Annotated in this window: 51 protein-coding genes, 1 tRNA gene and 1 riboswitch; of the genes, 25 read left to right on the forward strand and 27 right to left on the reverse strand. The window is 71.9% G+C overall.

Translation table 11 applies throughout. From position 1 onward, the window contains the following. The 6 genes from C2142_RS39780 to C2142_RS14185 all read right to left on the reverse strand — a co-directional run. Positions 1-644, reverse strand: a 644-nt coding sequence (locus tag C2142_RS39780; RefSeq protein ID WP_346766435.1) for an SIS domain-containing protein, incomplete at its 3' end; no start/stop codon positions are given. 202 nt (positions 645-846) lie between these two features. Beyond that, on the reverse strand, positions 847-2,145 hold the full coding sequence (locus C2142_RS14165) for an extracellular solute-binding protein (protein WP_148644775.1): 1,299 nt from the start codon (positions 2,143-2,145) through the stop codon (positions 847-849). Positions 2,146-2,579: 434 nt separating this feature from the next. Next, positions 2,580-4,133: a glycoside hydrolase family 3 protein gene (locus C2142_RS14170; protein ID WP_148642971.1), complete on the reverse strand. Its 1,554-nt coding sequence runs from the start codon at positions 4,131-4,133 to the stop codon at positions 2,580-2,582. 6 nt (positions 4,134-4,139) lie between these two features. After that, complete coding sequence (locus tag C2142_RS14175) at positions 4,140-4,970, reverse strand: carbohydrate ABC transporter permease (protein WP_148642972.1); 831 nt, start codon at positions 4,968-4,970, stop codon at positions 4,140-4,142. Further along, positions 4,967-5,926, reverse strand: a complete 960-nt coding sequence (locus tag C2142_RS14180; protein ID WP_241003190.1) for a sugar ABC transporter permease — start codon at positions 5,924-5,926, stop codon at positions 4,967-4,969. The genes C2142_RS14175 and C2142_RS14180 overlap by 4 nt, the downstream gene beginning before the upstream one ends. Before the next feature lie 152 nt (positions 5,927-6,078). Then, positions 6,079-7,362, reverse strand: coding sequence for an extracellular solute-binding protein (locus C2142_RS14185; protein ID WP_148642974.1), 1,284 nt, complete (start codon positions 7,360-7,362; stop codon positions 6,079-6,081). 336 nt (positions 7,363-7,698) lie between these two features. Between C2142_RS14185 and C2142_RS14190 the strand changes: the two genes are divergently transcribed. The 4 genes from C2142_RS14190 to C2142_RS14205 all read left to right on the forward strand — a co-directional run bounded on the left by C2142_RS14190 (position 7,699) and on the right by C2142_RS14205 (position 11,626). Then, entirely contained in the window at positions 7,699-8,490 is a 792-nt protein-coding gene (locus tag C2142_RS14190) for a GntR family transcriptional regulator (protein WP_241002571.1), read from the forward strand. A 295-nt stretch (positions 8,491-8,785) separates the two neighbouring features. Beyond that, positions 8,786-9,055 carry a DUF3311 domain-containing protein gene (locus tag C2142_RS14195; RefSeq protein ID WP_148642975.1) on the forward strand — a complete coding sequence of 90 codons (270 nt, stop codon included), beginning with the start codon at positions 8,786-8,788 and terminating at the stop codon, positions 9,053-9,055. Continuing rightward, positions 9,052-10,665, forward strand: a complete 1,614-nt coding sequence (locus C2142_RS14200; protein WP_148642976.1) for a sodium:solute symporter — start codon at positions 9,052-9,054, stop codon at positions 10,663-10,665. Before C2142_RS14195 ends, C2142_RS14200 begins: the two co-directional genes overlap by 4 nt. 166 nt (positions 10,666-10,831) lie before the next feature. Continuing rightward, a complete protein-coding gene (locus C2142_RS14205; protein ID WP_148642977.1) occupies positions 10,832-11,626 on the forward strand; it encodes a histidine phosphatase family protein in 795 nt (264 codons plus the stop codon). A 109-nt stretch (positions 11,627-11,735) separates the two neighbouring features. Here C2142_RS14205 and C2142_RS14210 read toward each other — a convergent pair whose 3' ends face one another. Next, a complete protein-coding gene (locus tag C2142_RS14210; protein ID WP_148642978.1) occupies positions 11,736-12,692 on the reverse strand; it encodes a helix-turn-helix domain-containing protein in 957 nt (318 codons plus the stop codon). A gap of 418 nt (positions 12,693-13,110) precedes the next feature. Between C2142_RS14210 and C2142_RS14215 the strand changes: the two genes are divergently transcribed. From C2142_RS14215 to C2142_RS14250, 8 genes are all read left to right on the forward strand, one after another. Continuing rightward, positions 13,111-13,605: a GNAT family N-acetyltransferase gene (locus C2142_RS14215; protein WP_148642979.1), complete on the forward strand. Its 495-nt coding sequence runs from the start codon at positions 13,111-13,113 to the stop codon at positions 13,603-13,605. 217 nt (positions 13,606-13,822) lie between these two features. Next, on the forward strand, positions 13,823-14,890 hold the full coding sequence (locus tag C2142_RS14220; RefSeq protein ID WP_148642980.1) for a DUF2510 domain-containing protein: 1,068 nt from the start codon (positions 13,823-13,825) through the stop codon (positions 14,888-14,890). A gap of 252 nt (positions 14,891-15,142) precedes the next feature. Next, positions 15,143-17,107 carry a glycosyltransferase gene (locus C2142_RS14225; RefSeq protein ID WP_206670980.1) on the forward strand — a complete coding sequence of 655 codons (1,965 nt, stop codon included), beginning with the start codon at positions 15,143-15,145 and terminating at the stop codon, positions 17,105-17,107. Beyond that, positions 17,107-18,462, forward strand: coding sequence for a glycosyl hydrolase (locus C2142_RS14230; RefSeq protein WP_194235781.1), 1,356 nt, complete (start codon positions 17,107-17,109; stop codon positions 18,460-18,462). Before C2142_RS14225 ends, C2142_RS14230 begins: the two co-directional genes overlap by 1 nt. Positions 18,463-18,525: 63 nt before the next feature. Then, positions 18,526-19,758 (forward strand): ricin-type beta-trefoil lectin domain protein, encoded by a 1,233-nt coding sequence (locus C2142_RS14235; RefSeq protein ID WP_148642982.1) that lies wholly within the window; start codon positions 18,526-18,528, stop codon positions 19,756-19,758. Between the two features lie 65 nt (positions 19,759-19,823). Then, positions 19,824-19,965, forward strand: a riboswitch (cobalamin riboswitch). Positions 19,966-20,152: 187 nt separating this feature from the next. Next, positions 20,153-22,558: a ribonucleoside-diphosphate reductase subunit alpha gene (locus C2142_RS14240; protein WP_148644777.1), complete on the forward strand. Its 2,406-nt coding sequence runs from the start codon at positions 20,153-20,155 to the stop codon at positions 22,556-22,558. A gap of 20 nt (positions 22,559-22,578) precedes the next feature. Beyond that, complete coding sequence (locus C2142_RS14245; RefSeq protein WP_148644778.1) at positions 22,579-23,574, forward strand: ribonucleotide-diphosphate reductase subunit beta; 996 nt, start codon at positions 22,579-22,581, stop codon at positions 23,572-23,574. A gap of 82 nt (positions 23,575-23,656) precedes the next feature. Then, on the forward strand, positions 23,657-24,133 hold the full coding sequence (locus C2142_RS14250) for a hypothetical protein (protein ID WP_148642983.1): 477 nt from the start codon (positions 23,657-23,659) through the stop codon (positions 24,131-24,133). A gap of 53 nt (positions 24,134-24,186) precedes the next feature. On the opposite strand, the gene C2142_RS14255 is transcribed toward C2142_RS14250, so the two are convergent. The 3 genes from C2142_RS14255 to C2142_RS14265 form a co-directional block, all read right to left on the reverse strand. Beyond that, positions 24,187-24,480 (reverse strand): DUF397 domain-containing protein, encoded by a 294-nt coding sequence (locus C2142_RS14255; protein ID WP_148642984.1) that lies wholly within the window; start codon positions 24,478-24,480, stop codon positions 24,187-24,189. A 63-nt stretch (positions 24,481-24,543) separates the two neighbouring features. Next, a complete protein-coding gene (locus C2142_RS14260; protein WP_346766378.1) occupies positions 24,544-24,786 on the reverse strand; it encodes a DUF397 domain-containing protein in 243 nt (80 codons plus the stop codon). Next, the gene (locus C2142_RS14265; RefSeq protein ID WP_148642986.1) at positions 24,783-25,637 is read right to left on the reverse strand and encodes a helix-turn-helix transcriptional regulator; all 855 of its coding nucleotides are present in this window, start codon (positions 25,635-25,637) and stop codon (positions 24,783-24,785) included. Before C2142_RS14265 ends, C2142_RS14260 begins: the two co-directional genes overlap by 4 nt. Positions 25,638-25,869: 232 nt before the next feature. Between C2142_RS14265 and C2142_RS14270 the strand changes: the two genes are divergently transcribed. The 4 genes from C2142_RS14270 to C2142_RS14285 all read left to right on the forward strand — a co-directional run bounded on the left by C2142_RS14270 (position 25,870) and on the right by C2142_RS14285 (position 29,032). Beyond that, entirely contained in the window at positions 25,870-26,307 is a 438-nt protein-coding gene (locus C2142_RS14270) for an ATP-binding protein (protein ID WP_148642987.1), read from the forward strand. Next, positions 26,304-26,576, forward strand: coding sequence for a hypothetical protein (locus C2142_RS14275; protein WP_148642988.1), 273 nt, complete (start codon positions 26,304-26,306; stop codon positions 26,574-26,576). Before C2142_RS14270 ends, C2142_RS14275 begins: the two co-directional genes overlap by 4 nt. A gap of 327 nt (positions 26,577-26,903) precedes the next feature. Beyond that, entirely contained in the window at positions 26,904-27,788 is an 885-nt protein-coding gene (locus C2142_RS14280; RefSeq protein WP_148642989.1) for a prohibitin family protein, read from the forward strand. A 185-nt stretch (positions 27,789-27,973) separates the two neighbouring features. Continuing rightward, positions 27,974-29,032: a ferritin-like protein gene (locus tag C2142_RS14285; protein ID WP_162002470.1), complete on the forward strand. Its 1,059-nt coding sequence runs from the start codon at positions 27,974-27,976 to the stop codon at positions 29,030-29,032. 68 nt (positions 29,033-29,100) lie between these two features. Here C2142_RS14285 and def read toward each other — a convergent pair whose 3' ends face one another. From def to C2142_RS14325, 8 genes are all read right to left on the reverse strand, one after another. After that, positions 29,101-29,742: a peptide deformylase gene (gene def / locus C2142_RS14290; RefSeq protein ID WP_148642991.1), complete on the reverse strand. Its 642-nt coding sequence runs from the start codon at positions 29,740-29,742 to the stop codon at positions 29,101-29,103. An 89-nt stretch (positions 29,743-29,831) separates the two neighbouring features. Continuing rightward, positions 29,832-30,821, reverse strand: coding sequence for a hypothetical protein (locus C2142_RS14295; protein ID WP_148642992.1), 990 nt, complete (start codon positions 30,819-30,821; stop codon positions 29,832-29,834). A 279-nt stretch (positions 30,822-31,100) separates the two neighbouring features. Beyond that, positions 31,101-32,366, reverse strand: coding sequence for an HD domain-containing phosphohydrolase (locus C2142_RS14300; protein WP_174315700.1), 1,266 nt, complete (start codon positions 32,364-32,366; stop codon positions 31,101-31,103). Between the two features lie 125 nt (positions 32,367-32,491). Further along, positions 32,492-34,081: an HD-GYP domain-containing protein gene (locus tag C2142_RS14305; protein ID WP_148642993.1), complete on the reverse strand. Its 1,590-nt coding sequence runs from the start codon at positions 34,079-34,081 to the stop codon at positions 32,492-32,494. A 150-nt stretch (positions 34,082-34,231) separates the two neighbouring features. Further along, complete coding sequence (gene rsrA, locus C2142_RS14310) at positions 34,232-34,639, reverse strand: mycothiol system anti-sigma-R factor (RefSeq protein WP_148642994.1); 408 nt, start codon at positions 34,637-34,639, stop codon at positions 34,232-34,234. Then, positions 34,636-35,274 (reverse strand): sigma-70 family RNA polymerase sigma factor, encoded by a 639-nt coding sequence (locus C2142_RS14315; protein WP_045703751.1) that lies wholly within the window; start codon positions 35,272-35,274, stop codon positions 34,636-34,638. The genes rsrA and C2142_RS14315 overlap by 4 nt, the downstream gene beginning before the upstream one ends. 451 nt (positions 35,275-35,725) lie before the next feature. After that, complete coding sequence (locus C2142_RS14320; protein ID WP_148642996.1) at positions 35,726-36,361, reverse strand: alpha/beta family hydrolase; 636 nt, start codon at positions 36,359-36,361, stop codon at positions 35,726-35,728. A 27-nt stretch (positions 36,362-36,388) separates the two neighbouring features. Beyond that, a complete protein-coding gene (locus C2142_RS14325; protein ID WP_148642997.1) occupies positions 36,389-37,141 on the reverse strand; it encodes an SOS response-associated peptidase in 753 nt (250 codons plus the stop codon). A 156-nt stretch (positions 37,142-37,297) separates the two neighbouring features. Here C2142_RS14325 and C2142_RS14330 point away from each other — a divergent pair, with 156 nt between their 5' ends. From C2142_RS14330 to hisN, 5 genes are all read left to right on the forward strand, one after another. Further along, positions 37,298-38,014, forward strand: coding sequence for a M50 family metallopeptidase (locus C2142_RS14330; RefSeq protein ID WP_148642998.1), 717 nt, complete (start codon positions 37,298-37,300; stop codon positions 38,012-38,014). Between the two features lie 234 nt (positions 38,015-38,248). After that, on the forward strand, positions 38,249-39,580 hold the full coding sequence (aroA, locus tag C2142_RS14335) for a 3-phosphoshikimate 1-carboxyvinyltransferase (protein WP_148642999.1): 1,332 nt from the start codon (positions 38,249-38,251) through the stop codon (positions 39,578-39,580). 16 nt (positions 39,581-39,596) lie between these two features. Then, a complete protein-coding gene (rsgA, locus tag C2142_RS14340; protein WP_148643000.1) occupies positions 39,597-40,652 on the forward strand; it encodes a ribosome small subunit-dependent GTPase A in 1,056 nt (351 codons plus the stop codon). Positions 40,653-40,771: 119 nt separating this feature from the next. After that, on the forward strand, positions 40,772-41,095 hold the full coding sequence (locus C2142_RS14345; RefSeq protein ID WP_148643001.1) for a multidrug efflux SMR transporter: 324 nt from the start codon (positions 40,772-40,774) through the stop codon (positions 41,093-41,095). Positions 41,096-41,285: 190 nt separating this feature from the next. Then, positions 41,286-42,083, forward strand: coding sequence for a histidinol-phosphatase (hisN, locus tag C2142_RS14350; protein ID WP_148643002.1), 798 nt, complete (start codon positions 41,286-41,288; stop codon positions 42,081-42,083). Between the two features lie 96 nt (positions 42,084-42,179). On the opposite strand, the gene C2142_RS14355 is transcribed toward hisN, so the two are convergent. Beyond that, on the reverse strand, positions 42,180-43,658 hold the full coding sequence (locus tag C2142_RS14355; protein ID WP_148643003.1) for a catalase: 1,479 nt from the start codon (positions 43,656-43,658) through the stop codon (positions 42,180-42,182). Positions 43,659-43,764: 106 nt separating this feature from the next. On the opposite strand from C2142_RS14355, the gene C2142_RS14360 reads away from it, so the two are divergent. Continuing rightward, positions 43,765-44,184, forward strand: a complete 420-nt coding sequence (locus tag C2142_RS14360) for a Fur family transcriptional regulator (protein ID WP_148643004.1) — start codon at positions 43,765-43,767, stop codon at positions 44,182-44,184. A gap of 18 nt (positions 44,185-44,202) precedes the next feature. On the opposite strand, the gene C2142_RS14365 is transcribed toward C2142_RS14360, so the two are convergent. The 3 genes from C2142_RS14365 to C2142_RS14375 all read right to left on the reverse strand — a co-directional run bounded on the left by C2142_RS14365 (position 44,203) and on the right by C2142_RS14375 (position 49,664). Further along, positions 44,203-46,203 carry a tetratricopeptide repeat protein gene (locus tag C2142_RS14365; protein WP_241002572.1) on the reverse strand — a complete coding sequence of 667 codons (2,001 nt, stop codon included), beginning with the start codon at positions 46,201-46,203 and terminating at the stop codon, positions 44,203-44,205. Between the two features lie 358 nt (positions 46,204-46,561). Then, positions 46,562-46,635: transfer RNA gene (locus C2142_RS14370), tRNA-Met, on the reverse strand. 56 nt (positions 46,636-46,691) lie between these two features. Further along, positions 46,692-49,664 (reverse strand): UPF0182 family protein, encoded by a 2,973-nt coding sequence (locus C2142_RS14375; protein ID WP_148643005.1) that lies wholly within the window; start codon positions 49,662-49,664, stop codon positions 46,692-46,694. A gap of 187 nt (positions 49,665-49,851) precedes the next feature. Between C2142_RS14375 and C2142_RS14380 the strand changes: the two genes are divergently transcribed. After that, complete coding sequence (locus tag C2142_RS14380; protein ID WP_148643006.1) at positions 49,852-50,415, forward strand: PPA1309 family protein; 564 nt, start codon at positions 49,852-49,854, stop codon at positions 50,413-50,415. A 42-nt stretch (positions 50,416-50,457) separates the two neighbouring features. On the opposite strand, the gene C2142_RS14385 is transcribed toward C2142_RS14380, so the two are convergent. From C2142_RS14385 to C2142_RS14400, 4 genes are all read right to left on the reverse strand, one after another. Next, positions 50,458-51,540: a PDZ domain-containing protein gene (locus C2142_RS14385; protein ID WP_148643007.1), complete on the reverse strand. Its 1,083-nt coding sequence runs from the start codon at positions 51,538-51,540 to the stop codon at positions 50,458-50,460. A gap of 42 nt (positions 51,541-51,582) precedes the next feature. Beyond that, positions 51,583-51,765, reverse strand: coding sequence for a hypothetical protein (locus C2142_RS14390; RefSeq protein ID WP_148643008.1), 183 nt, complete (start codon positions 51,763-51,765; stop codon positions 51,583-51,585). A gap of 182 nt (positions 51,766-51,947) precedes the next feature. Further along, positions 51,948-52,388, reverse strand: a complete 441-nt coding sequence (locus C2142_RS14395; RefSeq protein WP_241002573.1) for a molybdenum cofactor biosynthesis protein MoaE — start codon at positions 52,386-52,388, stop codon at positions 51,948-51,950. Positions 52,389-52,570: 182 nt separating this feature from the next. Next, positions 52,571-53,659 (reverse strand): NAD-dependent epimerase/dehydratase family protein, encoded by a 1,089-nt coding sequence (locus C2142_RS14400; RefSeq protein ID WP_174315701.1) that lies wholly within the window; start codon positions 53,657-53,659, stop codon positions 52,571-52,573. A 269-nt stretch (positions 53,660-53,928) separates the two neighbouring features. On the opposite strand from C2142_RS14400, the gene C2142_RS14405 reads away from it, so the two are divergent. Together C2142_RS14405 and C2142_RS14410 are read left to right on the forward strand one after the other, a co-directional pair. Further along, positions 53,929-55,473, forward strand: a complete 1,545-nt coding sequence (locus C2142_RS14405; protein ID WP_148643010.1) for a zinc-dependent metalloprotease — start codon at positions 53,929-53,931, stop codon at positions 55,471-55,473. After that, positions 55,470-56,057 (forward strand): NUDIX hydrolase, encoded by a 588-nt coding sequence (locus C2142_RS14410; RefSeq protein WP_148643011.1) that lies wholly within the window; start codon positions 55,470-55,472, stop codon positions 56,055-56,057. Before C2142_RS14405 ends, C2142_RS14410 begins: the two co-directional genes overlap by 4 nt. A 116-nt stretch (positions 56,058-56,173) precedes the next feature. On the opposite strand, the gene C2142_RS14415 is transcribed toward C2142_RS14410, so the two are convergent. Beyond that, a complete protein-coding gene (locus C2142_RS14415; RefSeq protein ID WP_148643012.1) occupies positions 56,174-56,725 on the reverse strand; it encodes a M48 family metallopeptidase in 552 nt (183 codons plus the stop codon). Between the last annotated feature and the right edge of the window lie 160 nt (positions 56,726-56,885).

Here is a 56,885-nt window from a genome sequence, read left to right on the forward strand (position 1 = left end):
AGGTGATGACGCTGGGCGAAGCGGTAGCGCTCCGCCAGGGCCTTCACCTCGGCCTGGCGGGCCAGGATGCCGGCCGCCAGCGACGGCAGCTCCTTGGCGGCCGCGCCGTCGCCGCCGCGCAGGCCCTCCACCAGCAGGTAGAGCGCCAGCAGCTCGGCGGTGTAGGTCTTGGTGGCGGGCAGCGCCTTCTCCGGGCCGGCCAGCACGTCGATGTGGAACTCGGAGACCTCGGCCAGCGGCGACGCGGCGTTGTTGGTCACCGCCAGGGTGATGGCACCGGCCTCGCGGGCCGCCTTGGTGGAGGCCACCAGGTCCGGCGAGCCGCCGGACTGGCTGACGGTGATCACCAGCACGTCGGTGAGGTCCGGCTTGGCGCCGTACGCGGTGGTGGTCGACATCGAGGTCAGGCCGGCCGGCTTGCCGAGCAGGATCTCGATCAGGTACTTGGCGTAGAGCGCCGCGTTGTCGGACGTGCCACGCGCGGTCAGCAGGACGAAGCGCGGGTTGCGGGCGGCGATCTCGGCCGCGATCTCGAAGATCTTCGGGGCACCCTCGTCGAGGATGCGCTGGAGGACGGCCGGCTGCTCGGCCATCTCCGCCGCCATGATCCGGCCGGGGACGGGGACAGTCTGCGTGTCGGACATCTGGATGTGCCTCCGATGAGATGGTTCGACCCCACGCGGGCGGGGATGCCCGGCGGGGACCTCTACGGCGGCGAGTCCGCACACTCGCTGCGGTGATTCCTGCGGCAATCCTACGGGGGCGGTCCCCGTGGAGCACATTCGAGAGCCCCTCCCGGCGCTGCGGGAGGGGCCCCCGTCGGACGGTGGGGCCCGCGGCCCCGGATCAGCCCTGCTTGTTGATCAGCTGGTCGATCGCGGCGTCCGCCTCCTTGGCGGCCTGCTCCACGGGCTTGTTGTTCTTGAGGATGGCGGTCAGCATGTCGGGCAGGATCTTCTGCTTCTCGGTCTCGCCCCAGCCCGGCGCCAGCGGGGTGAACCAGGCGTCCGGCACCGCGTTGGCCGCGGCGGCCGTGGCCGGCTTGCTCTTCAGCGGGTTCAGCTGGGTCAGGTTGTTCGGCAGGATGTCCTTGTCGGCCAGCGCCTGCTCGGACTTGCCGCTGGTGAACATCCGGATCCAGTCGGCGGCCAGCGGGGCCACCTTCGACTTGGCGGTGACGGCGAGGTCCGAGCCGCCGATGAAGGTCGGCAGCGGCTTGCCACCGGGGCCGGGCATGGTCGCCACCTTGACGGCGTCCCTGAGGGTCGGGTCGCCGGTGACCGGTGCGGTCACGCTGGCCGCCTCGTAGCCGTTGCCGTAGAAGGCGCCGGCGTGCCCGCGGGCCATCGCCTCGTACTGGTTCAGCTCGTTCACCGCGAGGTCGCCCTTGTTGTACTTGCGCACCAGGTCGACGAAGTGGTTGAGCCCCTGCACGGACTTGGGGTCGCTGAGCGTGCCGTGCCAGTTGCCGCTGCTGTCAAAGCGGGCGATGGCGCCGCCGTACGCGGAGACGTAGCTCATCGCGGCGTACCAGAACGGGCCGGGCAGGTAGAGCGCCGAGTACGTCCTGTCGGACTTGTTCTTGTCGGCCAGCTTGTCCAGCGCCGTCCGCAGCTCGTCCTCGGTCTTGGGGAAGTCCGCGCTGCCGGTGGCCGCCTGGAAGGCGGCCGAGTTGTAGATGGCGACCCGGGCGCCCGCGTAGTACGGCACGCACCAGAGCTTGTCCTGGTAGGTGCAGGTGTTGGCGAGCGCCTTGATCCAGGCGTCGGAGTTCTCGAAGCTGCTCCGCTCCACCGGGGCGAGCGCGCCGGAGAGCACGTACTTCATGGTCTCGGTGTTGCCGAGCTCCACCACGTCCGGGGCGGTGCCCTCGGCGAGCGCCTTGTCCAGCCTGGTGACCTTGTCGGCCCAGCCCTGGTAGGAGAGCCTCAGGGTGACGTTCGGGTACTTGGCGGCGAACTCGTCGTTGACCCGCTGGACGAGGTCCGGCCAGTTCTTCTGGGCGTCCTCCATCAGCCAGACCGTCACCGTCCCGGCCGCCGACTTCGGGTCCACCGAGCCGGCCTTGCCGTCGGCCGACGGCGAGGCCGTCGAGGAACAGGCCGTCAGTCCGGCGGCCAGCGCCGTGATCCCGATTGTCGCCATGAGCTGACGCTTCTTCACGCCATCCTCCGAGGGTGCTAGAGCCTGGATGCCCGCCGGCAGCGCTGGCACCCGTCGGGAGTGGTCTCCGGAAAGGGGCGGCGAAGTGCTTCGGGAAGGGCCGATACCACATCCGGTGAGGTTTGAGTTCGAACCGGATGGGTGGAGCCTGGCCTAGACCACTGGCGGTGTCAACGCGAAATGGCCTACCGGCAAAGGACGTTGCAGACCCGTTGTACCGCGTGGCGATCAGTCGTGGCGCCATCACCCTAAGTGGAACTTAAGGCTGCCTTAAGGGCGATTTGAGGGAGCATCGACAGGTGGCGAAACCGCAGGTCAACGCGGGAAAGACGAAGCGGGCCCGCCATGCGACATGCGCATGACGGGCCCGCTCGTGGATGCCCTCCCGGCACCCGGGGTCACTGTCCGACAGTGGGTCAGCCGATCGCTCCCGACTGCCCGGTGAGCACCTCCACGGCCGCCAGACCGCAGACGCGGGCGGCACCGTGGGTGGCGATGTGCAGCGCGCCGACCGGCTCGGACTGCGGCAGGCCCATCTCGACCACCGCGGCGTCCGGCCGGGCCGCCACCAGACGGGACAGCGCGGCGGCCATCCACGCGTGCCGGTGCGCGTCCCGGACCACCAGCACCAGGCGGCGGCCCTCCGCCCCGGCCAGTACCCCGGCGACCAGCTCGTCCAGCTGCTCCGGGGCGGCGTCCTGCGGGCCCACCTCGCGGGTGCGGGTACCGGGGAAGCGGTCGGCCAGCATGCCGGCCACGCCCCACGGGGTCACGTCGCCGACGGCGATGTTGGGCTCGTCGGAGAACGAGGCCACGTACGGGCGTTCCGTCACCGGCAGCACCTCGCGACCCGGCGCCCGGACCACCCGCAGCGCGCGGCGGGCGGCCCGCAGGCCGACCGCGAGGTCCGGCTCCAGCCGCTCGCCCTGGGCCGCGATCCGGCCCCAGCTGCCGAGCGCGCGGACCCGGCTGGCGGCGTCCGCCAGCCGCTCCTCCGGCAGCCTGCCGGACTGCACGCCCGCCACGATGGCGTCGCGCAGCATCAGCACGGTCTCCTCGTCGGCCAGGCCGCCGCCGACGCAGATCGCGTCCGCGCCCGCCGCCAGGGCCAGCACGGTGCCCTCGCCCATCCCGAAGGTGTCGGCGATGGCGCCCATCTCGATGGCGTCGCTGACGATCAGGCCCTCGTAGCCCAGGCCGCCGTCGGCCGGGGCGGCGCGCAGCAGGTCGCGCAGCACCCGGGGGCTGAGCGTGGCCGGCAGCTCCGGGTCGAGCGCGGGGATCATGATGTGGGCCGTCATCACGGCCTTGGTCCCGGCGGCGATCGCGGCCTCGAACGGGATCAGGTCGCGGGCGCGCAGCACGTCCAGGTCGACGTCGATCACCGGCAGGCCGTGGTGCGAGTCGACGGCCGTGTCGCCGTGCCCGGGGAAGTGCTTGGAGCAGGCGGCCACGCCGGCCGACTGCAGGCCCTCCACCCAGGCGGCGGTGTGCCGGGCGCACAGCTCCGGGTCGGCGCCGAAGGAGCGGACGCCGATCACCGGGTTGCGCGGATTGGAGTTGACGTCCGCGGTGGGCGCCCAGTTGTAGTTGACGCCGGCCGCGGCCAGCGCGCGGCCCAGCTCGCGGGCGACGTCCCGGGTGAGCGCCGGGTCGTCGATCGCGCCGAGGGCGAAGTTGCCCGGCCAGGACGAGCCGGAGCCGGCCTCCAGGCGGGTGACGTCGCCGCTCTCCTCGTCGATCGCGATCAGGAGGTCCGGGTTCTCCTCCCGCAGCGCCTTGGTGAGGGCGGCGAGCTGGTCCAGGTCGGTGACGTTGCGGTCGAACAGGGCGACCGAGCCGAGCCCGGCCGCCAGGTGGCGGCGGACCCACTCCGGCGGCTCGGTGCCGACGAAGCCGGGCTGGAGGACGGTCAGCGCGTCACGGTGCAGCTGGTCACTGGCGGGCAGAGTGGGGATGAGGATGCTCACGTGGGATCAGCCCTTCACTGCACCGTCGGTCAAGCCGCCGACGGCCTTGCGCTGGAGGAACACGAACAGGACCAGGATCGGGATCGCGAAGAGCGACGACGCCGCCATGGTGGCGCCCCAGTCGGTGCCGAAGTTGGTCTGGAAGGAGGAGAGCCAGAGGGGAAGGGTCTGCGCCGAGTCCTTCTTGCTCAGCATGTTCACCAGCGGGAACTCGTTCCACGCGGTGATGAAGCCGAACAGCGAGGTCGACATCAGGCCGGGGGCGAGCAGCGGGAAGATCACCTTCATGAAGGCCTGGGCCCGGGTGCAGCCGTCGACCATCGCCGACTCCTCCAGCTCCTTCGGCACCGCGGCGATGAAGCCGCGCAGCGTCCAGATGGTGAAGGGCAGGACCATCATCATGTACAGCGCGGTCAGCGGGACCAGGCTGTTCAGCATGTCGTTGTCGCGCACGATCAGGTAGGCCGCGATGACCATCACCTCCCAGGGCGCCATCTGGGCGGCCATGACCACCAGGACGAAGCCCTTGCGGCCGCGGAAGCGCATCCGCGCGATCGCGAAGGAGGCCAGGGTGGCGATCGCCAGCGAGATCAGCACCGCGCCGACGGTGACGATGAGGCTGTTGGTGACGTACGTCCAGAAGTGCGGGACCTTCACGGCCCGGTCGAAGTGCGCCAGGGTGCCGTCGAGCGGCAGGAAGACCGGCGTCCGGCTGATGATGTCCTTGTCCTGCTTGAAGGCGGTCGCGAACATCCAGTAGACGGGGAACAGGAAGAAGACGAAGAGGACGACCGCGATCGCGTTCGGCCAGGTGCGTCCGATGAGCGAGCGCCTCACAGCTCGTCCTCCTGCTTCAGAATGATGCGGAAGTAGTACGCCATCAGCGCCCCCAGCATCAGGATGGTGAGTACCGCGATCGCGGAGCCGGCCCCGAAGCGCTGGGCGCCGATGCCCTCCAGGAAGGCGTGGACCGGAAGAGTGCGGGTGAGGCCGTCCGGGCCGCCCTTGTTGATCAGGTAGACCTGGGTGAAGGCCTTGAAGACCCAGATGACCTCAAGGAAGGTCGTGGCCAGGAAGAACGGCTTCATGATCGGGAAGATCACCGCGCCGAAGATCTTGGTGGAGCCGGCGCCGTCCATCCGGGCCGCCTCGTAGAGCTCCTTCGGGATCGTGGTCAGGCCCGCGTACATGTTGAACGCCACGAACGGGACCGACTGCCAGACGATCAGCAGGATGATCACGAAGAAGGTCGAGTACTGGCCGCTGGTCCAGTTGAAGTGGGCCATCGAGTGCCAGCCCAGCTGGTCCAGGAACCAGTTGACGACGCCGAAGTTCTGGTCGAAGAGCCACTGGTAGACGGTGGTCGCGGCGACCACCGGCATGGCCCAGGCCAGGATCAGCGAGATCGACAGCATCAGCCGCATCCGCTTGCCCAGGCGTTCGAGCAGCAGGCCGATCAGCGAGCCGATCACCATGATCAGCACGACGTTGACCACGGTGAAGACCACCGTGCGCAGGGTGATCGTCCAGAACTCGGAGTTGCCGAGCTGGTCGGTGTAGTTCTCGAACCCGTTCCACTCGGTCAGGTGCTGGATGAACTGCCGCTTGTTGAGGTTCTGGAACGAGACCACAACCGTCTTCAGCAGCGGCCAGCCCAGCAGCACGAGTGTCGCGGCGATGGCCGGCAGCAGCAGCAGGTACGGCGTGGACCTGGCCGCCAGGCCGGGGCCGTCCGCTCGTCTGCCGCTCTTCTTCGGGGCGCCGGCGCCGACGCCGGTGATCTCCTCGGTCATGGCCACGGCGGCCTTCCCTGATTCCGGGGACTGTGTCTGCACCCGCTCCGAATGCACAGCCATCGTTCTCTCTTCCTGACAACCGACCACGACGGACAGGCGTCGCTCACCGGCTCCCCGCCGGGAGTCGGTGAGCGACGCCGCTCAACTGCCTACTGCTTCTGGTTGAGACGCTTCGCGATCTCGTCGTCGGCCTTCTTGGCCGCCGCGGCGTAGTCGCCGGTCAGGGCGGAGGTCAGGAAGTCCTTGATCGGGTTGGGCTCGTTCTCGACGTTGGTCCAGGTCGGGACGTTCGGGGTGACCGCACCGTTGGCGGAGGCCGGCAGGGCCGCCTTGGCGAAGTCGCCGGTGACCTTGCTGTTCAGCGCGGTCTTGTTCGGGATCGAGCCGGACGAGGCGACCAGGCCCTCGTTCTTCTCGTTCATGGCGATCTTCAGGAAGCCCTTGGCGAGCTCCGGGTTCTTGCTCTGCTGGGCGATGGCCAGGTTCGAGCCGCCCAGGAAGACGCCGCTCGGCTTGTCGGCGGTCTTGCCGGGGAGCGGGAAGAAGCCGATCTTCTCGGGGGCCAGCTCCTCGGGCTTCGGGAGCTCCCAGCCGAGGCCGATGATGGTGCCGATGTCACCCTTGGCGAAGACGTCCTTCTGCTGCGGGGTGGCCTCGTCCTTGTCCTTCGGGGCGGTGGCCGAGTAGCTCTGCAGCTTCTTGTAGGTCTCGAAGGCCTTCTGCGCCTCGGGGGAGGACAGGCCGCCCGCCCACTTGTCGCCGTCCTTCTTGGCGAGCTTGCCGCCCTCGCTGGTCAGCAGGCCGAAGTAGGCGTACCACTCCTGGCCGGGCATGTAGAGCGCGTCCTTGACGCCCGCGACGGCCTTGACCTTGTCCAGGTCGGCGTAGAACTCGTCCAGCGTCTTCGGCGGGGTGGTGATGCCGGCCTTGGTCCAGACGTCCTTGTTGTACGTGACCACGCGGTTGGTGAAGTACCACGGGGCGGCGTACTGCTTGCCCTCGAAGATCGAGGACTCGTTCAGGTTGGCGGCCCAGTCGGCGCCACCGAGGTCGTTCTTGTCCTTGGTGATGTCCAGCAGGCCACCGGTGGCCGCGTAACCCGAGGTCTGGGTGTTGCCGATCTCCAGGACGTCGACCGAGCCCTCGGACAGGGCGGCGGTGACCTTCTGGCCGATGCCGTTCCACTTCTGGGTCTGGATGTCGAGCTTGGCACCCGGGTACGCGGTGGCGAAGTCGGCCTTGACGCTGTCCTCCCAGCCCTTGGGGGCGGAGCCGTCCATCAGCCAGACGGTCAGGGTCTTGCCGTTGTAGTCCTTGGCTGCAGCAGAGGTCGAGCCGCTGGCGTCGTTGTCCTTCTTGCCGTCCGAGCCACAGGCCGCCAGGCCGACGACCATTGCTGCGACGCCGACCGCCGCGATGAGCTGACGCTTCACGCCATCCTCCTGAGGGATGCCTGGGTTACCCCCGTCGGGTGGCAGCGGCAGACCCACGTAAAGCGGGAGGAAAGGCGCCGCGGACCCCAGCGAACGGGTGGGGGGATTCATAGTGACCGGCCTAGTGGTGTAGACCAGATGCCTGGAGCTTGGCCTAGACCAATGGGCCTGTCAACGGCTGTTCAAGCGATCTGGACCACCCGTTATCAAGCCGACACCGCACATCGTTCATCGCGTGATGAGGTATTCGTTCCGTAGCCATACATGCAACGATGTGAGCTGTTAACGATGTGGCGCGACCCTCAAGGGCCGCGCGAGAAGCGGGAGACAGGTCCGATGAGCAGCGACGGGGGCAGCACGGCCCAGGTCAACGACCCCCAGGTGAAGAACCTCCCGACGCAGGCCGGCGCAGACCCGACCGCGCGGGTGCCGAAGTACTACGGCCTCAAGCGCCACCTCCTCCAGCTCACGGAGACCCAGCCCGCCGGCACCCCCGTCCCGCCCGAGAGGGCGCTCGCCGCGCAGTTCGACACCTCGCGCACCACCGTCCGCCAGGCCCTCCAGGAACTGGTGGTCGAGGGCCGGCTGGAGCGCATCCAGGGCAAGGGCACCTTCGTCGCCAAGCCCAAGGTCGCCCAGGCCCTCCAGCTGACCTCCTACACCGAGGACATGCGCGCCCAGGGCCTGGAGCCCACCTCCCGGCTGATCGAGATCGGCTACATCACCGCCGACGACCGGCTCGCCCCGCTGCTGGACATCAAGCCCGGCGGCCGCGTGCTGCGGATCGAACGCCTCCGGCTGGCCAACGGCGACCCGATGGCCATCGAGGTCGCCCACCTCTCCGCCAAGCGCTTCCCCGCCCTGCGCCGCAACCTGGCCAAGCACAACTCCCTCTACACCGCCCTGCGCGAGGTCTACGGCGTCACCGTCGCCGAGGCCGAGGAGACCATCGAGACCACCCTCGCCACCCCGCGCGAGGCCGGCCTGCTCGGCTCCGACCTCGGGCTGCCGATGCTCCAGCTCGCCCGGCACTCCTTCGACGCCGACGGCGCCCCGGTCGAGTGGGTCCGCTCCATCTACCGCGGCGACCGCTACAAGTTCATCACCCGCCTCAAGCGCCCCGAGTAGGGCGGCCACTCCCCCGAGTGCCCCACGGGCACCGGCGTACGCGGGCGCGTGCGCCGGTGCCCGTTCGCGTCCGGCCCGGGTGCGGGCGTCCGGATAGCGGGAAGTTCTGTCATTTCCGGTGACACAGATCACTTCATGCTCTAGATTTCGCGACCGTACTGACTGCTGATCACCACCGGTGCTGCTCGGCGGGCTCACGGGGGTTGTGCGGCTCCTCTGGGTTGCGGCCCCAGGGGGTGAGCCCTCCGAGCGGAGCCGATACATGTCGTCAGACCTCGAACCCAACGAACCTGTCATGCCCGAGCCACCGGACCCCGCGTCCGTTCCCGCCGTGACACCGGAACGGGTGCTGGCCGGGCTCGCCCTCCTCGTGCCGATCGTCGCGATGCTCTGGATGTCCTCCTACGACAAGACCGACCCCGAGGCCGGCGGGGTGCCGTTCTTCTACTGGTACCAGCTGCTCTGGGTGCCGGTGTCGGCCGTCTTCACGGTGGCCGCCTACCTGCTGATCACCCGGGACGAGAAGGCCCGCAAGGCCGTCCGGACGACCGGGGGCGCGCGATGAGCGGTGTCAACGTCCCGGCCCTGACGGTGTTCGTGCTCTTCTTCGTCCTGGTCACCGTGATGGGCTTCCTCGCCTCGCGCTGGCGCCGGGCCGACGACGCCCAGCACCTGGACGAGTGGGGCCTCGGCGGCCGCAGCTTCGGGACCTGGATCACCTGGTTCCTGCTCGGCGGCGACCTCTACACCGCGTACACCTTCGTGGCCGTCCCGGCCGCCGTGTACGCGACCGGCGCGGCCGGCTTCTTCGCGGTGCCGTACACGATCATCGCCTACCCGCTGGTCTTCCTCTTCCTGCCCCGGCTCTGGTCGGTCTCCCGGGTGCACGGCTACGTCACCCCGGCCGACTTCGTGCGCGGGCGGTACGGCTCCAAGCCGCTCGCGCTGGTGGTCGCGCTCACCGGCATCCTCGCCACCATGCCGTACATCGCGCTCCAGCTGGTCGGCATCCAGGCGGTGCTGGACGTGCTGGGCGTCGGCGGCGGCGAGAACGCCAACTGGTTCGTCAAGGACCTGCCGCTGTTCATCGCCTTCGGCGTGCTGGCCGCGTACACCTACTCGTCCGGCCTGCGGGCCCCGGCGCTGATCGCCTTCGTCAAGGACACGCTCATCTACATCGTGATCATCGTCGCGGTGATCTACATCCCGATGCGGCTCGGCGGCTACGGCCACATCTTCGACGCGGTCGGCCAGAAGTTCAGCGCGCCCAAGGCGGCGGGCTCGCTGACCGTGCCGGAGAACAAGCAGTGGACGTACGCCACGCTGGCGCTCGGCTCGGCGATGGCGCTCTTCATGTACCCGCACTCGGTGACCGGCGTGCTGGCCTCGAAGTCCCGCAACACGGTGCGCCGCAACATGGCGATCATGCCCGCGTACTCGCTGATGCTGGGCCTGCTGGCACTGCTCGGCTTCATGGCGATCGCGGCCGGCATCGGCAAGGGCGACAAGAAGTTCAACGCCCAGCTGTCCGTCCCGCAGCTGTTCGAGAACATGTTCCCGGACTGGTTCACCGGCGTGGCCTTCGCGGCGATCGGGATCGGCGCGCTGGTGCCGGCCGCCATCATGTCGATCGCCGCGGCCAACCTGTTCACCCGCAACGTCTACAAGGAGTTCCTGAAGCCGTCCGCCACCCCGGCCGACGAGACCAGGGTCGCCAAGCTCGCCTCGCTGCTGGTGAAGGTCGGCGCGCTGGCCTTCGTGATGACCATGGACAAGCAGGCCGCGATCAACCTCCAGCTGCTGGGCGGCCTCTGGATCCTGCAGACCTTCGTCTCCATCGTCGGCGGCCTGTTCACCCGCTGGTTCCACCACTGGGCGCTGTTCGCCGGCTGGGCGGTCGGCATGATCTACGGCACCTGGGAGGCGTACGACATCGCCAGCCCCGCCACCAAGCACTTCGGCGGCAACGCGGCCGAGATCCCCGGCATCGGCGAGCTGGGCTACATCGGCCTGACCGCCTTCGTGCTCAACCTGGCGGTCTCGGTGGTCCTCACGCTGGCGCTGAAGGCCCTCAAGGCCCCGGAGAGCCCGGACGAGACCCGGCCCGGCGACTACAGCGCCGAAACCGGCGACGAAGAGCTGAAGAACGCGCCGGAGCCCGTGGCGGCGCACTGATTCCCCCTGCGCGCGCCCTGTGACCGCGCCGTCTCCTCCGTGAACACTGGAGGAGGCGGCGCGATCATATGTATGAACGGCCGCACGTGCAGGGAACCACCGGACCGGGCCGGCAGCCGGCCGGCACCGACCGAACCCACGGATCGACCCACGGGGAGCAGCGTCGATGGCAGAACTCGGCACCACACTCAACGGCCAGCACCAGCCCGCCCACGCGCCCGGCACACCGCCCGCCGCACCGCCCGCCGACGCGGCGCCGGCCATCCGGCTGCCGTCCGTGCTGATCGCCACCCGGCACGGCGAGTCCACCGCCAACGTGGAGTTCCAGCTGGCCGAGGCGTCCGGCGCGCTGAGCGTCCCGATCAGCTGCCGGGACGCCGACATCCCGCTCTCGCTGCACGGCCGGCAGCAGGCCCAGGCCCTCGGCCGCTGGTGGGCCGGCCTGCCCAGCGCCGACCGGCCGCGCAGCGTCTGGTGCTCGCCGTACGTGCGCACCGCCGAGACCGCGCGGATCGCCCTCGCCCAGGCGGCCGGGCTCGGCGCCGTACCGGTCTCGCTGGCCGTCCGCCACGACGAGCGGCTGCGCGACCGCGAGCTGGGCGTCCTGGAGATGCTGCCCCGGGCCGCGATCGAGGCCAAGCACCCGGAGGAGGCCGCCAGACGCCGCAAAATGGGCGAGCTGTACTACCGCCCGCCCGGCGGCGAGTCCTGGGCGGACGTGGCGCTGCGGGTGCGCAGCCTGCTCCGCGACCTCTGCGCCGAGGAGGCCGGCCGGCCCGTCCTGGTGGTCGCACACGACTGCACGGTGCTGATGCTCCGCTACGCGCTGGACCGGCTCACCGAGGAGCAGCTGACCGCGCTGGAGCCGGTGCAGAACTGCTCCACCAGCCTCTGGCGCGCCGAGGGCGGACGGCTGCGGCCGGCGCACTGGAACGAGACCGGGCATCTGGCCGTCGGCTGACCCGCACCGGGCCGGCCGGCGGCTGCCCGGCCGGCCCGCGCTCCCCGGCGGACGGCCCGCCCGTGCGGCGGCCCCGTCGGCCTATCAGCCCGTCGGCCCCGTCGGCCCGTCAGCCCGCCATCGGCTCGGCGAAGCAGCGACGGTAGGCCAGCGGGGTCGTCCCCAGCCGGCGGCCGAAGTGGTGGCGCAGCGTCGCCGCGTTGCCGAAGCCGCAGCGGGCGGCGATCGCGTCCACCGGCTCGGCGGTGGACTCCAGCAGCCGCTGGGCGAGCAGCAGCCGCTGCCCGATCAGCCAGCGGTGCGGCGTCGTCCCCGTCTCCTGCTGGAACCGGCGGGCGAAGGTGCGCGGCGACATGTGGGCCCGGGCGGCCAGCTGCTCGACGGTGGACTCCTCGTCCAGGTGGTGGCGCATCCAGTCCAGCAGCGGGGCGAGCGACTCGCCGGTCCCCTCCGGCAGCGGGCGGGCGACGAACTGCGCCTGCCCGCCCTCCCGGTGCGGGGCCACCACCATCCGGCGGGCGATCCCCCGGGCCACCTCCGCGCCCTGCAGCCTGCGCACCAGGTGCAGGCAGGCGTCGATGCCGGCAGCCGTGCCGGCCGAGGTGATCACCGGGTCGTCGTCCACGTAGAGCACGTCGGGCTCGACGGTGGTCCGGGGGAAGCGCGCGGCCAGCTCGGCGGTGTGGCGCCAGTGCGTGGTGGAGCGGCGGCCGTCCAGCAGCCCGGCGGCGCCGAGGACGAAGGCGCCGCTGCAGATGGAGAGCGCCCGGGCGCCGCGGTCCACGGCCGCGCGGACGGCGTCCACCAGCGGCGCCGGGAACTCCTGGAGCGCCCCGACCGCCGTGACCACCACCAGGTCGGCCTCGGCGAGGCGCTCCGGGCCGTACGGGACGTCGACGGAGAAACCGGCGTGCGTGCGGTGCAGGCCCGGGCGGGCCCCGGCGAGGGCGAAGTCGTAGCCGGGCAGGCCGTCGGCGGTCCGGTCCAGGCCGAACACCTCGCTGGCCACCCCGAGTTCGAAGGGGTGGACCTCCTCCAGCACCACCGCGACCACGTTCTTGAGCATGCCGCCCAGCATGCCCCCGCGAGCGGGCCGGGGGAAGGGCCGCGGTGGCAGTATTTCGATGCGATCGGGCATTCCTGCCACTCGTGGCCGTCCGGCGGCGCCGGGAGAGTGGAGCCATGGACTCCGACACTCTCGCGAGCGCGCTCGCCCTCGCCGGCATCGTCGGCGGCTTCGGACTGCTCGGCACCCTGATCGGGCGGGACGTGGCCCGGGGCGCCGCCAACGGCCGCGACAACTGGCACCGGCCCGGCGGCCACCCGGCCGACCCGGCCCTGCCCGACCGGCTCTACGGCACGATGCCCGCCGCCTCGCTCCGCCCGTCCGCGGACCCGGCCACCGCGCCGCGCACCGCCGCCCCGCACGCCGGCGCCGCTGCCCCGATGCCGTCCGCTTCCGGCGGCTCCGCCACACTTGCCGCATGGACATCGTCATCCGCCGGGCCGTCGAGGCCGATCTCGAAGCAGTCGGAGCCGTCACCCACGAGGCCTTCGTCGGCGACGGTCACAGCCCCGCCGACGGTCCCTACGCCGCGCAGCTCGTCGACGCCCGCCCCCGCTTCGAGCAGGCCGAACTCCTCGTCGCGACCGACCCGGCCGGCGGACCGCTGCTCGGCTGCGTGACCTTCGCGGTCGGCGGGACGGCCTTCGCCGACATAGCGCGGCCGCACGAGGGCGAGATCCGGATGCTCGCGGTCGGCGGCGCGGCCCGGGGCCGGGGGGTCGGTGAGGCGCTGGTCCGGGCCTCCATCGCGCGCAGCCGGGAGCTGGGCCTGGAGGGGATGGCGTTCTCCACCCGGCCGTCGATGACCTCCGCGCACCGGCTCTACGAGCGGCTGGGCTTCCGGCGGACGCCGGAGCGCGACTGGGAGGTGCGCCCCGGCGTCCCGCTGCTGGTCTACACGATGACGTTGTGAACGGTGCCGCCCCGGCCGACGCCCCGGACGACGATGCTCTGAACGACGACGCCCCCTCGACGCGCTCCCGAGCGTGACCGGTCCCCCTGCCCCGGGATGAATCTGACGGTCTGCAGCCTGCCGTTCCGACCCCCGCTTACCAGCGGCGCCTCCGGCCCGCAAGCTCGGTGTCGGCCGGAAATGACCAGTTGATCGGGACGCTGCTAGGATCCGCCGCATGACGACGGGGAGTACGCCAAGCGGATGGTATGACGACCCTTCCGGGCAGCTCAATACGCTGCGCTGGTGGGACGGTTCGACCTGGACCGACAGGACCCAGGTCAAGCCCGGGGGTGCGGCCGCGACCCCGGCGCCCCCCGCGGGGGCCTTCCCGAGCCATGCCGCCCAGAACGCCGCCGCACCGACGGCCGTCACACCCGCGATGCCGGCCCAGCAGTCCGGCCCGGCCGCGACCGCGCCGCCGTCCTCGCTCGCCACGACGGTCCCGCAGACTCCCCTCGCCAGCACGACCCCGCAGCCCTTCACGCCGACCTCGGTGGTCTTCGAGACCGTCGAGCCGAACACCACCAAGCGCAAGGTGCTCCTGAGCGTCGGCGCCGTCGTGCTCTCCCTCGTCATGGCCGGGGCCGGCTACGTCGTGGGCGCCAAGACCGGCAAGTCGGACTCGCCGAAGGCCGGCCCGACCGCGACCCCGGCCGTGACGGGCGGCGATCCCAAGAGCCCGAACGGGTTCATGGGCACCGCGCTGACCGGTGGGCAGCAGCTCGCGGGCGGCCGGCAGGTCACCGGCCAGGACTCGAAGATGAACTTCATGCTGCCACCCGAGTGGCAGGTCCAGGTCGACGCCAAGGCCCCGAACGAGGTCCGGTACGCGATCAACCCCTACGCCTGCGTGGGTCACGGCAACGGGGCGTGCACCCGCGGTCTGGTCATCCAGAACCTCCGGGTGTTCAACGGCGGCTGGTCCGACCCGAAGTCCCTGGTGCTCGGCATGGGGCAGCTTCTGTACACCGCCCGCTACGGCGCCGAGCCGCCGAGCCCGCCGGAGCCGGTGAAGCAGTCGGCCGTCAAGATCCAGGGCCTGGACGGCTACCTCGCCCTCTGGCACGTACCGATGTCCAGCAATGCGTCCACGCCGGACAGCTACTGCGGCATCCTGGAGGTCACCCCGGCAGCGGGGGCCACCACCGTGCCGGTGCTGCAGATCTGCCTGGACCAGGCACCGGAGGCACCGGCACTCGCCCTGATGGACCAGATCGCCAACTCCGTCAAGCTCAACTCCTGACAGCCCGCCACGCCCCGCCGCCCGACCGGACGGCGGGGTGTGAGGCGTGCCCGCGGCCCTTGGGACCCGACTGGGGACCGGTCGGCCGCCCAACGTATGCTCTCTGCTGGCCGATTGTCAGGCCCGGCCCCGATACCAGCATCCCGCGATCCCACCGCTTCGGCGCGCGGTCGGCTGGCGCCCGACGGCGGTTCAGGACTGGAACGAGTCGCTTCGAGGGCGACGGAGCGGTTGACTACGGGGGAATTACTGGTGGACTCCACCGACGAACGTGCGACGCGCCGGGGCGACCGGCACGGCCGGGGACGTCACGGCCGTGTGCTCCCCCGGGCCCGGGCCGAACGACGGATCGCCCGCAGGGAACTGCGCAACGCGGCAGCACAGCGGGCGTACGTCGCGTGCGCCGAGACCGCCGGCCCGCTGACCCCCGGCGAGGACGGGGCGGCCGTCCGCTACCGCTCGATCTCCTCACCCGGCGTCAAGTTCGTGCTGACGCTCCTGGTGACGGTCAACGCACTCGCGGGCGTGGCCTTCGTCGGCTGGCTGCTGCTGCCCGAGCACACTCCCGGATCGAACGTGGGCTGGTCACCCGACTGGCGGATCAACCTCGCCCGGATCTGCTTCTGCGCCGTGGTGATCGTCGAACTGGTGAGGCTCGTACAGAACCTCGCGGTCTGGGTGTTCGCGTTCCGGGCCAAGGACCCGGTGCCGGTCACCCCGCCTCCGGGGCTGCGGGTCGCCGTGCTGACCACGATCGTGCCCTCCAAGGAGCCGATCGAGATCGTCGAGCGGACCCTCGCCGCGATGCTGCGGATCGAGTACGACGGCGAGGTCGACGTCTGGGTACTCGACGAGGGCGACGACGACCGGGTGAAGAAGATGGCCGCGCGGCTCGGTGTGCACCACTTCAGCCGCAAGGGCCGCCCGGAGTACAACCAGGCGGAGGGCGAGTTCCGGGCCAAGACCAAATCCGGCAACCACAACTCCTGGCGGGCCGAGCACGAGCACGGCTACGACGTGGTGGCCCAGATGGACCCCGACCACGTCCCGCTGGCCTGCTTCCTGGAGCGCACCCTCGGCTACTTCCGCGACCCCGACGTCGCCTTCGTGGTGGCCCCCCAGGTGTACGGCAACATGTACGACAACTGGGTCGCGCACGGTGCCTCGGTGCAGCAGTACCTGTTCTCCGGCCTGGTCGAGCGCGGCGGCAACGGCATGGACGCCCCGCTGCTGATCGGCACCAACCACCTGTACCGGCCGGCGGCCTGGCAGCAGATCGGCGGCTACCAGGACTCGATCATCGAGGACCACCTGACCAGCATGCGGGTCCAGGCCTCGGTCAACCCCGAGACCGACCACCACTGGAAGGGCGTCTACACCCCGGACGTGTTGGCGGTGGGCGAGGGCCCCACCTCCTGGACGGACTACTTCAACCAGCAGAAGCGCTGGGCGTACGGCATCTGGGAGATCCTGCTCAAGAGCCGCCTGCGCTCGGGCATCAAGCTTCGGCTGCGTCAGCGCGTCCTCTACGGCCTGGTCCAGTTCTACTACCCGAGCGCGGCCCTCACCACCATGCTCGGCAGCCTCGCCACCGGCGTCTACCTGGCCTGCGGCGTCACCTCCATCCATCTCAACAGCACGCACTGGATGGCCCTGTGGGGCGCCAGCATGGGCAGCTGGTTCGTGCTCTGGCTGTGGCTGCGCCGGTTCAACCTGGCCGCACACGAGCGGCGCGAGATCGGCATGGCGGGGATGGGGCTCGCCCTGTTCGCCGGACCGGTCTACGTCGCCGCCGCGATCGCCGCGCTGCTGCGCCGGCCGCTGGCGTACGCCGTCACCGCCAAGGGTGATCTGCGCAGCGCCGAATCGCTGTCGACCTTCCGGCTGCACCTGCTCTGGGCGGCCGTCGCCGCCGGGTTGCTCGGTGCGAGCTTCACCTTCCACCACGACTTGTGGATCCTGCGGTTCTGGGCCGTCCTCAGCCTCTTCACCGGGATCGCTCCGCCGCTGATCTCCCTGGTCAGCGGGCGCCGCGAGGCCAGGGCCGCGAGAGCGGCGGCCGCGACGGCCGAGCAGCCGGTCGGCCTGCCGGCCCAGCGGTCCGAGCCTCGCCCGCAGCAGCCGCAGAGCGAGGAACCGGCCGACCGGATGGACGAGTTCGAGGAACTGCTGGAACCCGCCCAGGCAAGCGGCGGACGCCAGGAGGGGAACCACTGATGCTGCGGATCACCATTCCCCGGGTCGTCGGTGTCCTGACGCTGGTGCTGATGGTCACCTACACCTTCGTCCTGGCACCCAAGCTCGCCGGCGCCCGCGCCGACCGCGAGCCGTACGCCTTCGCCGGCTCCGCGCCGACCGCGATGCCGACCTGGCTGGTCGACGCCCTCGCCTCACCTCCGGCAACGGCCCCTGCCACCGGGGCGGCCACCACCCCCGGCGCCACGGAGACGACGCCACCTGCGCCGAAAGCCGCCGAGAAGCCCCAGGCGCCGCAGTTCCCGCCCGCCGGCGGCGCGTTCACCGGCATCATGACCAAGACCGGCCCGTACGACCTCGGCCCGCTCGACGAGTTCTCCTCCGCCGTGCGGCACCAGCCGAACGTCCTGGAGTTCTCGGTCGGCTGGTGGGACCGGCGCTTCGACCGCCGGGTCTTCGACACCGTGGCCGAGCGCGGGATCATGCCGATGGTGGCCTGGGAGCCCTGGGACTACCACAAGGAGTCGAAGGACGACAAGCTCCGCGGCGAGCAGCCCGAGTACGCCCTCTCCGCCATCATCGACGGCGGGTTCGACGACTACATCAAGGCCTGGGCCGAGGGCGTCAAGGCACTCGGCTACCCGATCGCCCTCCGCTTCGCGCACGAGATGAACGGCTACTGGTACCCGTGGGCCGAGCAGGCGAACGGGAACAAGAAGGGCCAGTACGTCCAGGCCTGGCGACACGTGCACGACATCTTCAAGCAGGCCGGCGCCACCCGGGTGGCCTGGGTCTGGAGCCCCAACGTCGACTACGAGAACGCCACCGACCTGAACACCCTGTACCCGGGCGACGACTACGTCGACTGGGTCGGCCTGTCCGGCTACTACGGAACGGCCGGGGTCGAGAAGTACAAGTCCTTCGACCAGATCTTCGAGCCGACCCTCAAGAAGCTGCGGGACTTCACCCGGAAGCCCGTGGTGATCACCGAGACCGGCGCCACCGACACCTCCGGGCTGAAGGCGCAATGGATCACGGAGATGTTCAATCAGCTCCCCGCGCACCCGGACATCATCGGCGTGATCTGGTACGAGGCGCGCAAGGAGGTGGACTGGCGGGTGACCGCCTCCGGCGCGGCCGCCGAGGCGTACGCGGCAGGGGTCTCCGCGCCCCGGTACGGAGCGCAGTGGTCCGTCCACTCCGAGCCTGCCGTGACCGTGCCGCCACCGCCGGCACCGGCGCCGACACCGACACCGACGCCGACACCGACGTCGACGTCGACGCCGACGCCGACCGGTAAGCCGAGCACCTCCCCCACCAAGAAGCCGACCGCCCCGGCCACCCGGCCCCGGTCGAGCCCCACCACAACCGGCTGACCACACGACCGGCGGGGGCCGGACCGAAACGATCACCACACAGCAAGGAGGCGAGACCCAACCATGCCCCGTCCAGTCGTACCCGGCCTCGGACGCCCCGGGCTGCGCCCGTGGTGGTGGCTCGCCCCGACCATCGTCGTCGTGCTGGCCCTGTGCGCCGTGCTGATCCCGCGCGACCGCCCCGAGCACGCCGTGGCCGCCCCGGCGGACACTCCGCTGCCGGCCGCCACCGCCGGGGAGCTCTGCTCCACGGCACAGAACCGCTACCCGTCCCAGCCGGTCGACTCCGGCCACTACCTGATCAACCCGAACGAGTGGAACGCCACCGGCGGGCTCTGCATCAGTGCCACCGGCGCGGGCACGGGCTTCGCGGTGACCCGCAGCGGCATCACCCGCGGCAATCTCGTCGACCACGACCGCGGACCGGGCGCCTACCCGCACATCAGCACCCCGCTGCAGGCCGGCGCCGGCCCGCTGCCCATCGCGGTGGCCAACCTGCGGTACGCGACCAGCAGCTGGCGCACCACCCAGGTCGAGACCGGCGTCTACAACGTGTCGTACGACCTCTGGTACAGCAGTAACCGCAGCAGCTGCTCCTTCACCGAGAGCGCCGAGCTGATGATCTGGCTGCGGGGCAACGGCAAGACGCCGTTCGGCAAGCAGGCCGGCGAGCTCAGGGCCGGGGGTGCCTCGTACCGGGTGTACGAGGCACCGAAGACGAACAGCCACACCCTGATCACCTACGAGGCGGCCGACGCCGTCACCTCCGTGACCGATCTGGACCTGCGGGCCTTCACCCGCGACGCCGTCCAGCGCGGCTACGTACCGGCCGGCTCGTACCTGTGTGCCGCCCAGGCCGGGTTCGAGATCTGGGAGGGCGGCGCGGGACTCAGCAGTGACGCGTTCTCGTTCCAGGCGGCCGCCGGCCAGCCCAGTGGAGCCGTCACCTCCGCACTGCCCGGTCTCTGCCTGGACAGCCGCGTGGCGGGCGACGCGGCCGCGGTCGGGGCCGGAACCTGCGACGGCTCCCCCGCGCAGACCTGGACGATGGGCGACGACGGCTCGATCGGCCAGTCCGGGCGCTGCCTGGAGGATCCGGGCATCGGTTTCCCGGTGCTCACCGGCTGCACCCGCCGGGTCGACCAACGCTGGAAGGTGACCGCCGCGGGCCAGCTGCTGAGCCAGGACTCCGGCCAGTGCGTCGAGAATCCCGGCACCGGCGCCGGGGGGCAGGCGCAGGTGCGTATGCGACCGTGCGACAGCCGTGCGGCCCAGGAATGGCACCCCCCGACCTAGGCAGAATATCGCACACTTGCTCGAATATTTGTTCGGCACGCCACTACATGTGGGGCTGCATCGGATCCGTGCCACTAGATGTATGCTCATCCCTGCTGTCGACGCAGGGGAACCCGGTGCGAATCCGGGACTGCCCCGCAGCGGTGTGCGGGCGGCTCCGACCAGAGCCCGCGAGTCCGAGTACCTGCCGACGGCGTGCCGCCCGGCCTCCCCGCAGAGGCCTCCAGCACTGCAGTACTTCCGGGCCTCGCGGGCGGGCCGGGGATGACACCGTCGCGCGAAGCCGTCCGGCCGCCGCGCCGTGCTCCCCTGCCCCGGACGGCCCGGTGCCCCGATCCACAGCCGCCGATCGCCGCCAGGAGAGAGCGCCTTGACCACCGCTGCCTCAGCCACCCTGCCCGCCCAGGGTTCCAGCTCCGCCCCCGCCGACCCGACGGTCTCCGACCCCGGCGGTGCGCTGCTCCGACTGCTGACCGACCGCAGCGCCGACCTTCCCCAGGTGGACCCCGGTCATGTCGCCGCCGCCGCGCTGCGCGGCCGCCACGCCGGCTCGGACTTCGCCGAGCTGCGCGGGCTGGCCGTGGACGCCGCAGCGTCGATGATCGCCGAGGACCCGCAGTACTCGAAGCTGGCGGCCCGGCTGCTCGCACTGGAGATCGTCGACGAGGCGGTCTCCCAGGGCTCGGTCTCCTTCTCCGCCTCGATCGCCGTCGGCCACGCCGAGGGCCTGATCGGCGACGTCACCGCCGCCTTCGTCACCAAGCACGCCGCCGCGCTCGACGCGCTGGTCGACGCCAAGGGCGACGACCGCTTCGAGTACTTCGGCCTGCGCACCGTGCAGTCCCGCTACCTGTTGCGCCACCCGATCACCCGCAAGGTGGTCGAGACCCCGCAGCACTTCCTGCTCCGCGTCGCCTGCGGCCTGGCGGTCGGCGACAGCGAGCAGTCGGTGCGCGAGGTCGCCGAGCTGTACGGCCTGATGAGCCGGCTGGAGTACCTGACCTCCTCGCCGACCCTCTTCAACTCCGGCACCCGGCACCCGCAGATGTCGAGCTGCTACCTGCTCGACTCGCCGCTGGACAACCTGGACTCGATCTACTCCCGGTACGCCCAGATCGCCCGCCTCTCCAAGCACGCCGGCGGCATCGGCCTCTCGTACTCGCGGATCCGCTCGCGCGGCAGCCTGATCCGGGGCACCAACGGCAAGTCCAACGGCATCGTCCCGTTCCTGCGCACCCTCGACTCCTCGGTCGCCGCCGTCAACCAGGGCGGCCGCCGCAAGGGCGCGGCCTGCGTCTACCTGGAGACCTGGCACGCGGACATCGAGGAGTTCCTGGAGCTGCGCGACAACACCGGCGAGGAGGCGCGGCGCACCCACAACCTCAACCTGGCGCACTGGATCCCGGACGAGTTCATGCGCCGGGTCAACGCCAACGAGGACTGGTCGCTGTTCTCCCCGGCCGACGTTCCCGAGCTGGTCGACCTCTGGGGCGCCGACTTCGACGAGGCGTACCGCAAGGCCGAGCTGGCCGGCAAGGCCGTCCGCACCATCCCCGCGCAGACCCTCTACGCCCGGATGATGCGCACCCTGGCGCAGACCGGCAACGGCTGGATGACCTTCAAGGACGCCTCCAACCGCGCCGCCAACCAGACCGCGCTGCCCGGCCGGACGGTGCACAGCTCCAACCTCTGCACCGAGATCCTGGAGGTCACGGACGACTCCGAGACCGCCGTCTGCAACCTCGGCTCGGTCAACCTCGGCGCCCACGTGGCCCCGGGCGCGTCCGTCGACAACCTCCTCGACGCCATGGACTGGGAGCGGCTGGACGCCACCGTGCGCACCGCCGTCACCTTCCTCGACCGCGTGGTGGACATCAACTTCTACCCGACCACCGAGGCCGGCACCTCCAACTCCCGCTGGCGGCCGGTGGGCCTGGGCGTGATGGGCCTCCAGGACGTCTTCTTCCAGCTGCGGATCGACTTCGACTCCGCGGAGGCGAAGCAGCTCTCCACGCTGATCGCCGAGCGCATCATGCTCACCGCGTACGAGCGCTCCGCCGACCTGGCCGAGCAGCTGGGCCGCCACGAGGCGTACGGCGAGACCCGCGCCGCCCGCGGCGAGCTGCACATCGACCACTTCCCGTCGGCCGCGCCCGCCTGGGCCGACCGCTGGACGGCGCTGCGCGCCCGGATCGCCGAGACCGGCCTGCGCAACTCGCTGCTGCTGGCCATCGCGCCGACCGCGACCATCGCCTCCATCGCCGGCGTGTACGAGTGCATCGAGCCGCAGGTGTCCAACCTGTTCAAGCGCGAGACGCTGAGCGGCGAGTTCCTCCAGGTCAACCCGTACCTGGTCCGTGAGCTCAAGGAGCTCGGTGTCTGGGACCAGCAGACCCGGGACGCGCTGCGCGACGCCAACGGCTCGGTGCAGGAGCTGAACTGGCTGCCCGCCGAGGTCCGCTCGCTCTACCGCACCGCCTGGGAGCTGCCCCAGCGCGCGCTGATCGACCTGGCCGCGGCCCGCATGCCGTACCTCGACCAGAGCCAGTCGCTGAACCTGTTCATGGCGGCGCCGACCATCGGCAAGCTCAGCTCGATGTACGCGTACGCGTGGAAGGTCGGTCTGAAGACCACCTACTACCTGCGCTCGCGCCCGGCGACCCGGATCGCCCAGGCCGCGTCCGGTGCCGCCCGCACCGCCGCGCCCGTGCCGGTTCCCGCCCCCACCATGACCCAGGCCGAGCAGGACGCCATCGCCTGCTCCCTGGAGAACCCCGAGTCCTGCGAGGCCTGCCAGTGAGCACCCCCGACGACCGCAAGATGCTGCTCGACCCCGGCTTCGAGCTGACCCTGCGCCCGATGCGCTACCCGTCGTTCTACGACCGGTACCGGGACGCGATCAAGAACACCTGGACCGTGGAGGAGGTGGACCTGCACTCCGACGTCGCCGACCTCGCCAAGCTCAGCGAGGGCGAGCGGCACATGATCGGCCGGCTGGTCGCCTTCTTCGCGACGGGTGACTCGATCGTCGCGAACAACGTGGTGCTGAGCCTCTACAAGCACATCAACTCCCCGGAGGCGCGCCTGTACCTGTCGCGCCAGCTGTTCGAGGAGGCCGTGCACGTCCAGTTCTACCTGACGCTGCTGGACACCTACCTTCCGGACCCGGAGGACCGCAACGCGGCCTTCGCCGCGGTGGAGAACATCCCCTCCATCCACCAGAAGGCGCAGTTCTGCTTCAAGTACATGAACGCGGTCGACCACATCGACTCGCTGCAGACGAAGGAGGACAGGCGGGCTTTCCTGCTCAACCTGATCTGCTTCGCGGCGTGCGTCGAGGGCCTGTTCTTCTACGGCGCGTTCGCGTACGTGTACTGGTTCCGCAGCCGCGGTCTGCTGCACGGTCTCGCGACGGGCACCAACTGGGTGTTCCGCGACGAGTCCATGCACATGGACTTCGCGTTCTCGGTGGTGGACACCGTCCGCGAGGAGGAGCCCGACCTCTTCGACGACGAGATGGCCAAGCAGGTCACGGAGATGCTGGAGGAGGCCGTCGAGGCCGAGCTCCAGTTCGCCCAGGACCTCTGCGGTGACGGCCTGCCCGGCATGAACACCGCGTCGATGCGCGAGTACCTCCAGGCCGTGGCCGACCAGCGCCTCGCCCGCCTGGGCATGCCGATCCGGTACGGCTCGACGAACCCGTTCGGCTTCATGGAGCTGCAGAACGTCCAGGAGCTGACCAACTTCTTCGAGCGTCGGGTCTCGGCGTACCAGGTCGCCGTCGAGGGCTCGGTCGCCTTCGACGACGACTTCTAAGTCCATATCGTTCAGCAAGCAGCGGAGCCGCCGTCCTGGTGGCTCCGCTGTTTGACACCCGGTGTCCAGGAGTAGCCCAGGCATGCCCAAGCTCCAGCAGCGCGTGGTCGACGGCCCCTTCGGGCCGATGCAGATCAGCCACGACCGCCGGCCGTCCGTCGTGGCGCGGGTCCAGGGGGCGGGGATGCCCACCGTCACGGTGGTGCCCGACCGCGACCACGGCGCGATGAACATCAACGGCCACAACATCCCGACCAGCCGGACCCGCAACCGTACTCGGACCGCCGTCGTCGGCGACCGGAGCTACGAGCTGAGGCCCCTCAGCCTCCGCCGCGCCGAACTGCGCCGCAACGGCACCCTCATCGCCCACGCCCGCGGATCGTTCCGTTCGTACGCCCCGGGGAGCACCATCCCCGGCCTCGACGCGGGGATCACCTGGTCCCAGGGCATCGACCCGACGGACGTCGCGATCGGCCAGGCCATGATCCTCGGCTTCGGCGCCGGCGCCCCGGGCGTGATCCTGCGGACCGTCTTCTTCTGGGTCGACAACCTCACCTGATGTGACAGTGGTGCCCCGCACGGCCACAGCCCGTGCGGGGCACCACTGTTGTTTCAGTCGGTCGGAAAGTCGCCGGACTTGACCCCGGCGAGGAACGACGACCAGGCCTCGGCGGCGAAGAGCAGCGCCGGCCCGTCAGGGTCCTTGGAGTCCCGGACCGGCACGGCACCGATCGCGCCAACCGCCATCTCCACACAGTTGCTCTGCGCGCCCGAGAACGATGACTTTCGCCAGTAAAGCCCGCACACAGAAGCGGGCAAGAGATCTGCCACCTCGACGCAGTTACCGCCCTGCCCGCTGTGGCTACTCTTACGCCAAGCAACGTTCCCAAGATCTGCTGCGAGCATGTCTTACCCCTCCGCTGCCCAATAGCAGCTCCGGCCACTCCCGAGTGACACGTCCAGGCGCAGCTACCCGCCCAGGAGCTCCCCAGCCTTCACGCCGCCGACAAAGGCAGCCCAGGCGTCTGCGGTGAACCGAAGAGCTGGCCCAGCGGAGTCCTTCGAGTCACGGACTGCCATCCCGCCCAGCGCTTCCTGCCGGGTCTCAACGCACTCGTTCGCTTGGGCACTGTAACTGCTCTTGCGCCAACCCCGAGCGGCAATCTCCGGCACAGTCATGCACTCACACCTCTTGTCTGGTCTCATCGTCATGTCTCCGCCGCAATGGCCGCGATCATATCCAGCGACTTCACTGGGTCCAGAGCAGCCGATCGCAAGTATTCGAAGACCAGCCCATAGCCGTCCAGTTCGCCCTGCTGCTCCAGGTAATGACTGCTTGTCAGCGTCTCCAGAAAGACTGCCCCGGGAGTAGGCGAGTCGGAGAAGCCGTACATCACGAACGCACCGCATGCGCCAGCAGTGGCGCCCACGCCCAGTGGCACGACTTGCAGGGTGACATTGGGAAGCTGCGCCATCTCCGTCAGGTGTGCCAGCTGCTCCCTGTGAACCTCGACCCCTCCCACAGGGCACCTGAGCGCGGGCTCCCAAATGATCGCCCAGAATCGGGCTGGATCCGGCTTCGCGAGAACTTCCTTCCGCTCCATCCGGATCTCGACCAGCTGCTCAATACGCTCCGGCCGAACGGCGGCAGGATTGGCTTCAAGTAGGGCCCGGGCATAGCTCCTTGTCTGCAACAAGCCCGGCACAACCATGGTCTGCCACATGCGGATGTACCGGGCGTCGTCTTCGAGCCCGAGTACGTCGACGTAGGCCGATGGGATCGTGTCACCGTAGTCGTGCCACCAGCCGCGCTTCTTGCTCTCCCTGGACAACCCTTCGAGAGCATCGCGCTCCTTCCCCGCCACCCCGTACAGGTCCAGCAAGATCCCGAGGTCCAGCCGGCGAACGCCAGATGCCCCGGTCTCTATGCGGCTGATCTTGGCGCGGGAGCAGGCAAGGGCCTGCGCCGCGTCATCGGTGCCCCTGCCCGCAGCTTCACGTAGACGGCGAAGCTCCGAGCCGAGTCGGCGGGCACGGACGGTCGGCCTCAGTTCGTCAGCCATGCACAAGTCCTCTCCCTGGCGAGCCTCAGTCTGCCTTGTGACGATTCGTCAATCCAGCGACAGGAACCTGCATCGTTGCATTCGTTTCACTTGCAGTCTGCATCGACACAGGTGCATGCTACCTGGAGTAGTGAGCCACGCCACACAGGGTGATCATGGCGGGCTTTCTTCCCGGGCATTCCCATGCCTTCTTCAGCCGCTCTCACCCGCACACCCCGGAGGTGGCCCCGCCATGCCTGAAACCGTCTCCCCCTCCCCGATCTCCACCGAGCAGACGTGCTGGCTGCCCCGGCACCGCAAGTCCCCCCGAGCCGCACGCCAGGAGCTCCGCTCCTTCCTCCTCCCGCACCCCTCCGGCGAACGCCTCCTCCCCACCGGCGAGTTGCTCGTCAGCGAGCTCGTCACCAACGCCGTCCAGCACTCCCGGGCCCCGCGCGGACGCCTGATCTTCGTCCGTTTCCACCTCGCCCCGGACATCACCCTGCGCATCGAGGTGCACGACGCCGACAGCGGGAGGCCCACCCTCCGTGACGCCGCCGACTCCGACGAGGCCGGCCGAGGCCTGCTCCTCGTCCACGAGTTGGCCACCCGGTGGGGCTGCTGCCCGCGCAGGGGCGGCATCGGCAAGTTCGTCTGGTGCCACATCTCCCCCGAGGGGGCCGCCGCGTGACCACCGTCCGGGCCGAGATCGAGGGCATCATGGCGCCCACCCTCTTCCCCAGCCTCGACCACGCGCTCCCCGTCCTCTGGGAGCACGTCCGTGAACTCGCCGTCCGCGAGGCCCATCGCGACTTCATCAGGATCTGCATCGGCCCCGGCGGAGGGGAGGGCGTCGCCCGCTGCCTCTCCCGGGGCGGCAGTTGGAGCACCACCCTCCACGTCGGCGAGCTCACCGACTGGACCGCCCACCCCATCACCATCACCACCCACGGCCCCTGAACTCCCCTGCTCCACCCCGCCCCACCCGCGCAAACAGCCCGTGCCCTGCTTCGACGCCGCACCGCCATGCCCGGGCCGCAGCACTTCGTTCCGGCGGGCCATTGCCTCTCACAAGGGCCCGCCGGAGAAGAGGCGGCATCGGGGTTGGAGTGACTTCGCAACGCGACACCTCCCAGCCCCGGGAAGCACCGGCGAGACCCGTGGGGCGCCAACGGCCAACGCGCGGGGTTGATCGTATGAACATCATCTGAAGCAGCTTCGGGGCGTGGGCGGGCTGCCTAGGCTGCGGCCGTCCATCCTGATCACTCCAGTCCGAGGGACCTCACCATGCTCATCCTGTCCCTGCTGTTCCTGGCCGTCGGCGTCAGCCTGCTCATACTGCGGTGGCGCAAGATCGGCTCCTGGCCGGTCACCCTCGGCGGTATCCTCGCCGGCGGCCTCGGGCTGCTGCTGGGGCTCACGACCTTCGTCCACGTGGTCGAGCCGACCGAGGTCGCGGTGCCCACCAGCCTCGGCAAGGTCGGCCGGACCTGGCAGCCGGGGCTCCACTTCAAGTCGCCGCTGACCGACGTGACCACCTTCTCGACCCGCCCCGCCGATCTCGACCTGACCGGTGACTCCACCGTCGAGGTCCGCTCCTCCGAGGGCGGGGTCCTGTTCGCCGACCTCACGGTGAAGTGGTCGATCGACCCCCAGCACACCGCCGATCTGTTCAAACTGGCCGGCAGCGCCGACGCCGTCCAGCAACGCCTGGTCTACCCTGACAGCCGGGAGATCGTCCGCAACGTCTTCGCCCGCCACACCAGCGTCGAGGGCTACAGCTCGCAGCGGGAGGCGATCGCCTCCGAGATCGACAAGCTGATCACCGCCCGGCTCGCCCCGCGCGGCATCCTCGTCAACGGCGTCAACCTGCGCAACGTCCGGCCGAGCGACGGCCTGCAGAAGGCCATCGACCAGAAGATCCAGCAGGATCAGGCCACCGCCCAGGCGGAGGCGGCCGTGCGCACGGCCAAGGCCGAGGCCGAGAAGCGCAAGATCGAGGCCGACAGCACCGCCGCCGCCAACGCCGCGATCGCCAACTCGCTCACCGACAAGATCCTGCTGAGCCAGTGCATCGACGCCTTCAAGGCCGCCGCCGAGAAGAACCCCGTCTACGCCAGCCCCTGTGGCGCCAACGGCACACCGGTCATCGTGGACGGCACCAAGCGCTGAGGCCGGACGGCGACCGCCCGGCGGCAGCGCCCGCACCGTCCGAAGCCCTGCCCCGCCGGGCGTGGCAGGGGCAGGACTTCACGCCGCCCGTCCGGATGAACTCCGGGGCCACACCGGCGGGACACGTCCGCATAGGATCCGCCCCCGGCTACGGTCCGGCGACAGCCGAACGAAAGGGGCCCACCGTGACGACCGGAATCCTCGACTACGAGAGCGACGCCATCGTCCAGCTCATGAGCATGGCGGAGGAGGACTGGACCGAGCAGGAGCTCAAGGACGCGCTCCAGCGGGCGATCATGCTGGAGCTCTCCACCATCCCGCCCTACGCCACCGCCCTCTGGTCGATCGCCAACCCGGACAACACCCAGCCGGTCCGCCACACCATCCGCGAGATCGTCTTCGACGAAATGTCGCACTTCGGCCTGGTCTGCAACATGCTCACCACCATCGGCGGCACCGTCGTCCTCACCGACCCCGCCACGGTGCCGAAGTACCCGGGTGAGCTCCCCGGCGGCGTCAACCCCGGCCTGACCGTCTTCCTCAGCGGGCTGACCCGCGACTCGGCCTGCCTCTTCGCCGACATCGAGAAGCCCGAGAGCCCGCTCGCCTTCGCCGCCGACGGCAACACCATCGGCGCCTTCTACCAGCGCATCGCCAACGTCTTCCCCAAGTTCGCCCACCTGATCACCGGTCAGCAGCAGGTGGAGTTCCCGCTCGGGTCGAGCCACGGCGCCGGCAACGACATCGTCGCGATGAACACCATCGACGACGTGCTGAAGGCGATCAACATCATCCAGACCCAGGGCGAGGGCACCACCGCCTCCCCGGTGAACCCCTTCCCCGGCTCCCCGGGTGAACTCGCCCACTACTACGCGTTCAAGGAGATCGCCGTCGGCAAGAAGCTGATCTTCGACGAGCAGACGGGGAAGTACGAGTTCGCCGGCCCCGACGTCCCGCTGCCGGACACCTCCCCGGTCGGCCGGGTCCCCGCGGGCGGCTGGGCCAACTCCCCCGGCAACGAGCCCGACGCGACCACCGCCGAGCTCCTGCGGACCTTCAACCAGCAGTACAGCGGCATGCTGCACGCCCTTGAAGACGCCTGGGGCCCCGGCGCGGCGGACATCTTCCCGGCCATCGGGCTGATGGGCCAGATGCGCGGCACCGCCCAGCAGATCAACGGCGTCAAGCTGCCCCTCGACCCCCGCTTCACCTACGGCCCGGAGTGGCTGTTCGTCCCGGCATAGCGGCGAAACACCGCCGCCCCGTACGGAAGTTCCGTACGGGGCGGCGGTGTTCGACGCAGAAGCGGCGACTACGCGTTCGGCACGGTCGCGTAGCGCGGCGTGCCCTCGGCCATCTGCCGCAGCGCGTCCTTGCGGTCCCGCTTCGACAGCTTGTCGATGTAGAGGAACCCGTACAGGTGGTCGGTCTCGTGCTGGAGGCAGCGGGCGAAGAAGCCGGTGCCCTCGACACGGATCGGGTTGCCGTCCTTGTCGACGCCGGTCACCGCGGCGTAGTCCGGGCGGGGCAGCTCGGCGTAGGCGGTCGGCACCGAGAGGCAGCCCTCGTTGCCGTCGTCCAGCACCCGCCTGCTCCCGGCCGGCAGCTCCTCCAGCACCGGGTTGATGACGTGGCCGATGTGGCGCACGCCCTCGTCGTCCGGGCAGTCGTAGACGAAGACCTTGAGGTCCACGCCGATCTGGTTGGCGGCCAGGCCGACGCCCTCGGCGGCGTACATCGACTGGAACATGTCGTCGATCAGCGCGGACAGCTCACCGTCGAACGCGGTGACGTCCTTGACCTCCCGGTGCAGCACCGGGTTGCCGAACACGGTGATCGGCCGTGCGGTGCCCTTCGAGAGGTCCGGCTCCTCGCCGACCACCTTCACCGGCTGGGCCGCGTCCCCAGCGGGCTCGTGGTCGTGGTCGTGCTGGTGGTCGTGCTGCTCCGCCATCGCTGCCTTTTCGCTTCCGAATCCGAGAACTGTAGAGGTGTACCGCTCAAGGGTAAGCGGCTCGCTCAGCGGACTTCCTCAGGATTCGCTCAGCAGACTTCCTCAAGATCACGATATGCCCGGCTCCCCGGGGAGGCCGCCACCCAGCGGTCCAGCAGCGTCCGCACCAGGGCGGCCGGGGCCGCGATCCCGCACTCGCGCTCCACCAGCCAGGACATCCCGCCCGCGCCCTGGCTCAGATGGCTCAGGTGCCCCGGGTGGGCCGCGTCCCCGTCGTCGTGCGGATCGTGGTGCGCGGTGTGGCCGTCGTCCGAGGCCATCCGGCTCTCCGAACAGGCCCGGCAGAGCAGCCGCACCGAGGACGTCCAGTCCTCCGCCGCGTACCCCGCCTCGGCGACCAGCCGCTCCAGCGCGTCCCGGTCCGCCGCCGTGGCCGCCTGCAGCAGCACCACGTACGTCGGCACCGGGGACGGCGCCCACAGCTCGATCTCGTCGAACACCGGGTACGCGACCCCGTCCGCGACCCGCTCGCCGTGCGGGGCGCCGTCGTGCAGCACCACCTCGCCCCAGCGGCGGCCCGACGACGGCAGCGGGATCGACAGCACCTCGATCCGGGCCGGGTCCAGCCGCCGGCCCCAGACCACCTCGGACTCGCCCTCCGGCGAGAGCCGCACCGGTGTCGTCCCCAGGTCCAGGCTCACCGGGCCGTCCGGCTGCGCCCCGGGCCCGCCCGGCAGCCGCAGCCCGTACGCCTGCCAGGCCCGCCGCGCCAGCGGCCAGTCCTGGAGCGCCGTCGCGGTGATCCCGAGGTTCCACCAGTCGGGGGCACCGTGCTCGCGGTCCAGCAGCGCCACCGCGCGCAGCCCGGCCGCCCGCGCCTGCTCCCAGTCCCGGCGGAACTTGTGCAGCAGCGCCAGGTTGAACCAGGAGTCGGACAGCCACGGCTCCAGATCGGCCGCCATCACCAGCAGGGCACCCGCGTCCTCGTACCGGCCGTCGCCGATCAGCGTGAAAGCCCGGTCGGTCGTCTGCCGCCAGGTGGCGGACGGCCGGTGCCGTGCCCGGTGGAAGATCCTCACGTTCGTCCCTGCCGTCGTCGTCCGCTCAAGTCCCGCATCCGCTCCCGCGTCGCGGGCCCGGTACCCCGGGTCGGTGTTCCACGCTACGACCGCATCCAACCACGCCCGCCACCGCCCGCGCTCCCCACCGCCCACGGTTGCCGCAGCCATCGGGCCCCCGCCCCTACCCAGCCTGCCCGCCCCGCCGCCCCACCTCAACCCCAGCGGGCCGAACTCCCCGTGCGCTCCGCCGCCCGCGCGCCCCGCTCCGCCGCCGTCCTCTCCACCCCGCCCGGGGCCCTAGCCCCGGACGCGGACCAACGCGTCGACCACCCGGGCGTCGTAGACCCGCCCCCGCCCGAGCCGCAGCACCTCCAGCACCTCCAGCCGCCCCACCGCCTCGCCCACCCCACGGCCGCGCGCCGCCGTCAGCAGGTCGTCGTGGGCATTGGCCACCCGGATGATCCGCGCCGCCAGCGGCACCTGGGACCCGCCCCCCTCCGGCCGCCCGCCCGGCGGATCCGCCAGCCGGGCGACCTGCTCGGCCACCTGCCGCGGCACCCCCGTCCGCCTGATCACCTCGCTCCCCAGCCGGGCGATCCGCTGCTGCTCCTCCTCCGGCAGCAGCGCCGTCGCCCCGTCCGGCACCGGTTCGACCAGTGACAGCTGTCCGATGTCGTGCATCAGCGCCGCGTACTCCAGCAGGGCGAGCTCACGGGTGCCCAGCCCCAGCTCGCGCCCGACCGCGCACGCCGTGTCGGCGACCCGCCGGGCGTGGCCGGGCGGGGTGTAGCCGGCCACCTCGGTGGCCCGGGCCAGGCTGGCGATGGTCTGCCCGGTGGTGGCCCTGACGGCGGCGGCCCGCCGGAACGAGACCTGGGCCAGCAGCAGCGGCGTGCAGAACAGTGGCAGGGCCCAGAGCCCGACCTCGCCCGCGGCCAGGCTGACCAGCAGCCCGGTCGCCGTGATCGCCGTGCCGATCCCGAACAGCGACCGCAGCTCGTCCTCCAGCGCCGCCGGGAACCGCAGCCCGCTCCGGTCCCGGCGCAGCACCGCCGCCAGGGTGGCGTCGCAGAGCGCGGCCAGGGCGGCCACCAGCGCCAGGAACACCCCGTACGCCGGGCCGTCCGCCGAGATCCGGTCCACCAGCCCGCTGTTGTAGAGCGGCTGGAAGACGGCGGCGGCGAAGCCCGCGCCGAGCAGCCGCCGGGAAGCGCCGTCGCGCCGGGCCCGGTCGCGCCAGGGCGCCTGCTGGTTGGCCCGGACGCGGTGCGGCAGGACGAGGGCCGGAAGCAGGGCGAGCAGCAGGCCGACGCCGGTCACCGCGACCACCTGGAGCCCCCCGTGCCCCGTCGGCAGCCCGCGCAGCGGCCCGAGCAGCGCGTAGGCGAGCGCGCCGGCCGCTCCGATCGGCGCCTGCTCGCGGTCGCCCGGGAGGGTGATCCGGACGCACTCGCCGAGGGCGATCAGCACCGTGAAGGCCAGCGCGACCCCGGGCTCGGCGATGCCCCGGACCGCCACCGCGCCGAACGCGAGGGCCAGCAGCGCGAGCGCCCCTCCGTGCACCGCCAACGTGCCCCCGTGCACCGCCGCCGCCGCCTCCGGCCGGGGCCCGCCGGGCCGCGACGGCCGGTGCCCGCCCGGTCGCCGGTGAGCCCGCCGGTGCGGCCGCGCGCCCCCGGTTGCCGCGATCACGACGGACCGGCCGTCGGCGCGGTGCCGCCCTGGGCGGGCACCCGGCGCGGGGCCGCCCGGGCCGGTTCGGGGACGCCGAGCGGGATGTCCGGCACCGCCCGGATGCAGTCGCCGGGCGGCGGCAGCACCGGCTGCCAGTCGTGCACGGCCAGCGCGTCGACCAGGGCCCGGACCATCACCGGGTCGAACTGGCTGCCCGAGCAGCGCTCCAGCTCGGCCACCGCCTCGGCGACCGGGCGGCCGCGCCGGTACGAGCGGGTGGAGGTCATCGAGTCGAAGGCGTCGGCGACCGAGATGATCCGGGCGAACTCGGGGATCTGCTCGCCCACCAGCCCGCTCGGGTAGCCGCGGCCGTCCATCCGCTCGTGGTGGTGGAGGATCCCCGCGTGCGCCTCGCCGAGGAAGGCGATCCCGCGCACCAGCTCGTACCCGTACACCGGGTGCACCTCGACGGCCCGCCGTTCGGCGTTGGTGAGGGGACCGTTTCTGCGCAGCAGCTCGGTGGCGACACCGAGCTTGCCGACGTCGTGCAGGATGCCGGCGAACCGCAGGGTGCGCAGCCGCTCGTACTCCATGCCGAGCTGACCGGCGATCAGCACCGCGGCCTTGCCGACCCGTTCGCTGTGCCCGCGGGTGTAGGCGTCCTTGATCTCGACGGCCTGCACCAGCGCCTGGACGGTGGCCTGGTGGGCGTCCCGCTCGCGGTGGCCCTGGGCGAACACCCAGGCCGAGATGGAGAGCGGCAGCAGCGCCAGCAGCGCCGCGAAGGCCCCGTAAGGCCCCTGCCAGAGCACCGCGACCATCAGCCCGCCGGCCGCGTGCACCAGGACCGGCAGTCCGACCGCCGCGGCCTGGCCGCGCCGCAGCAGGGTCGGGCGCCGGCCCTCGGCCAGCAGCAGCATGCCGCTCACCAGCACGCCGTTGACCAGGCAGAACACGGCGAGGGAGGCGAAGCCGGGAAGCAGCGCGGCCGGGAACCGGGAGCCGAGCAGCAGCTGCGGCCCGGCGAGCAGGTGGAAGACCACGGAGGAGGCGAACGCGGAGAGCGCGAGCTGGGCGCCGTTCCACAGCTGCCGCCGCCGGCCCTCCGGCTCGCCGGGGCCGAGTAGCGCGGGCACCACCGCGACCAGGGCCGCGGCGGCCGGCGGCAGCATCAGCACCCCGGCGAAGAGCACCGGGAAGAAGGCGTTGGCGCAGGGCCGGGCCGGTGCCCGGTCGGGCAGCGGACGGCGCAGCAGGGCGCGAACCAGTCGCAGGCAGGGCGTCGGCAGCCCCTGGGCGAGCGATCCCCAGCACCCGTGCAGAAAGGCCAGCAGCCCGACCTTGGGCCAGTCGACGGGTGCGCCGAGCCAGCGCGGCACGCCCAGCGGGAGCGGCGTCGCGAGCAGCGGCAGCAGGCAGCAGAGCGCCGCCACGGGGACGGCCACGAGGTAGCGCGCCGCGCCCGGTGGCAGGTCCGCGTCTCCACTGTCGGTAGCGATCTCGACCTCCCCGCCGTCCTGGCCCGGTCTGCGCTCGGTGCGCCGGGCGACCGGCGGTGAGCGTCCGTCAGGAGGATAGGCCGCCGTTCCGGCACGGGGACGCATGATCGCGGAATGCCGCAGTTGGCGCACCGCCAACTCACTCGAACGAGTGACGGCGCACGCAAGCAGAAAGGGGGCGGCCCCCGGAGCACCTGCTCCGGGGGCCGCCTCGTCCTCGCGGTGGGCCGTCCGCCGTACGGCGGACGGGCCCGCTCACTCCGCCGGGGCGCCCGCCTCGACCGGGGTACCCGGCCTGGCCGCGGCCTCGACGGCCTCACCGGCCGGGGCCGTGCGGCCCTGCCCGGCGACCTCGCCGTGCCCCTCGGCCGTGGGGTCGACGGCGACCACCGCCTCGCCGGACCGCTGCCCGGCCCGGATCGAGTCGATCCTGGCCAGCACCTTGCCGCGGAGGTCGGCCGGGGTGTCGTCGCACCCGCAGCAGCGCTTGATCAGTGCCTTGATGGCCTGCTCCAGCCCGTACTTCTCCAGGCACGGCGAGCACTCCTCGAAGTGCACCCGCAACTTGGCGTAGTCACCCTCGGCCATCTCGTTGTCGAGGAATTCATAGAGGTGGTCGAGGACCTCGCCACACTCGGTGTCGTGCGGATCGCCGCAGCTCATGAACCCGAGCCCTTCGCTTCCTGCCCTGCCCCGCTGCCGGCCGGGACCAGCCCGCGCTCACGGGCGTAGTCCTCCAACATGCCGCGCAGCTGCCGGCGGCCGCGGTGCAGTCGGGACATCACCGTACCGATGGGAGTACCCATGATGTCCGCGATCTCCTTGTACGCAAAGCCCTCGACGTCCGCGAGATAGACGGCGATGCGGAATTCCTCCGGGATGGCCTGGAGGGCGTCCTTCACATCACTGTCCGGGAGGTGGTCGAGCGCCTGGGTCTCGGCCGAACGCAGACCGGTCGACATGTGCGACTCGGCCCGGGCCAGCTGCCAGTCCTCGATCTCCTCGGCCGCGGTGCGCTGGGGCTCCCGCTGCTTCTTGCGGTACGAGTTGATGAACGTGTTGGTGAGGATCCGGTACAGCCAGGCCTTGAGGTTGGTGCCCTCGCGGAACTGGTGGAAGGACGCGTACGCCTTGGCGAACGCCTCCTGGAGGAGGTCCTCCGCGTCGGCCGGGTTGCGGGTCATCCGCAGCGCCGCCGAGTACATCGGATCCAGGTAGCCCAGGGCGTCGCGCTCGAAGCGCTCCCGCCGGGCCTCCTCGCTCTCCTCCGCCGACACGCGGAAGGTGTCCTCACCGATCGCCTCGGCCAGCTCCTCACCGGTGAGCGCCTCGCCCGCGGGCAGGCTCTCCTCCGGGCCCCGGCCCGGCTCGGCCTCGTGCTCGGTCCCGACGACCGGACCCACCTCCTCGCCATGGCGGGCACGACCCACCGCGGGCCGCCCCGAAATGGAGGATATCGGGCTGACGGGCTTCTCGCCCGCGACAATCCAGTCGGACCACGCAGGGGCGAAGGCCGCGGCGGCCTCGCGCTCCTCCGGCCGCTCGGGGCACGCGATCGAACCCATCTGTGCTGCCTTCCACCGGGACTCAAGCTGACAGGGGTGTCAACCACGCCGACGGCGCCCGCATTCCCGCCCCCCCGGCGGCTTTCACCCGCACGGGTGAGCGGGCGGCGACAGCCCGTCCACGGCGGCCGGGAACGGCCGGGAGTGGCCCGGGAACGGCACGGCCCGCCCCACAGCAGCACGCTCAGAGCAGCCCGAGCACCCAGTCCCCGACCGCCCCGGTGATCAGCTCCAGCACCTCGTCCTGCCCCATCGGCGCCCGCTTCGGCACCTCGAAGCCGTGGCTCCCGTACGGCACCGGCACCAGCGTGTGCCCGGCCGCGAGCTCCGGGAACTCCGCCGGGCCGCCGAACGGATCCGCCGCGCCCTGCACCACCAGCGTCGGCAGCCCGGACTCCAGCAGCTCCGCCGCCCGGCTCTTCTCCGGCCTGCCCGGCGGGTGCAGCGGGAACGCCAGCGCCACCACCCCGGCGGCACCGGTCGCCGCGCCCGTCCGGCAGGCCACCCGGGCCCCGGCGCTGCGCCCGCCGACCACCAGCGGCAGGCCCCCGCCCGCCAGCAGTTCGGCGACCGGGGTCCAGCCCGCGTCCAGGGTCTTCGGCGCCGGGCCGAGCCGCTTCCCGGCCACCCGCCAGGGCTGCTCGACCAGCGCCACGGTGATCCCCCGGGCCGGCAGGGCGGCGGCCAGCGCGACCAGGTCGCGCGCCGCCGTCCCGCCGCCGGCGCCGTGCCCGAGCGCGAGCACCGCCCTCGGGCCGGCCGCGCGGTGCCAGGTGATCCGGGCGTCCCCGGCGGGCGTCGGGACGAGTTCGGTGGTCATCGTGCAGGGGCTCCAGGGGAAAGGGAGTCAGAACAGGGTGGTCTCGTACTCGGCCTCGTCCCATGGCCGGGTCAGCTCGGGGCCGTTGTTGCGGATGCTGCCCACCGCGGGCGAGACCGGGGTGGCCCGCAGGGCGCCGGGCGGCGGGGGTATCAGCAGCCGGCGCAGCTCGTCCGGGTCGCCCGGCCCCGGGTCCAGCCAGTCGTCGAACGACTCCCGGTCCAGGAAGAGCGGCATCCGCTCGTGGATCGGGGCGAGGAGTTCCTCGGCCTCGGTGGTGACGATCGTGAAGGTCACCAGCCAGGCCTCGGGGTGGCCGGCGGGCACCGTCCGGTTGCGCCAGAACTCGTACAGCCCGGCCAGCGCCAGCGGGCCGCCGTCCGCCCTGGAGACGAAGAACGGCTTCTTCCTCGCCCTGCCCCGCTCGCCGGGCAGCGTCTGCCACTCGTAGTAGCCGTCGACCGGCAGGATGCACCGCCGGGACGCGAAGGCCTGCCGGTACGAGGGCTTCTCGTGCACCGTGTCCGAGCGGGCGTTGATCATCTTCACCGCCGTCTCCGGCGACTTCGCCCAGGCCGGCACCAGGCCCCAGCGCAGTACCCGCAGCTGCCGCACCGGCACCGACTCCCCCCTGGGCACCCGGTCCAGCACCACGAAGGCGCTGTCGGTGGGGGCGACGTTCCAGCTGGGGGCCAGCGTCTCGGCCGGGTCCCACTGCCGGACGCCGAAGAGCTCCACGATGTCCTCCGGCCTGCTGCCGGCGGCGAAGCGACCACACATGCCGTCAGCTTGCCACGGCCGCCGTTCTCACCACTTCCTCATTCCACGGAACGAACCACCGCCTCCCGCCCGGCCGTCCCCGCATGGGAGGCTGCCACCCCGGCGGCCGCGACCCGCGCCCGGCCGGGGCACGGCCGGACGGAGGCGCAGAGGGACATGGATGCACAGAACATCGGCGAGGTCTGGGACCGGGTCACCGGCACCCAGCCCGCACCGCCCGGCTGGCTCGTCCTGGCCACCGGCGCGACCGCCCTGCTCCTGGTCCTCCTGCGGCCGCTCTGGCGGATCGGACGCAACGCCGTGACCATCGCCCACGAGGGCGGCCACGGCCTCGCCGCGCTCGCCACCGACCGCAAACTGGCCGGGATCAGGCTGCACTCCGACACCTCCGGCCTCACCCTCTCCTACGGCCGCCCCACCGGCCCCGGCATGGTGCTCACCGCCGCCGCCGGCTACACCACCCCGGCCCTGCTCGGCCTCGGCTGCGCCGCGCTGCTCGCCGTCGACCGGATCACCCTGCTGCTCTGGGTGTCCATCGCCCTGCTGCTGGCCCTGCTGGTCCGGATCCGCAACGCCTTCGGCCTCCTGTCCGTCCTGCTGGCCGGCGCCGCGTTCTTCCTGGTCTCCTGGTTCGGCACCGCCGAGGTGCAGGCCGGCTTCGCCTACCTCGGCACCTGGTTCCTGCTGCTCGGCGCCGTCCGGCCGGTCCTGGAGCTCCAGCAGCAGCGCCGCCGCGGCCAGGCCCGCGACTCCGACGCCGACCAGCTGGCCCGGCTCACCGGCGTCCCCGGCCTCGCCTGGATCGCCCTCTTCCTGATCACCGCACTCGCCTGTCTGGCCCTCGGTGCGAGCTGGCTGCTGCCCGCGGGCTGAAGCCCGCCCCGCGCCGGGTCCGAGCGCCCGGAGGCGAGCGGGCGAGTCACAGCCCGCCCCGAGCCGAAGGGCGCGCCGGTGCCGAAAGTGATGAGCGACAAGCGAGGAACGAGCGCCGGAACGAAGAGCGTCGGCGCCGGGTCCGAGCGCCCGGAGGCGAGCGGGCGAGTCACAGCCCGTTCCGCCATCCGGCCACCGCGCGGGCGGTTCCCGTACGGCCCCTAAACTTGCCCCATGACCGAGACCCTGTGGCCCGCCCCCGTCGCGACCACCTCCGTTGACGCCACCGTCACCATCCCCGGCTCCAAGTCGGTCACCAACCGGGCCCTGGTGCTGGCGGCACTCGCCACCGAGCCCGGCTGGGTGCGGCGCCCGCTGCGCAGCCGCGACTCCCAGCTGATGGCCGACGGCCTGCGCGCACTCGGTGTCGGCATCGAGGAGCAGGTCAACAACGACGCCGGTGGGACCGGCGGCGGCGAGGCCTGGCGGATCATCCCCGCGCCCGCGCTGCGCGGCCCGGCCTCGGTCGACGTCGGCAACGCCGGCACGGTCATGCGCTTCCTGCCCCCGCTGGCCGTCCTCGCCGACGGCCCGGTGCACTTCGACGGCGACCCGCGCAGCTACGAGCGCCCGCAGCACGGCGTGATCAACGCCCTGCGCGCGCTCGGCGCCCGGATCGACGACGGCGGCCGCGGCGCCTTCCCGCTCACCGTGCACGGCACCGGCGGGCTGGACGGCGGCCCGGTCGAGCTGGACGCCTCGTCCTCCTCCCAGTTCGTCTCCGCCCTGCTGCTCTCCGGCGCCCGCTACAACCAGGGCGTGGAGGTGCGCCACGTCGGCGGCCCGGTCCCCTCGCTGCCGCACATCCGGATGACGGTCGAGATGCTGCGGCTGGCCGGCGTCCAGGTCGACGCCCCCGAGGACGGCGGCGAGAAGGACGTCTGGCGGGTCACCCCCGGCGCCCTGATCGGCCGCGACATGGTGGTCGAGCCGGACCTCTCCAACGCCGCGCCGTTCTTCGCCGCCGCCCTGGTCACCGGCGGCCGGGTCACCGTCCGCGACTGGCCGAAGCACACCACCCAGCCCGGCGACCAGCTGCGCGAGATCTACACGCGGATGGGCGGCGCCTGCGAGTTCACGGACGAGGGCCTGCAGTTCACCGGCACCGGCCGGATCCACGGCATCGAGGCCGACCTGCACGATGTGGGCGAGCTGACCCCGGTGATCGCGGCCGTCGCCGCGCTCGCCGACTCCGAGTCCCACCTCTACGGCATCGCCCACCTGCGGCTGCACGAGACCGACCGGCTGGCCGCGCTCGCCAAGGAGATCAACGACCTCGGCGGCGACGTCACCGAGACCGAGGACGGCCTGCGGATCCGCCCCCGCACGCTGCACGGCGGCGTCTTCCACACCTACGAGGACCACCGCCTGGCCACCGCCGCCGCGGTGATCGGCCTCGCCGTCGAGGGCGTCCAGGTGGAGAACGTGGCCACCACGGCCAAGACCCTGCCGGACTTCCCGAAGATGTGGGACGAGCTCCTCACCGGGACAGTGGCGGGCGGCTGAGCGGGAGACTGGGCACATGCGCCGCTACGGCAAGGACGCCGACGAGGACGACATCCGCAACCGCCCCGCGCGCCGGGGATCCCGGCCGCGGACCCGGATCCGCCCCAAGCACGAGGACGCGGCCGAGGCGATGGTGCTCACCGTCGACCGCGGCCGGCTGACCTGCCTGGTGGACGCCGGGACGAAGCAGGAGCGCGAGATCGTCGCCATGAAGGCCCGTGAGCTGGGCCGCAAGGGCGTCGTCGTCGGTGACATCGTCAACATCGTCGGCGACCTCTCCGGGGACGCCGACACCCTGGCCCGGATCGTCCGGGTCGAGGAGCGCACCTCGGTGCTGCGCCGCACCGCGGACGACGACGACCCGTACGAGCGGATCGTCGTCGCCAACGCCGGGCAGCTGGCCATCGTCACCGCGCTGGCCGACCCGGAGCCCCGGCCCCGGCTGATCGACCGCTGCCTGGTGGCCGCGTACGACGCCGGCATGGAGCCGCTGCTGGTGCTCACCAAGTCCGACCTGGCCCCGGCCGAACCGCTGCTGGAGTCCTACGCCCCGCTGGGCATCACCTACGTGGTGACCCGCCGGGACGAGCTGGCCACCGAGGGCGCCGAGGCGGTCCGCGCGCACCTGCGCGGCCGCTCGACGGTCTTCATCGGGCACTCCGGCGTCGGCAAGACCACGCTGGTCAACGCCCTGGTGCCGGCCCACCAGCGGACCACCGGGCACGTCAACGCGGTGACCGGCCGCGGGCGGCACACCACCGTCTCGGCGCTGGCGCTGCGGCTGCCGCCGCCCCCCGGGGCCAAGCCGGGCTCGAAGAAGGCGCTCGACCCGGGCTGGGTGATCGACACCCCGGGCTTCCGCTCCTTCGGCCTCTCGCACATCGACCCGTCCCGGGTCATCCACGCCTTCCCCGACCTGGAGCCGGGCACCGAGGGATGCCCGCGCGCGTGCAGCCACGACGAGCAGGACTGCGCGCTGGACGCGTGGGTCGCGGACGGCCACGCCGATCCCGCCCGGCTCTACTCGCTGCGCCGCCTGCTCTCCAGCAAGGAGACCCGCGAGGGCGACTGACCGCGGGCGGCCCCGGCCGATTTCGGGCGTTCGAGGTGTCGGAGCGTCCCTGCCTGGTGATCATAGGAAAGTCGGGCCGGATCACCGCCCGACCCGTCGATCGACAGGGAGAGCACGCGATGGCATGGGCCCTGGTGATCCTGGCCGGCCTCCTGGAGACCGGCTTCGCGATCAACCTCAAGCTCAGTGACGGTTTCACCAAGCTCTGGCCCACCATCAGCTTCTGCGTCTTCGCCCTCAGCAGCTTCGGCCTGCTGACCCTCTCCCTCAGGAGCCTGCCGGTCGGACCCGCTTACGCGGTCTGGACCGGCATCGGCGCGGCCGGCACCGCGATCTACGGCATGCTCTTCCTGGACGAGGCCACCTCCGTGCTCAAGCTGGTGTCGATCTCCCTGGTGATCGCCGGGGTGATCGGCCTCCAGCTCAGCGGCTCCGCGCACTGAGCCAGCGTGCACCGGGCCCCCGCGCACCTGGGCCCCGCGCACCTGGGCCCCGCGCACCGGGTCGCCGCCCGGAGTGCCCGGCCGTCCGCCCCGGGCCGGCCCGGGGGGGGCTGCACACTGGCCGGAACGTTCCTGTCCGCTCCGCGAGCCCGACTGTCCCGATCAGGGCGGGCTCGCTAGGGTCTTGGCCATGGCCGACTACCACGACGATCTCCGACTCGCCCACGTCCTCGCCGACTCGGCCGACTCGGTCACCCTGGAGCGTTTCCGGGCCCTCGACCTGAAGATCGAGACCAAGCCCGACCTCACCCCCGTCAGCGACGCCGACAAGGCCGCCGAGGAGCTGGTGCGCAGCGTGCTCCAGCGCGCCCGGCCGCGCGACGCGGTGCTCGGCGAGGAGTTCGGCCTCCAGGGATCCGGCCCGCGCCGCTGGGTGATCGACCCGATCGACGGCACCAAGAACTACATCCGCGGCGTGCCGGTCTGGGCCACCCTGATCGCATTGCTGGAGGACGGCCCGGACGGCGTGGAGCGCCCGGTGGTCGGCATCGTCTCCGCCCCCGCGCTGAACCGCCGCTGGTGGGCGGCCAAGGACCTCGGCGCCTTCGCCGGCCGCAGCCTGGCCAAGGCGGGCCGGATCCACGTCTCCGGCGTCTCCCGGATCGAGGACGCCTCGTTCTCCTACTCCTCGCTCTCCGGCTGGGAGGACCGCGGCCGGCTCGACCCGTTCCTGGACCTCACCCGGGCCTGCTGGCGCACCCGCGCCTACGGCGACTTCTGGTCGTACATGATGGTCGCCGAGGGCGCGGTGGACATCGCCGCCGAGCCCGAGCTCTCCCTCTGGGACATGGCCGCCAACTGCGTCATCGTCGAGGAGGCCGGCGGCCGCTTCACCGGCCTGGACGGCATCCCGGGCCCGGGCGGCGCCGACGCGGTCGCCTCCAACGGCCTGCTGCACGAGGAGGCCCTGCGCCGCCTCAGCGTCTGAGCCGCAGGGCCCCGGGCGCCTCGTCCGGACATGGGTGCGGGCCCGTTCCGACCGGTCTTCCGGCCGGGACGGGCCCGCTGCTCATCGGGGGTGGCGCTACTGCTGCTTGCGCAGCTCCCGCACCGCCGCGTCCAGCCGCCGGCCGTAGTCGGCGTCGGCCTTGCGGAAGTTCTCGACCGCCCGCTCGACGATGTCGTCGCGGTCGGCCGAGACCTTGGCGATGAAGCCGGCCAGGTTGGCGATCAGCCGCTGCTTCTCGTCCTCGGAGAACAGCCGGTACAGGTTGCCGGCCTGCACGAAGTCGTTGTCCTCGCTGTGCGAGGGCGCCTCGTGGGTACCGGTGGCGCCGGTGACGGCGGTCGGGGCCCAGAGCGGACGGCCGGTCTGCACCGGACCGCCGAAGCTGTTGGGCTCGTAGTTCTTCTGGCGGCCGTGGCGGCCGTCGTACAGGTGGCCGTCGCGGCTGTTGTTGCGCGCCTCGGTGGCGTGCGGGCGGTTCACCGGCAGGTGGTCGGCGTTGATGCCGACGCGGTAGCGGTGGGCGTCCGCGTAGGCGAACAGGCGGCCCTGCAGCATCTTGTCCGGGGACGGGCCTATGCCGGGCACGAAGTGCGCCGGGGAGAAGATCGACTGCTCGACCTCGGCGAAGATGTTGTCGGGGTTGCGGTTCAGCTCCAGCTTGCCGATCTCGATCGGCGGGTAGTCCTCGTGCGGCCAGACCTTGGTCAGGTCGAACGGGTTGAAGCGGTACTGGGCCGCGTCCGCCGCCGGCATGATCTGGACCTGCACCGTCCAGGTCGGGAACTCGCCGCGCTCGATCGCCTCGCGCAGGTCGCGCTGGTGGCTGTCCGGGTCCTCGCCCGCGAGCTTCGCCGCCTCCTCGGCCGTCAGGTTCCTGATGCCCTGGTCGGTCTTGAAGTGGTACTTGACCCAGAAGTGCTCGCCGGCCTCGTTCTGCCACTGGTAGGTGTGCGAGCCGTAGCCGTTGAGGTGGCGGTAGGTGGCCGGGATGCCGCGGTCACCGAAGAGCCAGGTCACCTGGTGGGTCGACTCGGGCGACAGGCCCCAGAAGTCCCAGACGTTGTCCGCCTCCTGCGAGCCGGTGTACGGGTCCCGCTTCTGGGTGTGGATGAAGTCGGGGAACTTGGTGGCGTCCTTGATGAAGAACACCGGGGTGTTGTTGCCGACGAGGTCGTAGTTGCCCTCCTCGGTGTAGAACTTCAGCGCGAAACCGCGCGGGTCGCGGACGGCGTCGGCGGAGCCGAGGTTGCCGGCCACGGTGGAGAACCGCAGGAAGGTCTCGGTCTGCTTCCCGACCTCGCCGAGGAAGGCCGCCCGGGTGTAGGCGGTGACGTCGGCGGTCACCGTGAAGGTGCCGTACGCCGCCGCGCCGCGGGCGTGCACCACGCGCTCCGGGATGCGCTCCCGGTTGAAGTGCGCGAGCTTCTCGAACAGTTGCTGGTCCTGGATCAGCGCCGGACCGCCGAGGCCGGCGGTCTCGGTGTTCTGGTTGTCGGCGACGGGGGCACCCGCCTCCGTGGTGAGGGTGGGGCGCAGCTCGTCCTGGGTAGTCATAAGAGGGTGCCTCCGCGGGTTCCGATCGTGACGGACTCGATCCTAACTTGGACTTTGTCTAAGTCAACACTGGAACCAGACTCGGAGTCTCACCTACCCTGTACGCATGAGTGACCTGCTGGAACGACTTCGCGGACGTGGGTGGCGGCTGACCTCGCAGCGCCGGGTCGTCGCCGAGGTCCTCGACGGTGAACACGTCCACCTCACGGCCGACGAGGTGCACGCCCGCGCCGTGGCCCTGCTGCCCGAGATCAGCCGCGCGACGGTCTACAACACGCTCGGCGAACTGGTCTGCCTCGGCGAGGTCCTGGAGGTCGCCACCGACGGCCGGGCCAAGCGGTACGACCCCAACGCGCACCACGCCCACCAGCACCTGGTCTGCTCCGGCTGCGGCGCGATCCGCGACGTCCACCCGCAGGGCGACCCGCTGGCCGCCCTGCCCGCCTCCGAGCGCTTCGGCTTCACCGTCTCCGGCGCCGAGATCACCTACCGGGGTCTCTGTCCGGCCTGTACCGACAGACCCTGACCGGGCCGCCGACGCCCGTTACGCGCTCAACTCCGCGTGCAGCGCGCCCAGCAGGCGCCCGGCACGCTCCGCGACCTCCGCCGGTCCGTAGTCCGCGGCCCGCCGGCACCAGTTCTCCGCCTGCACCGGCTCGCCCCGGCGCAGCGCCAGCAGGGCCAGCCGCAGCGCGGCCCGGCCGTGGCCCGCATCGGCGGCCCGGGTGTACCAGAGCATCGCCTCCGCCTCGCTGTCCTGCCGGGCCAGCAGCAGGCCCAGGTTGAACGCCGCACTGCGGCTGCCCGCCTCGGCCGCCCGCCGGTACCAGCTCTCCGCGATCTCCAGCGCCCCGCGCTCCGCCGCCCGCACGCCCATCCGCACCTGCGCCCGCCGGTGGCCGGCGTCGGCCGCGAGGGCGTACCAGTGCTCGGCCTCCGCGTCGGCATCGCCGCGCCGGTCCAGCACCGAGGCCAGCCGGAAGGCGCCCTCCGCCGAACCGCCCGCGGCCGCCTGCCGGTAGCGCTCCAGCGCGCCCGCCAGGTTGCCGCGCTGCTCCTGGACGACGGCCAGTTGGAGCGCCGCCTCGCCGTGCCCCTCGGCGGCGGCGCGTGCGTACCACTCCTGCGCCTGGCGGTGCTCGCCGCGCCCGGCGTGCAGGACGCCCAGGTTGAAGGCGCCGTCCACGCTGCCCGCCTCGGCCGCCTTGGAGAACCACGGCTCGGCGCCGGACTCGTCGCCGCGCTGGAGCAGGACCACGGCCAGCGCGTTGCAGGCCTCCCGGTGCCCGGCGTACGCGGCCCGGCGGTACCACTGCTCGGCCTGCTGGTCGCGGCCGGTGCCGGCGCAGAGCAGGCCCAGGTTGAAGGCGCCGTTCTGGTCGCCGGCGTCCAGCGCGCCGCGGTACCAGCGCTCGGCCTCGGCGGCCTCGCCGCGGGAGGCGTGCAGTGCGCCGAGGGCGTTGGCGGCGTTGCCGTCGCCTGCCTCGGCGGCCTCCTGCCACCACTCGGCGGCGGCCGTGGCGTCCCCCGAGTCGCGCAGCAGGAAGCCCAGCGCGCAGGCGGCGCGCGGTTCGCCGTTCTGCGCCGACTGCCGGTACCAGCGGGCGGCCTCGTCCAGCAGCGACTGGTCGGTGCGGGCGCGCTCCTCCAGCAGCACGCCCAGCCGCAGCGCGGCGCGGGCGTGACTGCGTGCGGCGGCGGTGCGGTACCAGGTCTCGGCGGTCTCCTTGTCCCCGGCGGCCTCGCGCATCCGGGCCAGCCGGTAGGCGGCCTCCCGGTGCCCGGCGTCGGCGGACACCTTGAACCAGCGCTCGGCGCGGACGTCGCGCCGGTGCTCCATCAGGTCGCCCAGCGCGTAGGCGCCGAGCGGGTGGCCGTGGTCGGCGGCGAAGTGCAGCCAGTACTCGGCGGCCTCCTCCTCGCCCTGGTCGCGCAACTGGAGGCCGAGCGCGTGCGCGGCGGGCGCGCTGCCGGCGACCGCCGCCTGCCGCCACCACTGGGCGGCCTCGGCCCGGTGGCCCTGCTGGTGCAGCAGGACTCCGAGGTTGTTGGCGGCGGCGCGCAGCCCGGCGGCGGCGGCGCTGCGCAGGTACGGTTCGGCGTCCTCCAGGTCGCCTCGGCGCAGCAGGAGGGTGCCGAGCCGGCCGGCGGCGTCCGGGTCGCCCTCGTCGGCGGCCTGGCGGTGCCGGGACTCCAGGGCGGCCTGCTCGCGGGCGGCGAGCGCGGTCTCGAAGCTGGCGGAGTCGAAGCCGGCCTCGTCGCCGTCGTCGTAGCGGCGGGCGGCGGGGTCGCGCCCGTCCTCCCCGTCGGCGGCCTCGGCCATGGCGCCGTAGGGGCCGATGGAGGCGGCGAACTGGCGGGCGGAGACGTGCACCAGGCTGTCGGGGCCGTAGCCGCCGGAGGGACGGCGCTCCGTCAGGCCGCTGGTGCGCTGGGCGGGAAGCGCGCCGGGGTGGTTCTCGGGGCTCTCCGCCCAGGCGTCGGTGTCCGCCTCGGTGGCCGCAGCGGGCTTGGCTCCTGGTCCGTTCCTGCCGATCAGCCTCATGCCGACTCCCGCTCCCCCAGAGTGTCGCGGCATTTGCCCCCAGCCTTCGGCCGGGGGGACCCCCAGGGGACGCGTCGGATCCGACGGCCGGTCAGCAGCCGGTCAGCGTCCCCCATGTGTCCCATCGTCGCATCACCCGCAACCCGCGTACACCTGCCCCGGCCGATTTCGGCGAGGCGGAACCGAAGCCGACGAAATTGCTTCGACGCTTTGTCGATTTCCCGACACTTCGGCACCACAAACCCCAATGCCGGCCTCGTTGGCGACGGTCGATAGTACCGGAGCGGACCCACACACCCCTCGGGGAAAACGCCAGAGGCCCGGAGGATTATCCTCCGGGCCTCTGGTTGCTACTGAGTAGCGGGGACAGGATTTGAACCTGCGACCTCTGGGTTATGAGCCCAGCGAGCTACCGAGCTGCTCCACCCCGCGTCGGTAGTTGAACCATAGCACGGTCGCGGGGCGGAACAACAATCGGTTACCGCAGCTCAGGGGCCGGTGCTCGCCCCCGGCGACGGCGTGGCACCCGGCGAGCCGGTCGCGGCCGCCGACGGCGACGGCGTGGCCGCCGGGGCGAGGCCCGCCTTCTGCTGGGCCGCGGCCAGCGCCTTGGCCGCCTCGCTCTGCGCCTTCTGCGCCTGGCCGAGGGCCACCCAGTCGCCGGCCTTGAGGGCGTTGTCGACGTCGTTCTGAGCCTTCAGCACGTCCGCGATCGCCTTCTGGAGGTCCGCCGGGACGCCGGTGCCCGGCGTGGCCGGCGTGACGGGGGTCGTCGGCGTGACGGGCGTGGTCGGCGAGGTGCCGGGAACGGTGGGCGTGACCGGCGCACCGGTCACCGCGCCGCCGAGGACCTTGGCCAGCGCCTTCTCCAGGTTGTCCTCCACGGCCACGACGGCGTTCTCGTTCCCGTACGTCGCCAGCACCTTCTTCAGCACCGGCACCTTGGCGCTGCGGCCGATCAGGTAGACCGGCTCGACGTTGAGCAGGCCGCCGCCGACCGGCAGGGTCAGCAGGTTGCCGTACTCGATGTCGGAGTCGGTACCGGTCTTCAGCAGCGTGAGCTGGTTGGCGACCGTCGGGTCCGAGTTGAACTTCGCCTGCACCTGCTTCGGGCCGAGCGCCCCGGAGCCGGTCGGCATCTTGGCGATCCGGATCTTCCCGTAGTCCGGGCCCGGGTCCGCGCTGGCCGACATGAAGGCGGCCAGGTTGTCACGCCCGCTCGGCGCGAAGCTGGTGGTGAGCGAGAAGGTCGCCGCCTGCGCCTCGGGCATCCGGACCGTCAGGTAGTACGGCGGCTGCACCTCGTTGGTGTTGGTGGTCGGGTCGGCCGGCACCTGCCAGATGTCGGTGCCGTTGAAGAAGCCGCCGGCGTCGGTCATGTGGTACTCGGCGAGCAGGTCGCGCTGCACCTTGAACATGTCCTGCGGGTACCGCAGGTGCGGCATCAGCGTGGACGGGATCTCGGCCTTCGCCCTGACGGTGCCGGGGAACGCCTTCATCCAGGTCTTCAGGACCGGGTCGCTCTCGTCCCACTGGTAGAGCGTCACCTCGCCGGTGTACGCGTCCACGGTCGCCTTGACCGAGTTGCGGATGTAGTTGACCTTGTTGGCGGCGGTCAGCAGCTCACCGCGCTGGTTGGTCAGCGAGTCCTTGGTGACGTCGCCCAGGGTCGTCTTGGACGAGAACGGGTAGCCGTCCGAGGTGGTGTAGCCGTCCAGCACCCAGACCAGCTTGTTGTCCTGCACCACCGGGTAGGGGTCGGCGTCGATGGACAGCCAGGGGGCGACCTTCTCGACCCGCTCCTTGGGGGTGCGGTCGTAGATGACCTTGGCGCCGTCCTTGATGGCGTCCGAGTAGAGGATCTGCGGCTCGGCGAACTTCACCGCGTACGCGGCCCGGGTGAGCGGGTTGCCCAGCGAGACGCCGCTGTCGCCGGTGTAGGAGAAGTGCACCGGGGTGCCGTCCTCCGCCGTGTAGTCGATGTCCTGGTACCCGCCGCCGACGATCGAGTACGTCGACGTCTTCTCGCCGTAGTAGACGCGCTGCTCGTACGGGCCGAACGCGCCCTTGGTCGGCAGCGCGGACTCGGTGTAGACCGGGTTGCCGTTGGCGTCGACCTGGTTGCCCTTGGCGGCGATCAGGCCGTAGCCGTGGGTGTAGTTGAAGTGGTCGTTGATCCAGTTCCGCTGGATGCCGTTGAGGTCCAGCTCGCGCACGCCCAGCACGGTGTCCTGCGAGCCGTACCGGTCGACGTCCAGCGACTTGGGGAAGGCGTAGTACTTCCGCAGCGCCTGGTTCTGTTGGAAGGTCGGGCCGACCACGTTCGGGTCCAGCAGGCGGATGTCCGCGATGGTCTGGGCGTCCGGCTTCAACGCGTCCGCGTTGGTCGCGTTCCCCGGCTCGTAGGTGGTGACCTCGCTGTCCGCGATCCCGTACGCCTTCCGCGTCGCGTCGATGTTCTTCTGGATGTACGGCGTCTCCTTGGCCTGCTCGTTCGGCTTGACCTGGAACTGCTGCACGATCGCCGGGTACACCCCGCCGATCAGCACCGCCGAGAGCACCATCAGCCCGAGGCCGATCAGGGCCGGGGCCCAGGTGCGGCGGACCGGGGTCAGGAAGAACAGCACCGCGCAGATGATCGCGACGAAGAACAGGATGGTCTTGGCCGGCAGGAACGCGTTGGCGTCCACGTAGCGCAGGCCGGTCCAGCCGGTGACGCCCTTGTACGAGCCGGTCTTCACCGCCAGCGCGTACCGGTCCAGCCAGTACGCCACCGCCTTCAGCAGCACGAACACGCCGAGCAGCACCGCCAGGTGGCCCTGCGCGCCGACGCTGGCCCGGCGGCCCGGGCCCTGCAGCCGCAGACCCCCGTACAGGTAGTGCACCAGCACCGAGGCCAGCAGCGAGACGATCACCGCGCTGAACGCGAAGCCGAGCAGGAACTCGTAGAACGGCAGCTCGAAGGCGTAGAACGAGACGTCCAGGCCGAACTGCGCGTCCTTGACGCCGAAGGACGTCTCGTTGGTCCAGAGCAGCCACGTCCGCCACTGGCCGGACGCCGCGGCGCCCGCCACCAGACCGATCACCAGCGAGACGCCGACCAGCGCCCAGCGCTTGAACGGCGCGAGCCCGGCCCGGTAGCGGTCCAGGCTCTGCTGCTCCACCGACATCGCCGACAGCGGCGGCCGGAGCCGGTGCGCCAGCCAGACGTTGAAGCCGACGATCACCGCCATCAGCAGGCCGAAGACGGCGAACAGGCCGATCTTCGTCCAGAGCTGGGTGGTGAACACCGAGGAGTAGTGGACCGACTTGAACCAGAGCCAGTCCGTCCAGAATCCGGCGAACATGACGAACAGCAGGAAGAGCACCGCGAGTACGCCCAGGGTCAGCAGGAGCACCCGCGCGCGCCGGGAGGGCGGGCCTACCCTGCGCCGGAATCCCGGCCCTGAGCGTTCCGGCATCTGGAATACCACGGGCACCTCAGCTGTGTCGTCTGGAATCGGTCGGTCGTCAGTGCAACTTAACCAGGCTTTAGCCGAGTTCCCGCCGTTAGCAGACGGTTACGACAAGCTTCCCCCGGCGCACCCGCCCGCCGTCCGCGCCCGCCGGTGGCACCGCCCGGGGCGCCCGGCGTGTGAGGATTGAGGCATGTCCGATGCCACCAATTCCCCCGACGACGTCTCCAAGCTCCCGGCCGCGACCCCGCTGACCCGGGCCGCCCTGGAGATCGACGAGTACGCCGCCACCCTCGGCTGGGACCTCCCGGCCCGGCTGTTCGCCCTGGTGGACAGCGCCGCGCTGCGCAAGGCCGACCCCCGGATCGCCGAGCAGCTCGGCCTCGGCGACAGCGAGGAGCCCGGCCTCACCCCGGTCGAGCAGGACGAACTGCCGGCCGGCATGGAGCTGGACAAGTTCCTCGGCACGATCGCCTGGCCCGACGCCGTGGCCGGCTGCGCCCTGGTGGTCGAGCGGCTGATGCTGCCGCCGGGCTCCGAGCAGTCCCGCCCGCGCAACGCCTCCGACGCCCAGCTCGCCGACTGGGTGGCCAACCACCCCAAGCGCGAGGAGGTGCGGATCACCGCCGCCGTGCTGCGCAACGGCAAGAAGGAGATCGCCCTGCGGCTGCGTTCCAAGGATGTCGCGCGCGAGGTGCTGACCGGCCCCGACCTCGTCCCGGGCCTGACCGACGCCCTGCTCGCGACCTTCTCCTAGCCGCTCGCTCCCCGCCCTGCCCCTCCGTGGCGCGGGGCGGTGCTACCCGGCGCAGGACGGCAGCGCGGAGGTCTGCCCGGAGCGGATCTGCTCCAACGACTTCAGCGCGCCGTCCAGCGTCTCGGCCTTGACCAGCCTCAGCCCGGACGGGGTGTTCTTCCCCGCCTCGGCGCAGTTGGAGGCCGGGGTGAGGAAGAACTCGGCGCCGGCGTCCCGGGCGGCGATCAGCTTCATCGATATCCCGCCGATCGGGCCGACCTTGCCGCCGTCGTCGATGGTGCCCGTCCCGGCGACGAACCTGCCGCCGGTGAGGTCCTCGGGCGTCAGCTTGTCGATGATGCCGAGCGAGAACATCAGCCCGGCACTCGGACCGCCGACGTCCTGCAGGCCGATGTCGATCTGGAACGGGTAGGTGTGCCGGACGCCGGGGCGGATGCCGACCATCGCACTGCCGGTGTCCGGCGACTTCACGGTCGGGACGGTGATGTCGGTCCGGGCCGCCGCCGGGTCGGCCTTGCCGCCCTCCTTGACCATCGGCACCACGGTGAAGACCGCCGACTCGCCCGGCTGGTGCCTGGTGACCGCCTTGGCCACGCCGTCCGCGTCGGTGACCGGGGTGCCGTCGACCGCGATGATCCGGTCGCCCGCGTGCAGCCTGCCCTCGGCCGGGGCGCCGGCGGTGACCGACTGGACGATCAGCTCGCTGCCGATCGGGATGCCGAGCTGGGTGAGCGCCGCCGTCCGCGCGTGGTCCTCGGAGAGGGTGAACTCCTCGGCGTTCTGCTTCTTGGCCTCCGCGTCGCTCTGCCCCCGCGGGTACACGTTGTCGTGCGGCACCACCAGGACGTCGTCGCGGAGCCAGCCGACCACCGCGTTGACCAGGCTCGGCTCGTACCGGGCCCCGGTGACCTGGACGGTCGTCATGTTGAGGTGCCCGCTGACCGGGTACGACTCGTGGCCGGTGATGGTGATCACCGGCGTGCCCGTCTTGTCCTGCACGCCGAGCGTGTTGTACGTCGGCCCCGGGCTCATCTCGGTGTACGGCACCTTCATCAGCACCGAGGCGCAGAGCAGCGCTATGAGCAGCAGGGTGGCGGCGAGCATCGTCGCAGAGCGGCGTGGCATGCCTCGACAGTACGGGACGCCGGTGACGGGGCGCCCCCCGGGCTACCGGCCGGAGCCCTCGCCGGGGCCTGCGGTGGTCCGTTCCATCGCGGCCATGAAGCGGCGGTGCTCGGCGAGTGAGGCGGGGTCCCCCGTGGCTCTCGGGGCCCGCTGGGCCCAGCCCGCCCACACCGTGGCGAGCAGGGCGGCGACAACCGGAATGATCAACCAGGCGAGCACAGCCATGTCAGTACTCCCAGCTCGTCGTGTCTATGAGCAGATTAACCACCCCGGCGGACAACGCGGGTGGCGCCGTCCGGGTTACGGGACGGCCGATCGGCTCACTGCCAGGGAGTATTCGGCGTACCGGCCCGCACCCGTTCGGGTGAGGACCCGGCGCGCCTGCGTGTCAGGAGAGTTGTAGCAGGTCAGCAGTTGCCCGCGCCCACCCACTCCTCCTCGCCGTCGGCGAACACCTGGTGCTTCCAGATCGGCACCTCGTGCTTGAGGTCGTCGATCAGCCGGCGGGCGGCGGTGAACGCCTCACCGCGGTGGGCGCAGGAGACCGCGACGATCACGGCCTTGTCGGTGATCTCCAGCCGGCCGATCCGGTGGACGGCCGCGAGCGCGCGGACGGGGAAGTCCGCGACGATCTTCTCGGCGATCCGGCGCATCTCCGCCTCGGCCGTGGGGTGGCAGCTGTACTCCAGCGCGGCGACCGACTTGCCGCCGTCGTGGTCACGGACCGTCCCGACGAAGACGGTCGTACCGCCGGCCGCGTCGTCGCCGACCGCCTCGTACACCTCGTCGAGCGAGAGCGGGGTGTCGCGGATGGCGAGCAGGCGGATGGGGTCGTGGTTCTCGGACATGACCCCATGATTCCCCATCCCGGGTGACTTCGGGCAAGGGGCTTCCGTATCACGATTGCGAAATTTCGCATCGTGAGAATGAGAGGGGGTTCGACGCGCCGGCCCTCAGAGCCCGGGACCTCAGAACCCGGGACCTCTGGAACCCCGGGACCTCAGAACCCGGGGCTTCAGAACCCGGGCCCTCAGAAGCGGCGCCGCTTGCGCGCCCGCCGGACCAGCGCCGCGGTACCGACCAGCGCCACCGTCGCCCCGGCCGCGCCCAGGCTGGTGGCGGCCTCCTTGCCGCCCAGCCGCCGCCCCGCCACCGCGTGCTTGCCGGAGACCTGCGACAGCAGCTCGGCCAGCACCTGCTCGTTGGTGTGGGCCGGCCGCCACCCGGCCTCGTGCAGCCGGCTGCCGGAGACCACCCACGGGTACATCGTGTAGGCGAGGTCCCCCGCCGGGGCCGGGGTCAGGCCGAGGCGGTGCAGCCGGGCCGCGGTGCCCAGCGCCAGCGAGGCCGGCAGCTCCATCCGCCGGATCCCCGACAGCCGCTCCACGTCCTCCTGCTCCAGCCAGCCGTCGCAGCCGACCGTCACCTCGCCCTCGACCAGGCCCAGCGCCGCGTACTCCAGCGCCGCCGCGAGGTCGTCCACATGGCAGAACTGCCAGCACGGCCGGGAGCCGGCCACCACCAGCAGCCGGGGCGCCTCGAAGTGCCGGGTCAGCACGGTGTCGACGCCGGGCCCGACCACCACGGCCGGGCGCAGCACCGTCACCTGGAGCCCGGGGTGGGCGCGCGGGGCCCGCCGGGCCAGGCGCTCGATCTCCAGGAGGTCCCCGACCAGCGAGGCCTCCTCGGTGGCCCGCAGCTCCGAGTCCTCGGCCAGCGGCACCTCGTTGTCGGCCAGCGCGCCGTAGACCATCGCCGAGGTGCAGAGCACCACCCGGTGCACGCCGGCCGCCGCGGCCGCGGTCAGCACGGTCTGCGCGCCGCGCACGTTGTAGGCGCTGCGGGCCCGCGGGTCGGACTCCATGCCGAGGTCCATCGCGAGGTGGACGACCACGTCCACCCCGGCCAGCCGCTCGGCCACCGCCGGGTCGCGGACGTCCAGGACGCGCCACTGCACGCCCGGCACCTCGCCCCGGCGGTCGTCGACCGCGAGGACCTTCTTCACCCCCGGCGAGGCCACCAGGCGGGCCGCGACCCGCTCACCGAGGACGCCGGCGGCGCCCGTCACTGCCACGGTCAGCGGCTTGCCGCCGTAGGCTGGAGGCGGCGACGCCGTGATGTCCGGGGCGTCCTCTCCTCCGGTCAGCCCAGAGCGAACGTCCGAAGGCGGGGAACTCACCGGCCATCCTCCACGGTTAGCTTATGTGCGTACGTACGCGTGTCACGTACGTCCATCCTGCCCGAGGCGAAGGCCCGGCGGTGCACCCGGCACGGACCAGCCGCGCGGGAGCCGCCCACCGGCCACGAGTCCCCCACTCCGCCGACCGCCCCGGGCCTGCAGACTTTCCCGCCACCACCCGCATGACGGCCGACCGGATCGAGGACCCCGTGAGCGACCTTCCCTTCGGATTCGGCGTTCCGCCAGAGGAGCCCGAGGACGGCAAGGCCAAGCCCGAGGACGCCAAGGGCAAGCCTGGCGACGAGCAGGCGAAGAAGGACCCGGGAGAGCCGCAGCAGGGCGGCCCGCAGCCCTTCGGCTTCGGCGGGAACCCGTTCGGCGCGCTGTTCGGCATGGGGATGCCCGGCGGCCCCGGCACCCCCGGCGCGCCCGGCGGGGCCGACAACCCGTTCGCCGCGATGTTCGGCGGGCTCAACCCCAACGACCTCGGCGCCGCCTTCCAGCAGCTCGGGCAGATGCTCTCCTTCGAGGGCGGCCCGGTGAACTGGGACCTCGCCAAGGACATCGCCCGCCAGACCGTCGTCGCCGAGCCCGCCGAGGGCAAGTCCAAGGACCGGTCGGTCGGCGCCGCCGAGCGCTCGGCCGTCGCCGAGGCCGTCCGGCTCGCCGACCTCTGGCTGGACGGCGCGACCGAGTTCCCCTCCGGGGCCGGCACCGCCGTCGCCTGGAGCCGGGCCGAGTGGATCGAGGCCACCCTCCCGGTCTGGAAGGACCTGGTCGACCCGGTCGCCGAGCGGGTCGGCAACGCCATGGGCGGCGTCCTGCCCGAGGAGATGCAGGCCATGGCCGGCCCGCTCATGGGCATGATGCGCTCGATGGGCGGCGCCATGTTCGGCACCCAGATCGGGCAGGCGCTCGGCGCCCTCGCCGCCGAGGTGGTCGGCTCCACCGACGTCGGCCTGCCGCTCGCCCCGGCCGGCAAGGCCGCGCTGCTCCCGCAGAACATCGCCGAGTTCGGCGAGGGCCTGAACGTCCCCGCCGACGAGGTCCGCCTCTACCTCGCCCTGCGCGAGGCCGCCCACCAGCGCCTCTTCGCCCACGTGCCGTGGCTGCGCGCCCACCTGTTCGGCGCCGTCGAGGCCTATGCGCGCGGCATCAAGGTCGACACCTCCCGGATGGAGGAGCTGGTCGGCCAGCTCGACCCGGGCAACCCCGAGGCGCTCCAGGAGGCGCTGGCCGGCGGCCTGCTCCAGCCCGAGGACACCCCCGAGCAGAAGGCCGCGCTCGCCCGCCTGGAGACGGCGCTCGCGCTGGTCGAGGGCTGGGTCGACGCCGTCGTCCACGCCGCCGCCCAGCCGCACCTGCCGCAGGCCGGCGCGCTGCGCGAGACCGTCCGCCGCCGCCGCGCGGCCGGCGGGCCCGCCGAGCAGACCTTCGCCACCCTGGTCGGCCTGGAGCTGCGCCCGCGCCGGCTGCGCGACGCCTCCCGGCTCTGGGCGCTGCTCGCCGACGCCCGCGGCGTCGAGGGCCGCGACGACCTCTGGCAGCACCCCGACATGCTCCCCACCGCCGCCGACCTGGACGACCCGGACGCCTTCGTGCACCGGGACGCGGCCGGCGACCTGGAGGGCGGCATCGACTTCGACGCGATCGACAAGCTGCTCGGCGAGGCGGCCGCGTCCTCCGAGGGTTCCAAGCCCGACCTGGAGAAGAAGGACGACGACGAGAACGGGAAGGGCGAGCCCACCGCATGACGCTCACCGAGACGGGCGCGTCCGCCCTGCACGCGGACGCCGTCCGCACCCTGAGCCGCTGGCGGCCCGCCGACCCGGACCAGGAACAGCTGCGCCGCGACTACCTGGACCACCTGGCCGAGCAGCCCGAGGGCCTGTTCCGGTCCTGCCTGCCCGCCCACGTCACCGCCAGCGCGGCGGTCGTCGACCCCGCCGCCGGGCGGGTGCTGCTGACCCTGCACCCCAAGGTCGGCATGTGGCTGCAGATGGGCGGCCACTGCGAGCCCGGCGACCGCGACCTCGCGGCCGCGGCGCTGCGCGAGGCCACCGAGGAGTCCGGCATCGCGGACCTCGCCCTGCTGGCCGTCGACGGTCTGCCGGTGCCCGCCAAGCTCGACCGGCACCTCGTCCGCTGCACCGGCAAGGACCGGCCGGAGAACACCCACCTGGACGTCCAGTACATCGCGGTGGCCCCGCCCGGGGCGCAGGAGCTGATCAGCGAGGAGTCGCTGGACCTGCGCTGGTTCGACTACGACCGCCTGCCCGAGCTGACCGACCACTCGGTCCGCGACCTGGTCGCGCGGGCGCGGGAGCTGACCGCCTGAGGTTGGTGCGAAGGCACGAGGAGGGGGCGCGGACCAGATGGTCCGCGCCCCCTCCTTGCCTGTCGTTCCCTTGTCGCTGTCGTTCCCTTGTCATCACGCCCTGGTGGCGCGGCCGCTCAGCCGCAGGAGCCGGCCGGGCCGGGCTCCTGCGGGCCCCCCGCGTGCCGGGCGCCGGGGATGTGCGGCAACCGGGCGGCCGAGACCACACCCTCCAGGTAGCCGCGGGCCCGCTCCGTCCGCGGGTAGGCCTCCAGCAGCGCCCAGAACGAGGGGCCGTGGTCCGGCACCAGCAGGTGGGCCAGCTCGTGCAGCAGCACGTAGTCGACGACGTACTCCGGCATCCCCTGGAGGCGGTGCGAGAGCCGGATCGTCCGTTCGCTGGGGGTGCAGGAACCCCAGCGCGAGTTCTGGTTGGTGACCCAGCGGACCTGGGCAGGCCGGGCCCGGCTGCCGAGATAGGCGGCGGACAGCTCGCGCGCCCGGGCCGCCAGCGCGTCGTCGCCGAGCACCCGCCGGCTCTCCTGGGCGGCCAGCTTCTCCAGCATCTGGGTGACCCAGCGCTGCTCCTCCGCGTGCGACATCCGGGCCGGGATCAGCACGATCGTGCGGTCGCCCTCGCGGTAGGCGGAGACGGTGCGGCTGCGCCGGGCGCTGCGGCGGACCTCCACGCGGGAGCGGTCGGGGTGCGACTTCTCGACATGGCCCTCGGCGTGGCCCTCCGCGTGCGGCGGGGGCTTCGGCGGTTCGGCGGAGGCCGGCCGCTGATCAGGGCGCCCGCGCGTGCTCGGCGCCGCGACCTGCGACCCGGACGCTGCACGGGCACGCCGA

The sequence above is a fragment of the Streptomyces sp. CB01881 genome, assembly GCF_002953255.1.
Classification (GTDB): Bacteria; Actinomycetota; Actinomycetes; order Streptomycetales; family Streptomycetaceae; genus Kitasatospora.

Excerpts from the sequence above, each read along its gene's own strand:
- C2142_RS14385 (WP_148643007.1), bottom strand. The coding sequence starts at position 51,540 with ATGCCACGCCGCTCTGCGACGATGCTCGCCGCCACCCTGCTGCTCATA.
- C2142_RS14230 (WP_194235781.1), top strand. The coding sequence starts at position 17,107 with ATGCTGCGGATCACCATTCCCCGGGTCGTCGGTGTCCTGACGCTGGTG.
- C2142_RS14375 (WP_148643005.1), bottom strand. The coding sequence starts at position 49,664 with ATGCCGGAACGCTCAGGGCCGGGATTCCGGCGCAGGGTAGGCCCGCCC.
- C2142_RS14320 (WP_148642996.1), bottom strand. The coding sequence starts at position 36,361 with ATGACCACCGAACTCGTCCCGACGCCCGCCGGGGACGCCCGGATCACC.
- C2142_RS14345 (WP_148643001.1), top strand. The coding sequence starts at position 40,772 with ATGGCATGGGCCCTGGTGATCCTGGCCGGCCTCCTGGAGACCGGCTTC.
- C2142_RS14255 (WP_148642984.1), bottom strand. The coding sequence starts at position 24,480 with ATGCTCGCAGCAGATCTTGGGAACGTTGCTTGGCGTAAGAGTAGCCAC.
- C2142_RS14380 (WP_148643006.1), top strand. The coding sequence starts at position 49,852 with ATGTCCGATGCCACCAATTCCCCCGACGACGTCTCCAAGCTCCCGGCC.
- hisN (WP_148643002.1), top strand. The coding sequence starts at position 41,286 with ATGGCCGACTACCACGACGATCTCCGACTCGCCCACGTCCTCGCCGAC.
- C2142_RS14190 (WP_241002571.1), top strand. The coding sequence starts at position 7,699 with ATGAGCAGCGACGGGGGCAGCACGGCCCAGGTCAACGACCCCCAGGTG.
- C2142_RS14330 (WP_148642998.1), top strand. The coding sequence starts at position 37,298 with ATGGATGCACAGAACATCGGCGAGGTCTGGGACCGGGTCACCGGCACC.
- C2142_RS14180 (WP_241003190.1), bottom strand. The coding sequence starts at position 5,926 with ATGACCGAGGAGATCACCGGCGTCGGCGCCGGCGCCCCGAAGAAGAGC.
- rsrA (WP_148642994.1), bottom strand. The coding sequence starts at position 34,639 with ATGAGCTGCGGCGATCCGCACGACACCGAGTGTGGCGAGGTCCTCGAC.
- C2142_RS14215 (WP_148642979.1), top strand. The coding sequence starts at position 13,111 with ATGGACATCGTCATCCGCCGGGCCGTCGAGGCCGATCTCGAAGCAGTC.
- C2142_RS14260 (WP_346766378.1), bottom strand. The coding sequence starts at position 24,786 with ATGACGATGAGACCAGACAAGAGGTGTGAGTGCATGACTGTGCCGGAG.
- rsgA (WP_148643000.1), top strand. The coding sequence starts at position 39,597 with ATGCGCCGCTACGGCAAGGACGCCGACGAGGACGACATCCGCAACCGC.
- C2142_RS14205 (WP_148642977.1), top strand. The coding sequence starts at position 10,832 with ATGGCAGAACTCGGCACCACACTCAACGGCCAGCACCAGCCCGCCCAC.
- C2142_RS14235 (WP_148642982.1), top strand. The coding sequence starts at position 18,526 with ATGCCCCGTCCAGTCGTACCCGGCCTCGGACGCCCCGGGCTGCGCCCG.
- C2142_RS14355 (WP_148643003.1), bottom strand. The coding sequence starts at position 43,658 with ATGACTACCCAGGACGAGCTGCGCCCCACCCTCACCACGGAGGCGGGT.
- C2142_RS14305 (WP_148642993.1), bottom strand. The coding sequence starts at position 34,081 with ATGCGTCCCCGTGCCGGAACGGCGGCCTATCCTCCTGACGGACGCTCA.
- C2142_RS14325 (WP_148642997.1), bottom strand. The coding sequence starts at position 37,141 with ATGTGTGGTCGCTTCGCCGCCGGCAGCAGGCCGGAGGACATCGTGGAG.
- C2142_RS14200 (WP_148642976.1), top strand. The coding sequence starts at position 9,052 with ATGAGCGGTGTCAACGTCCCGGCCCTGACGGTGTTCGTGCTCTTCTTC.
- C2142_RS14165 (WP_148644775.1), bottom strand. The coding sequence starts at position 2,145 with ATGGCGACAATCGGGATCACGGCGCTGGCCGCCGGACTGACGGCCTGT.
- aroA (WP_148642999.1), top strand. The coding sequence starts at position 38,249 with ATGACCGAGACCCTGTGGCCCGCCCCCGTCGCGACCACCTCCGTTGAC.
- C2142_RS14390 (WP_148643008.1), bottom strand. The coding sequence starts at position 51,765 with ATGGCTGTGCTCGCCTGGTTGATCATTCCGGTTGTCGCCGCCCTGCTC.
- C2142_RS14270 (WP_148642987.1), top strand. The coding sequence starts at position 25,870 with ATGCCTGAAACCGTCTCCCCCTCCCCGATCTCCACCGAGCAGACGTGC.
- C2142_RS14265 (WP_148642986.1), bottom strand. The coding sequence starts at position 25,637 with ATGGCTGACGAACTGAGGCCGACCGTCCGTGCCCGCCGACTCGGCTCG.
- C2142_RS14220 (WP_148642980.1), top strand. The coding sequence starts at position 13,823 with ATGACGACGGGGAGTACGCCAAGCGGATGGTATGACGACCCTTCCGGG.
- C2142_RS14245 (WP_148644778.1), top strand. The coding sequence starts at position 22,579 with ATGCTGCTCGACCCCGGCTTCGAGCTGACCCTGCGCCCGATGCGCTAC.
- C2142_RS14195 (WP_148642975.1), top strand. The coding sequence starts at position 8,786 with ATGCCCGAGCCACCGGACCCCGCGTCCGTTCCCGCCGTGACACCGGAA.
- C2142_RS14365 (WP_241002572.1), bottom strand. The coding sequence starts at position 46,203 with ATGAGGCTGATCGGCAGGAACGGACCAGGAGCCAAGCCCGCTGCGGCC.
- C2142_RS14280 (WP_148642989.1), top strand. The coding sequence starts at position 26,904 with ATGCTCATCCTGTCCCTGCTGTTCCTGGCCGTCGGCGTCAGCCTGCTC.
- C2142_RS14250 (WP_148642983.1), top strand. The coding sequence starts at position 23,657 with ATGCCCAAGCTCCAGCAGCGCGTGGTCGACGGCCCCTTCGGGCCGATG.
- C2142_RS14210 (WP_148642978.1), bottom strand. The coding sequence starts at position 12,692 with ATGCTCAAGAACGTGGTCGCGGTGGTGCTGGAGGAGGTCCACCCCTTC.
- def (WP_148642991.1), bottom strand. The coding sequence starts at position 29,742 with ATGGCGGAGCAGCACGACCACCAGCACGACCACGACCACGAGCCCGCT.
- C2142_RS14410 (WP_148643011.1), top strand. The coding sequence starts at position 55,470 with ATGACGCTCACCGAGACGGGCGCGTCCGCCCTGCACGCGGACGCCGTC.
- C2142_RS14360 (WP_148643004.1), top strand. The coding sequence starts at position 43,765 with ATGAGTGACCTGCTGGAACGACTTCGCGGACGTGGGTGGCGGCTGACC.
- C2142_RS14395 (WP_241002573.1), bottom strand. The coding sequence starts at position 52,388 with ATGTCCGAGAACCACGACCCCATCCGCCTGCTCGCCATCCGCGACACC.